We start from the raw sequence: 56,495 nt of genomic DNA, 5'->3' as shown, positions 1-56,495 counted from the left end.
CCTTCGGTCACACGCGACAGCTCCAGTCGCTGAGCGACGAGCTCGGGTCGACTGTCATCGGGGACGACGACGGTGATCGCGCTGTCGCCGTTCCATCCCTGGTACTGGGCACCGCAGTCGATCGAGACGATGTCGCCGGCCTGCAGCACACGCTCGCCGGGGATGCCGTGCACGACCTCCTCGTTCACCGAGATGCAGGTGGTGTGCCGGTAGCCGCGCACGAGCTGGAAGTTCGACTCCGCGCCCCGTCCGACGATCACGCGGTTGGCCTCGGCGTCGAGCTCGAGCGTCGTGACACCGGGCCGGATCAGCGGACGGACGGCGTCCAGTGCGGCGGCGGTGATGAGACCCGGCTCGACCATCGCCCGCAGTTGGGCGGGCGACTTGTAGATCGACTTTCGGAACATCGACAGCGATCAGGCTGCGAGGCGCAGACCACGCGCCGTCAGTGCCGCGAACACGCGTTCGGTGATCTCGTCGAGCGAGCCGACGCCGTCGATGCGGTCGACGATTCCACGGGTGCCGTAGACGTCGAGGATAGGAGCGGTCTCCTTCTCGTAGATGTCCAGACGGTGCGCGATGGCCTCTTCCGTGTCATCCGAGCGCCCCTGCTCGGCGGCACGCAGTGCGAGTCGCTCGATGCTCTCCTCGCGGGGGACGTCGAGAAGGATGACGGCATCCAGCGACTCTCCGCGACTCGCGAGGAACTCCTCGAGGTGCGCGACCTGTGCCGTGTTGCGCGGGTATCCGTCGAGGAGGAAGCCGTGGGCGGCGTCATCCTGCGTCAGGCGATCGCGCACGATCTCGCTCGTGAGCTCGTCGGGAACCAGGTCTCCCCTGTCGAGGATCGCCGTGACCTTCTGACCGAGGTCCGTACCCTCTTTGATGTTCGCGCGGAAGATGTCGCCCGTCGAGACGACGGGGATCCCGTAGGACTCGGCGATCCGGACACCCTGGGTGCCCTTGCCCGAGCCCTGCGGGCCGACGATGAGGAGACGAGCTGATCGAGTCATCGGAGGAGCCCTTCGTAGTGACGCTGCTGCAGCTGCGCGTCGATCTGCTTGACCGTCTCGAGACCGACACCCACGATGATGAGGATCGACGCGCCACCGAACGGGAAGTTCTGGTTGGCGCCGACGGTGGCGAGAGCGATGAGCGGGATCAGCGCGATCAGGCCGAGGTAGATGGACCCTGGCAGCGTGATGCGGGTGAGCACGTAGTCGAGGTACTCGGCGGTCGGACGACCGGCACGGATGCCGGGGATGAAGCCGCCGTACTTCTTCATGTTGTCGGCGACCTCGACGGGGTTGAACGTGATCGCGACGTAGAAGTAGGTGAAGCCGATGATCAGCAGGAAGTACGCCAGCATGTAGATCGGCTGGTCGCCCGTCGTGAAGTACGTGGAGATCCACGTGACCCACGCGGCGGGCTCGGAGCCGTCCTGCGGGGTGTTGAACTGCGCGATCAGGGCCGGGATGTACAGCAGCGACGATGCGAAGATCACGGGGATCACACCGGCCATGTTGACCTTGATCGGGATGTAGGTGTTGGTGCCGCCGTATGTGCGACGACCCACCATGCGCTTGGCGTACTGCACGGGGATGCGTCGCTGGGACTGCTCGACGAACACGACGAGGCCCATCACGATCACACCGACAGCGAGAACCATGAGGAACACCTCGAAACCGCGGCTCTCCCAGATGAGCCACATGGCGCCGGGGAAGGTCGCGGCGATGGAGGTGAAGATCAGGAGCGACATTCCGTTGCCGATGCCGCGCTCGGTGACGAGCTCGGCGAACCACATGATGAGTCCGGTTCCTGCCGTCATCGCCATGATGATGAGCAGCTGCGCCCACCACACGTCGTTGGTGAGAAGGTTCTGGCATGCGGCGATCTCGGTCGTGCCGAAGAGCTGACCGCTGCGTGCCACCGTGACCAGGGTCGTGGACTGGAGAAGTGCAAGCGCGATCGTGAGGTAGCGCGTGTACTGGGTCAGCTTGGCCTGACCGGCCTGACCCTCTTTGTGCAGCGCCTCGAAGTGCGGGATGACCACGCGCAGGAGCTGGGTGATGATCGTCGCGGTGATGTACGGCATGACGCCGAGGGCGAAGATCGAGAGCTGGAGGAGCGCGCCGCCCGAGAAGAGGTTGACGAGTCCGAGGAGTCCGTCGGTGCCCGCGTTGAGAGCGAGGCACTGCTCGACGTTCGGGAAGTTCACGAACGGAGCCGGGACGTTGGAGCCCAGTCGGTAGATCGCGATGATCGCGAGCGTGAAGCCGATCTTCCGACGCAGGTCTGGCGTGCGGAAGATCCGCGCGATGGCGCTAAACAAGGACGTGCCTCCTGAAAAGGTTGCCGATCCTGAGGGACGGCTGAAAGAACAGGCTAACCCATAAGAGGGGCCGGAGAATCTCCGACCCCTCTCATGAAGTGGTTACTTGACGGATCCGCCGGCCGCCACGATCTTCTGCTCGGCGGAACCCGAGACCTTGTCGACCGCGACGGTGAGCTTGACGGCGATGTCGCCGTCTCCGAGAACCTTGACCTTCTCGTTCTTGCGAACGGCACCCTTGGCGACCAGGTCGCTGATGGTGACATCGCCACCCGTGGGGTACAGCTCCGCGAGCTTGTCCAGGTTCACGACCTGGTACTCGACGCGGAACGGGTTCTTGAACCCGCGCAGCTTCGGGGTGCGCATGTGCAGCGGCATCTGCCCACCCTCGAAGCCGACGCGAACGGTGTTGCGGGCCTTGGTGCCCTTGGTACCGCGACCCGCGGTCTTTCCCTTGGAGCCCTCACCGCGACCGACACGGGTCTTGGCGGTGTTGGATCCGGGGACCGGACGCAGGTGGTGCACCTTGAGCACGCCGGGGCGGGATGCCGGAGCATCCTTCTTCGGCGCAGACTTCTTCGAAGCGGCAGCCTCCGTCTTGGTGCCTGCAGCAGCTGCGGGCGCCTTCTTGGCGGCGGGCTTCTTCTCGGCGGCTGCCTTGGGAGCAGCGGCCTTCTTCGGGGCCTTCTCGGCGCCCGCGGCTTCGTTCTTCTCAGCCATTAGTCGATCTCCTCAACCTTGACGAGGTGTGCGACGGTCTTGACGTAGCCGCGCGTCTGCGCGTCGTCGGGGCGAACGGTGCTGTCACCGATGCGCTTGAGACCGAGCGAACGCAGCGTGTCGCGCTGGTTCTGCTTCTCACTCACCTTGGACTTGATCTGCGTGACCTTGAGCCGGGCGGCCATCAGGCACCTACCTTCTGTGCGGCGATGGCGTCAGCCTCGGCGCGGACAAGACGCGCGGGGGCGACCTGGTCGAACTCGAGGCCACGACGCGCGGCGACCGCACGGGGCTCCTCGAGCTGCTTCAGTGCCTCCACCGTCGCGTGCACGATGTTGATCGTGTTCGACGAACCGAGCGACTTCGACAGCACGTCGTGGATACCGGCGCACTCGAGCACGGCGCGGACCGGACCACCGGCGATGACACCGGTACCGGCAGCGGCCGGACGAAGCAGCACCACACCGGCGGCTGCCTCACCCTGCACGGGGTGCGGGATGGTGCTCGCGACGCGCGGAACGCGGAAGAAGTTGCGCTTGGCCTCTTCGACACCCTTCGAGATGGCCAGGGGCACCTCGCGGGCCTTGCCGTAGCCGACGCCCACCAGACCGTTGCCGTCGCCGACGACCACGAGAGCGGTGAAGCTGAAGCGACGACCACCCTTCACGACCTTCGAGACGCGGTTGATGGTGACGACGCGCTCGAGGAACTGGTTGTCCCCACGGTCGCGCGAGTTGCGGTCACGGCCACCCTGGTTGCGGTCACCACGGCCACCGCCGCGACGGTTGTCGCGCTGAGTCGGCTCTGCCTGCGTGGTGCCGGTGGCAGTCTCGGAAGTGGCAGCTGCCGCTTCGGTCACTTCGTTCTCCTTGTTGTCACTCACAGTGCCAGACCCCCTTCGCGGGCGCCGTCGGCGATGGCGGCGACACGACCTGCGTAGCGGTTGCCGCCACGGTCGAACACTGCCTCGGAAACGCCGGCAGCCTTCGCGCGCTCGGCGAGAAGCTCGCCGACCTTGCGTGCCTTGGCGGTCTTGTCACCCTCGAGCGAGCGCAGGTCGGTCTCGAGCGTCGAAGCCGACGCGACGGTGTGACCCTTGCTGTCGTCGACAAGCTGCACGAAGACGTGGCGAGCCGAACGGTTGACGACGAGGCGCGGACGCACCTCGGTGCCGACGACCTTCTTGCGAAGGCGGGCATGACGACGCGCGCGGGCGTCAGACTTTGACTTGAGAGCCATGGTTACTTACCACTCTTTCCGGCCTTGCGACGCACGTTCTCGCCGGCGTAGCGCACGCCCTTGCCCTTGTACGGCTCGGGCTTGCGGATCTTGCGGATGTTGGCAGCTGCCTCGCCGACAGCCTGCTTGTCGATCCCGCTGACGGTGAGCTTGTTGGTGCCCTCGACCGTGAGCGTGATGCCGGCGGGCGGGTCGATCAGGACCGGGTGCGAGAAGCCCAGGGCGAACTCGACCGAGCTGCCCTTCTGAGCCACGCGGTAACCGGTGCCGACGACCTCGAGACCCTTGGTGTAGCCCTGGGTCACGCCGATGATGTTGTTGCTGATGAGCGTGCGGGTCAGGCCGTGAAGCGACCGCGACTCGCGCTCGTCGTCGGGGCGAGTGACGAGAACCTGGTTCTCCTCGACCGCGACCTCGATGGGGCTGGCGACCGTCAGGGTGAGTTCACCCTTGGGGCCCTTCACCGCGACCTCACGGCCGTCGACCGAAACGGTCACGCCCGCGGGAACGTCGATGGGAAGTCGTCCGATACGCGACATTTTCGATTACCACACGTAGGCGAGAACTTCTCCGCCCACGCCCTTCTGCTCTGCCTGACGGTCGGTGAGAAGACCGGAGGAGGTGGACAGGATGGCCACGCCGAGGCCGCCGAGGACCTTGGGGAGCTCGGTGGACTTCGCGTAGACGCGGAGGCCGGGCTTCGACACGCGCTTGATGCCCGCGATCGAACGCTCGCGGTTGGGGCCGTACTTCAGCTGCAGCGTGAGGTTCTTGCCCACGCGAGCGTCAGTGGTCTCCCAGCCGGCGATGTAGCCCTCCTGCTGGAGGATGTCGGCGATGTGCGTCTTCAGCTTGCTCGACGGCAGCGTCACGGAATCGTGGTGCGCCGAGTTCGCGTTGCGCAGACGGGTCAGCAGATCTGCGACCGGGTCTGTCATTGTCATTGGTGTTTTCCTTTGTTCATACGGTTCCGGCTGCCGTTACACGACAGACGGCCTGCGATGAGCACGCAATCTTCGAGTCTACGTGCAATTCGACGGGCTCAGTGACCACTGGCCCCTGAGCCCGTCGAAGTGACTACGCCTGAGCGTCTTCCGACCGGAACGGGAAGCCGAGGTGACGCAGCAGGGCGCGACCCTCGTCATCCGTCTTCGCGGTGGTGACGACGGTGATGTCGAAACCGCGAACCCGGTCGATCTTGTCCTGATCGATCTCGTGGAACACGCTCTGCTCCTGGAGACCGAAGGTGTAGTTGCCGTTGCCGTCGAACTGCTTGGCCGACAGACCGCGGAAGTCGCGGATGCGGGGCAGTGCGAGCGAGACCAGGCGGTCCACGAACTCCCACGCACGGTCACCACGAAGGGTGACGTGTGCGCCGATGGCCTGACCCTCACGCAGCTTGAACTGCGCGATGGACTTGCGGGCCTTCGTGACGATCGGCTTCTGACCGGTGATCTTGGTGAGGTCGTCGACCGCACCATCGATCACCTTGCTGTCGCGAGCTGCCTCGCCGACACCGGTGTTCACGACGACCTTGACCAGGCCGGGGATCTGCATGACGTTGGCGTAGCCGAACTCTTCCTGCAGAGCCTTCTTGATCTCGGTGTTGTACTTCGCCTTCAGGCGGGGCTGCACCTTGACAGCCTCCGCAGCGTCAGTAGCTGCCATCAGAGGTCCTTACCGCTCTTCTTCGCGTAGCGCACGCGGACGGTGCGCTTGACGCCGTCCTTGGTCTGCTCCTCGACCCGGTGGCCGACCTTGGTCGGCTTCTTGGTCGAGGGGTCGACGAGTGCGACGTTCGAGATGTGGATGGACGCCTCGACGGTCTCGAGGCCTCCCGTCTTGGTGCCACGCTGCGTCTGACCGACACGCGTGTGCTTGGTGACGTAGTTCACGCCTTCGACGATGACGCGGTTCTTGTCGGACAGGATCTCGAGGACCTTGCCCTGCTTGCCGCGGTCGCCGCCACGCTCCTGCGTGGCTCCGGTGATGACCTGAACCAGGTCACCCTTCTTGATCTTCGCCATGACTTAAATAACCTCCGGCGCGAGCGAGACGATCTTCATGAACTTCTTGTCGCGAAGCTCACGACCGACCGGTCCGAAGATACGGGTGCCGCGGGGCTCCCCGTCGTTCTTCAGGATGACGGCGGCGTTCTCGTCGAACTTGATGTACGAGCCGTCGGGACGACGCGTGGACTTGACCGTGCGGACGATGACGGCCTTGACCACATCGCCCTTCTTGACGTTTCCGCCGGGGATCGCGTCCTTGACGGTCGCGACGATCGTGTCACCCAGACCGGCGTAACGACGACGCGAGCCGCCGAGAACACGGATGGTGAGCAGCTCCTTCGCGCCGGTGTTGTCGGCGACCTTGAGGCGAGACTCCTGCTGAATCACTTGGCCTTCTCCAGAATCTCCACCAGACGCCAGCGCTTGGTGGCGCTGAGCGGGCGGGTCTCGTTGATCAGGACGAGGTCGCCGATGCCGGCGGTGTTCGCCTCATCGTGCGCCTTGACCTTCGAGGTGCGGCGGATGACCTTGCCGTAAAGCGGGTGCTTCACGCGGTCCTCGACCTCGACCACGATGGTCTTGTCCATCTTGTCGCTGACGACGTAGCCACGACGCGACTTGCGGTAACCGCGAGCGTCTTCGTCGCGGACGTCGTGTGCGGCGTGCTCAGCCTCGACTGCGGCTTCCTTCTTGGTGGCCATCACTCAGCCTCTTCCTTCACGGCGTCGTCAGCGGCATCCGCCTTCTTCGCCTTCGACTTGGACGCCTTCTTGGCCGGAACCTCGACCGGAGCGGGCGTCGCACGGATGCCCAGCTCGCGCTCACGGATCACGGTGTAGAGACGCGCGATGTCGCGCTTCACGGCGCGGATGCGGCCGTGGCTCTCCAGCTGGCCGGTGGCCGACTGGAAACGGAGGTTGAACAGCTCCTCCTTGGCCTTACGCAGCTCCTCAACGAGGCGCTGGTCTTCGAACGTGTCGAGCTCTGCCGGAGCGAGCTCCTTGGTGCCGATCGCCATTACGCGTCGCCCTCCTCGCGCTTGATGATGCGTGCCTTGAGAGGCAGCTTGTGAATGGCACGGGTCAGTGCCTCGCGAGCGAGTTCCTCGCTCACGCCGGAGACCTCGAAGAGGACGCGACCCGGCTTGACGTTGGCGACCCACCACTCGGGGGAACCCTTACCGGAACCCATGCGGGTCTCGGCAGGCTTCTTGGTGAGGGGACGGTCGGGGTAGATGTTGATCCACACCTTGCCGCCACGCTTGATGTGACGCGTGACCGCGATACGAGCGGACTCGATCTGACGGTTCGTCACATATGCAGGCGTGAGCGCCTGGATTCCGTACTCGCCGAAGGAGACCTTCGTGCCACCGGTCGCCTGGCCGCTACGGCCGGGGTGGTGCTGCTTGCGGAACTTGACCTTACGGGGAATAAGCATCAGGCAGACGCTCCTTCTGCGACGGGTGCCTCGTTGCGCGGTGCACGACGACGGTCGCCACCACGGTCATCACGACGAGCCTTCGGGGCGTTGGCCTGCTCGCGAGCGAGCTCCTTCGCCGTCAGGTCGCCCTTGTAGATCCAGACCTTCACGCCGATGCGGCCGAAGGTGGTCTTCGCCTCGTAGAAGCCGTAGTCGATGTTCGCGCGCAGCGTGTGCAGCGGCACACGACCCTCGCGGTAGAACTCCGAGCGGCTCATCTCGGCGCCGCCGAGGCGGCCGGAGACCTGGATGCGGATGCCCTTGGCGCCAGCGCGCTGCGCGCCCTGGAGACCCTTGCGCATCGCACGGCGGAACGCCACACGAGCAGAGAGCTGCTCGGCGATGCCCTGTGCGACGAGCTGAGCGTCGGCCTCGGGGTTCTTGACCTCGAGGATGTTCAGCTGGATCTGCTTGCCCGAGAGCTTCTCGAGGTCGCCACGGATACGCTCGGCCTCGGCTCCACGACGACCGATCACGATGCCCGGACGGGCGGTGTGGATGTCGACGCGGACGCGGTCACGGGTGCGCTCGATCTCGATGTTCGAGACACCGGCGCGGTCGAGCTGCGTCTTCAGCAGGTTGCGGATCTTGATGTCCTCGGCCACGTAGTCGGCGTAACGCTGACCCGGCTTCGTCGAGTCCGAGAACCAGCGCGACACGTGGTCCGTGGTGATGCCGAGACGGAAGCCGTACGGGTTTACCTTCTGTCCCATTACTTGCTCGCCTTCTTGTTGCTGTCGCTCGCGGCAGCCGGAGCTGCAGCAGGCGTCGAGAGCACGACCGTGATGTGGCTCGTGCGCTTCTTGATCTGGAAAGCGCGACCCTGTGCACGGGGCTGGAAACGCTTGAGCGTCGTGCCCTCGTCGACGTAGGCGTTAGCCACGTACAGGTCCTGCTCGTCGAGGTACTCGCCGTCACGATCCGCCTTGACCTGCGCGTTGGCCATGGCCGACGCGACAAGCTTGTAGATCGGCTCACTGGCGCTCTGCTGTGCGAACTTCAGGATCGCCAGAGCCTCCTGGGCCTGCTTGCCCTTGATGAGCGCGACGACACGACGAGCCTTCTGAGGGGTCACGCGGATGTGTCGCACGCGTGCGATGGACTCCACCATTTCTCTCTCCTCTACGCCCGCGCCTTAGCGCCGGCGACCCTTCTTGTCGTCCTTCTCGTGGCCGCGGAAGGTGCGGGTGGGCGCGAACTCGCCCAGCTTGTGGCCGACCATGGTCTCGGAGACAAACACGGGGATGTGCTTGCGACCGTCGTGGACCGCGATCGTGTGACCCAGCATGGCCGGGATGATCATGGACCGGCGAGACCAGGTCTTGATGACGTTCTTCGTGCCGGCTTCGTTCTGCACGACCACCTTGCGAAGCAGGTGCTCGTCGACGAAGGGGCCCTTCTTAAGACTGCGAGGCATCTTCTCTTACTCCTACTTGCGCTTCTTGCCGGCGTTACGACGACGCACGATGTACTTGTCGCTTTCCTTGTTGGCGTGGCGGGTGCGACCCTCAGCCTGGCCCCAAGGAGAGACGGGGTGACGTCCACCGGACGTCTTGCCCTCTCCACCACCGTGCGGGTGGTCGACCGGGTTCATGGCGACACCACGCACGGTCGGGCGGACGCCCTTCCAGCGCATGCGGCCGGCCTTGCCCCAGTTGATGTTCGACTGCTCGGCGTTGCCGACCTCGCCGATGGTGGCGCGGCAGCGCGCATCGACGTTGCGGATCTCGCCCGAGGGCAGACGCAGCTGGGCGAAGTTGCCATCCTTGGCGACGAGACGGACGGATGCACCGGCCGAACGTGCCATCTTCGCGCCGCCACCGGGACGGAGCTCGATCGCGTGGATGACGGTACCCGTCGGGATGTTCTTCAGCGGGAGGTTGTTTCCCGGCTTGATGTCAGCGCCGGCGCCGGACTCGACGACGTCGCCCTGCTTCAGCTTCGCCGGTGCGAGGATGTAGCGCTTCTCACCGTCGAAGTAGTGCAGCAGCGCGATGCGCGCGGTGCGGTTGGGGTCGTACTCGATGTGAGCGACCTTGGCGTCCACGCCGTCCTTGTCATTGCGACGGAAGTCGATGACGCGGTACTGGCGCTTGTGGCCACCACCGATGTGACGGGTCGTGATGCGTCCCTGGTTGTTGCGACCACCGGTCTTCGAGAGCGGGCGCAGCAGCGACTTCTCCGGCGTCGATCGGGTGATCTCGGCGAAGTCAGCCACCGACGAGCCGCGACGGCCCGGGGTCGTGGGCTTGTACTTGCGAATAGCCATTATTGTCCTTATCCCCCGGATCAGCCGATTGCCGTGAAGATGTCGATGGTGCCCGACTTCAGGGTCACGATGGCGCGCTTGGTGTCCTTGCGCTTGCCCGTGCCGAAGCGGGTGCGACGAGCCTTGCCGACGCGGTTGAGGGTGTTGACCCCTGCGACCTTGACGCCGAAGATCTTCTCGATGGCGAGCTTGATCTCGGTCTTCGAAGCGCGCGGGTCCACGAGGAAGGTGTACTTACCCTCGTCGATGAGACCGTAGCTCTTCTCGGACACGACCGGCTTCAGGATGATGTCGCGCGGGTCCTTGTTCAGGGCCGTCTGGAGAACAGATGCCTGCTCGCTCATGCGGAGACCTCCTGGTTGGCGCCGGACTTCGAGGCGATGAAGCCCTCGAGCGCGGCCTGGGTGAAGACGATGTCGTCGGAGACGAGCACGTCGTATGCGTTGAGCTGGTCGAACGTCAGCACGTGCAGGTTCGACAGGTTGCGGATGCTCTTCAGCGTCACGTCGTCGCCCCGCTCGATGACGACGAGCACGTTCTTCGACGAGACGACGTTGGTGAGGAAGTTCACCGCGGTCTTGGTCGAAGGCGTTCCGTCGATGCCGAAGGACTCGATGGCGTGGATGCGGTCACCGCGGAAGCGGTCGCTCAGTGCGCCCAGCAGGGCGGCGGCGATCATCTTCTTGGGGGTGCGCTGCGAGTAGTCGCGCGGCTTCGGGCCGTGCACGATGCCACCGCCGGTCATGTGCGGCGCGCGGATGGAGCCCTGACGAGCGTTACCCGTGCCCTTCTGCTTGAAGGGCTTGCGACCTGCACCCGAGACCTCACCGCGACGCTTGGTCGAGTGGGTTCCCTGGCGAGCCGCCGCGAGCTGCGCGACGACGACCTGGTGGATCAGCGGAATGTTCGTCTTGGCGTCGAACAGCGCGGCGGGAAGCTCGATCGAGCCAGCCTTCTTGCCGTCTGCCTTGAGGACGTCAAGCGCGAGAGTGGAGTCAGCCATGATCAGGCACCCTTCACTGCGTTGCGGACGTAGACGATGCGGCCACGAGCACCGGGGACGGCGCCCTTGACGAGCAGCAGACCCTTCTCGATGTCGACGGCGTGCACCGTGAGGTTGAGGACGGTCACGCGCTCGCCACCCATACGGCCGGCCATGCGCATGCCCTTGAAGACGCGGCTCGGGGTCGACGATGCGCCGATCGAGCCGGGCTTGCGGTGGTTGCGGTGCGAACCGTGCGAAGCCGAGACGCCCTTGAAGTTGTGACGCTTCATGACACCGGCGAAGCCCTTGCCCTTGCTCGTGCCGACGACGTCGACGAGCTGGCCCGCCTCGAAGGTGCCGTCGACCGTGAGCTCCTGGCCCAGCGAGTAGTCGCCTGCATCCGCGGTGCGGATCTCGGTGACGTGACGACGCGGCGTGACGCCTGCAGCCTCGAAGTGAGCGGTCAGCGGCTTGTTCACCTTGCGCGGGTCGATCTGGCCGTACGCGATCTGCACGGCGTTGTAGCCGTCCTTCTCGGGGGTACGGATCTGAGTGACCACGTTCGAGGCGAGCTCGATGACGGTGACGGGAACGAGCTTGCCGCTCTCGTTCCAGACCTGGGTCATGCCGAGCTTCGTGCCGAGCATGCCCTTGGAAATCTTGGAGTTGATGTCAACCATGGCGGACCTCAGAGCTTGATCTCGATGTTGACATCGGCGGGCAGGTCGAGACGCATCAGCGAGTCGACAGCCTTGGGCGTCGGGTCGACGATGTCGATCAGACGCTTGTGGGTGCGCATCTCGAAGTGCTCGCGGCTGTCCTTGTACTTGTGCGGCGACCGGATGACGCACACGACGTTCTTCTCGGTCGGAAGGGGCACGGGACCGACGACAGTTGCGCCCGCACGGGTCACGGTGTCGACGATCTTGCGTGCGGACGTGTCGATGACCTCGTGGTCATACGACTTCAGGCGAATGCGGATCTTCTGTCCCGCCATTGTCTGCTCTCTCTCTTTAGGCGTCTTACCGTCCGGGGCCGGGTGACCCTGGGGCATTGGACGCACGTCGGCGCTGTTCGCGCCTCGGCACTCGAACGACTCTCGCGAGTCGATCTGCTGCACCACTGTTCTGCTGTCATCCCGCTCGCCTCTCAGCGAGCGGATGTCCGACCTCCGCCGCGCACGGCGAAGTCCTCGTGATGAAGATGTCGGGATCGTCCTGCCACCCGCGGCCTAGGTCCCTGCGCGTCTGCGCCGCCTATGCACTGTCGTGATGGTGATCCGGCCCACGCTGAGCGCGCCGGAATGTCGAACCTGTCTATTCTGCCATGCGGGATTTCGCTTGTGCAAACCCGGGCGTGTCGCGTTTGCTGAGCATCGGGGGGGCCGCCCCCCGCCGCCCGGGGGTGTGCGCCCCGTACCCCCGCCCCGGGCGGTCAGCGACGGGGTGAGCGGGGGGCGCGGCACCCCCCTGCCTCGCCCCGCTTGGGGAGGGCGTTCGGTGCGAGGGGGCACACCGAACGCGAGGAGTCCGGCGTGAAGGGACGCCGTCTTCCTCGTTCGAGAGCGCGGCGAAGAGACCGCCGCGCGGGCGGGAAGACGCTCAGGCACACAGAGTGCGCGCGTCGCAAGATGATCCCCAAAATCATTTCCCCAGTTTGTCGCGGCGAACCGCGTGAATCGGGAGGTCGAACCCCTTCGACGTCCCTGACCGCTTGTTCCCCAGGCGATCGTTCTCATCCTAGGGGATGGTCGATCGGGAACGCGATACCGCCGGCCCGAATACCGGGTCTCGGATGCAGAAGAGCGGCGGCTCCCCTCAGGAAGCCGCCGCTCGCCGCGTGCGTGTCGCGTTACTCGTTGCCGACCGCCTTGTCGGCCTGCTCGCGAATCTCGTCGATCTTGTCTGCCGCGCCCGGTGCGACCTTCTTCGCGAAGTCGGCGACGCCGTCGAGGACCTTGTCGCTGATGTCCTCGGCCTGTTCGCTCTTCACGGCCTCGGCGATCTTGTCCTTGTTCTGCTCGTACAGGTCCTTGCCCTTGTTGACCGTTTCCTCGATACCCATGACGGGCCCCCTTCGATGCGAACGAACGCGCCGGATGTGCGGCGCACGTTCATTCTGCATGGAACCGAGGTGCAGGGGAAGGTGTGGGAGAGGCGTCTCCGTTATGAAAGCCAGTAGTTCTTCTTGACGATCACGCGCTGCACCTTGATCCCGGCGTTGAGGGCGCGGATCTGCGCGAACAGACGCAGTCTTCCCGAGAGGAGATACGGCAGAGTGTATTGCCCGAATGTCGGGGTGTTGGGCGAAGTGTCGGCGGTTGCCGGAATCTCGAGTGACGGCTGCACGGATGTGTCGACCACTCTGCCGGAGGAGTCGAGCGTCTCCGCCACGACCCGGACCTGGAACCCTTTGGTGACTCCAGCCGCATGGAGATAGATGACGAGATCGCCGGTCTCCTTGGCGATGTGACTGCTTTCGGCCAGGTAGTAGAAATTAGGGCTGACAGGAATGGGTGTCCACGTGGCGAGAGGGAGCACACCGTTCCACGCGTATGTCGTCGACTGATGAGTGGGCACTGGATCCTCCGGCTGGACGTAGTTCTCGAAATCGACTGAGTTGGTGAACCCCATCTGCAGCGGAGTTCCGCCGATCCAGAGGGAGACGTGGACGTGGGATCCGTACCCGGTTTCACTGCCGAAACCGGACGCTCCGGATTCGGCGATGACCTGGCCGCGGGAGACTCGGGTTCCGGGCAGAACAGCGCTCGAGCGCAGGTGGAGGTAGCGGATGTAGTTTCCGTCGTCTGTGCGGAGCGCCAAGTACCGGCCCGTCGCAGTGGTGGTGGTGTCCTTGCGATCGACGATGACCCCGTCCGCAGCAGCTCGGACGGCTGTGCCGATCGGGACCGCGTAGTCCGTCCCGGGCTCTCCCGAGGGCGGATTCCGGTCTCGGTGCCCCTGCCACGTGCTCGAGATGCGCACGTCACCGCATGGTCGGAGGTACGTTCCTGCGGCGGTGGCGGAGAGGCTCGGAGAGACGAGATCCCATCCGATCGCGGCGACACCGAGCGCAGCTCCTGCTCCGATCAGCATCGTGCGACGCGAGAAGGAGGGCTGAGCGCCGTCTTTCGCCGAGGGCTCGAAGTCCCCCGCGCCGCACACTAGCGATCGCCCCCCTCGTTCTCGCCGCGGATCAGCCGCTGGATCTGCTCTTCAGGCAGCTGCTCGATCGATCCGGATCCGAGCTCCATCTGGGGCTCAGCCGGGGTGCCGCCGATCGTGCAGACGGACTGCCCCTGGTACCCCATGGTCGCGGCGGGCACGATGACGAGCCACTCAGGCGTGACGGTGCGCTGCTCGATCCTCGTGCCGGGCATGTCGAAGACGACGTCAGGGGCGTAGGCCGTGACCGTCGCGTCGATGCAGATCTGAGCCAACTGCTCGAATGAGAAGGCTCCGAACTCCGAGGCGGGTGGCTCTGTCGGCTCAGCGGTCGGCGACGGCTCAGCGGACGGCGTCTCGGTCGGCGTGGACGTCGGCTCAGGGGTCGACGTGGCCGTGGACGTGGGGACAGGGTTCGCCGCACCTGGGTCTGCAGCACAACCGGCTGCTCCGCCGAGTACGACGATGGCCAGAGCACTCGCAGCGATTCTCGTCGCAAGGGGGGATCTCATGTTCTTGAATGTACCCAGCGCTTCGCGTGGATCCGTGTTGCCCCTCGGACAGTCGCGCGGATCGTTACCGAGACGATTCAGTGCGCGCTCGCGCCGGGCGCCACGACGGCACGTATCGTGCGGAAGAGGATCACGACGTCCTGCGTGAGCGACCAGTTCTCGACGTAGTAGAGGTCGAGACGGATCGTCTCCTCCCATGAGAGAGTCGAGCGCCCGCTGACCTGCCACAGACCGCTCATTCCTGGCTTGACCGCCAGACGGCGCAGGGCGATGTCGTCGTAGAGCGCGACCTCGGCCGCTCGTTGCGGCCGCGGCCCGACGAGGCTCATCTCACCCCGCAGCACGTTGATCAGCTGCGGCAGTTCGTCGATCGAGTGCTTGCGCAGGAAACGACCGATCCTGGTGATGCGCGGATCGTCCGAGACCTTGAAGAGCGGAGTCTCGCTGGAGCCCTGGAGATCGAGCAGGCTGGCAAGCTGATCGTCGGCGTTCTGCACCATCGACCGGAACTTGCGCATACCGAACGTGCGGCCGCCACGCCCGATTCGTTCCTGGTGGTAGAACACCTTGCCGGGGCCGTCGATCTTGATGGCGATCGCCGTGACGAGGAAGACCGGCGAGAAGAGCAGCAGCAACCCGGCGGACCCGATCAAATCGAACACCCGCTTCAGGAACCGGCTGGATCCCTCCATGCGCGGGAAGTCGACGTGCACGAGCGGAAGACCGGCGACGGGGCGCGAGTGCAGACGAGGACCGGCGATGTCGGTGAGCGCCGGCGCCATGATCATCTGGATGTCTCGGTCGGCCACGGCGTAGCCGAGTCGGCGCATGGTCTCAGGATCCATGTCATCGGACCCCACGATGATGAGCGCATCGATGTTCGCCGCATCCAGCGCCTTGTCGGCGCTGCGGATGTCTCCGAGCACCTCGAGCTGCGGCATTCCCTCAGACGGGACGCCGTCGGTGATGACGCCGACGATCGTGTACCCGCTGTCCTTGCTGCGACGGATCTGCTGCGCGACGTGCTTGACCTTGCTCCGCTCGCCGATGATGACGGCGCGATGCGTGTAGTCGCCCTTCCGCTGGCGCCTGCGCAGCCACTGGCGCCAGAGCCACCGTGACGCGAGGAGAAGAACGAGGCCGACGGGGAAGATCACCGCGAGCAACAGCCGCGAGATCTCCATCCCGAGGAAGAAGGCGACGGCGACCGTGAATGCGAAGACCGCGATGGTCGCGTCCGCGATCCTCCGGTACTCGAGGATCCCGTGGCCCACGATGTGATGATCGCGCGTATCGATCGCATCCAGGCCGATCAGCCACGCCACACCGATGATCGCGAGAACGAGGACATAGCTGATCCTGGGGCCGTTCGGCCACGACACGTCGTCTGTCATGCTCTGGCTCGACACGAGCCAGGCGGAGACGATGGTCAACGCCAACACCAGCACGTCGCTGTAGAAGAGTCGGCTCGCGTACCGGCGCGGCCACTCTCCGCGCCTGCGCTTGTGCGGCTGCTGGCGAGAGACCAGAGACTTCTGGTCTTTCGCCTGCCTTGGTACCGCGTCCACAGCTATGCCGACCACCCCTGTCCCTCCGACATGAATCGCTGTACTCCCAGCGAATTCACTGAATCGGCAGTCAGTTTACTCCAGTCGCTGTGACTTCGCCGCCAACCGGCATATCAGTTGCAGGAATCTGTGATTCCCGGCTCTACGGCGTTGATCATCGGGTTGGTCTGAACCGCCACCGGACCAAAAGCACCGGTGCCGGTGAATGCAGCCGTGACGTCCACTCGCTGGCCCGGTTCGAACCACGCTTCGAAACGCGCGGTCGGTCGACCCAGGTCGTCGACTCCCTGCGACAGGATGTCGACGCGTTCGCCATTGACTGCGATGTTGGAGAGCGTGGTTCCCGGCGGTCCGTAGATGTAGATCCAGTCACGGAACGTCGTTCCGAACGTCATGCTCTGCACGTATCGCGGGAGAGCCTCAGCCTCGTCCTGCGTGATCGGGAGCGCCAGCGCAGCATTGACCGTGAAGGTCGTGGAATCCGCTTCACAGACGGAATCGACGGTGATCGCGGTGCGCGTGTAGTAGTCGATCTTCGACCCGTTGCTGTTGTTGAAGTACACCCCGAGGGTCGTGGAGTCCTCGTTGTCGGTCGGCAGGACACCGCTGACGCGCTCCCCATCGATTGCCTCCGTGACCTTCGGGTCCTCGCTCCAGACCAGGATGTTGCCTCGCGCCGCACTTTCAGACAGAGCCACTGCCATGTCCTTCAGGTTGAACTGTCCCGAAGCGACCTGGTTGAAGACCGCTCCGGCAGCCGCTGCGAAGAAGCCGTCCACGAGTTCGGGGTACTTGTAGCTGTCCCAGCGTTTGTACACCTCATTGAGGAGGAGCGACACGGCGTTGTCGGAGCTCAAGACATCGCCCGTCGCCAGCGTGATGGGCCCTGTGGCGACAAGGATCCTGGAGAGCGCGATCGGGTCGATGGAGATGACGCCGTCGATCTGGTCGGGCGAGATGTCCCTCTGCCACCAGGCGCGCATGATCTGAGCCGCGGTCGGGAAGTCCGGGCGGCTCATGCTCGTGTTCACATGGTCGACCAGGTAGCTCGAGTAGAGATCGATCGCGCTCTGGTCCACCGGCACGTCGACGGCCACGCCGTTCTGATAGCTGCCGCTGTTGCCCTGGCTCCCCATGGCGATGACTCCGTTGTCCACATGCACGAGAGTCTGAGAGGCCGCGCTGCCGCCGAGAGCGAGCGATTCGGCGTTGTTCTGGAAGACGAGCAGATAGTTCCGGGGGCCGTCTGCGCCCAGAAGGGTCGGGAGCAGGTCTACAGCGGGAGCCGCGCCCTGCATCACCTCGGCGACCTGATCGACACCGCTGCGCACGGGACCGATCAAGGCGGTCGACTTCTCGACCTCAGCGATCTCGTCGGCCAGCTGCCCGATTCGCGGAGCCTGAGCCTTTGCGACATCGAGCACCTGCGTGATGAGCGATCCGCTCGCGGCATCGGCCGAGAGTACGGGCATCCCCACATCGTTCACGAGCACGTCGAGAGACTGCGCGGCGAGGCGCACGCCGTGGAGGTTCTCGCCGACGACCGGGATCCATTCCAGCGCACCCCAGACGGGGTCGGATGCCGCGTCCGACGCGCTTCGCGCCGGCTCGGACATCTTCTGGACGGTCTCCTTCGGGTCTGCGCCGTTCTGCAGCTCGCCGATGAGCTGCTGACTTTCCTCGAGACCGTTCTTCACGGTGAGCGCTTTGAACGCGACCCAGCAGGCGATGCCGAGCAGGACGATGACGATGGCGGCGATGACGAATCCGATGGTGCGGCCAGGCTTGCGGCGGCTTGGGTTGCCGGCGGGCTTTTCGTTCGGCCGCGCCGCTGCTCCGCGTTCGGACTGCTGCTTCTGCGCAGCTTCGCGCGCTGCTCGTCGAGACGTATGTGACACGCTCGGATCCTACCGGCGAACGCCTGATACACCCCTGAGCGCCCCGGGCACAGTCATCACCACGCTGAACGCGTCCGCCTGTGAATCAGCGCCGATTTGCACTGCATGCCCGCTCGGGACGACCCGCGCCCCCATCCTCATCGCGGCGACGAGTCCCGCTGTCATCAGTGTGAATAATGCCTGTTCTCACGACAGCTGCCCGCGGAGCAGGCAGTTGCAGTTACTGCTGTCCAAACGGTCGCGTCAGCTCGTCCCTGAGCCAGCCCTCGCCGAACGAACGCGTAAAGGTTTCGGTGAGGTGGTTGCTGTCGTAATACGCGGGGATTCCACCGACGACGGGGTAGCAGACGTCGTCGCAGAACACGTCGGAGAAGTCGACAACGCTGAAGTTCACGTTGTCGATCATCGCCGCGGCGCGCGTCAGCCCCGACTCAGCGTCAAGGCTCTCGACGGGTACGGTGCAAGATTCGATGATGCAGTCCACAACGTCGACGGGCAGCACCGGAGGCTCAGCCATCAGGATGACGCGCTTACCCGAGTCGAGCCACCGGTTCCACGCGTCGGCGTAACCGGTGCCGGGGTCAGGTTCGCCGTTGACGGTGTATCTGTCTGCCCACGCCGTGGTGATGATGACGTCGATGTCGGGGTCGTCGACCAGCATGTCGATCATGTCCGTGCGCCAGGCGTGGCACTCGGCGATATAGGCGGGGTCCGTGCTGATCGTTCCCACCGCGGGGTCGGCGGTCGCCGTACAGCCACCCTTGAGGAACGTGTGGATTCGCGCGTTGTGCACGGGTGCCACGGTGTCGAGCGAGCCCGACCACATCTCGGCGTGTGAGTCTCCGACGACCGCGATGTCAAGATCCTGCGTCCCCTCTGGCACTCCGAACGAGCATGTCTTGACGAACCCGTTGGCGGTGGTCACGTCTTCACAGACGGTGCCGCCAGTCGTGCTGGAGATGAGGTTGAACTGGCCGTTCGCGAGCAGGTAGGCCTGGTCGCCGAGCTCGCGGGAGTCGGAGCAGTCCCCAGCACCGAGCTCGGCTTGGGCGCCGAAGCACTCCCCCGGGTCTTTCGACGCAGCGACGAGTTCGGCGGTCGCTGAGACACCGCGATCGCGCAGCCCGAGCACACCGACGGCAGACGGGACGAGGACCAGGGCCATCGCGGCCGCGGTCATGACCAGGATCCAGCGCGGGCGGATGCGGGCGAGCGGGCCGAGGCGCACCGGGTCTTCGACGAAACGCTTGGTGAGCAGCGCGAGAACCAGGGTGATGGCCAAGAGAACGATCTTGTCCAGTGTGCCGATCGGCCGCGACAGTATGACGGGGGCGGCGACGATGAGCGGCCAGTGCCAGAGATATGCCGAGTAGCTCACGTCGCCGATGATCTGCACGGGGCGGAACGAGGTGATCGGCCGCGGCGACCAGGCGTGCTCGGCCTCACCGATCGCGATGACGAGAACGACACCGAGGACAGGGATGAGGGCTGCGGGCCCGGGGACGCCGGATTGCGAGTCGAAGAGCACGGCACTGCCGAGGATGAGCACCCAGCCGAGCCAGACGAACGCGCTGAGCCGGCGGCGGATCGTCTCGCTGAGGACGGGGAGCAGAGCGACGAGACCGCCTGCGGCGAACTCCCATGCACGGCCAGTGGTCTGGAAGTACGCGGCCGACGGTGTCTGGGCGGTGGAGTACACAGCCCACGCGAGAGAGACGAGCGCGATGCCCGCGAAGACGACAGCGGTGATGACGACCTGCGTGCGCTTGGCGCGACGGAAGGTGAGCCAGACAACGGCCAAGAGGATGATCGGCCAGATGATGTAGAACTGCTCTTCGACCGAGAGCGACCAGTAGTGGGTGACCAGCGTCTGGGCATCGCCCTGGGCGAAGTAGTCGAGCGAGTTCGAGGCGAGCAACCAGTTGAGCACGTAGACCGCGGCGGCGCCGATCTGGTAGAGCTCGTTCTCCCACTGGGGAAGGGGCATCTTCACGACGGTGAAGATGGCGCACACCGCGAGCACGAGCAGTGCGGCGGGCAACAGACGGCGGGCGCGTCGCGCCCAGAACGCGCCCAGCCGGATTTTGCCGGTGCTCCGCGACTCGCGGAGCAGATGGGACGTGATGAGGAATCCACTGATCACGAAGAAGACGTCGACGCCGATGTAGCCGCCGGGAAGGACCTCGGGCCACATGTGATTGACGATCACAGCGAGTACGGCCACCGCGCGGAGCGCTTGCAGATCAGTGCGGAAATCCCGCTTTGGTCCAGTCATCGTTCCCTTATCTCGGCCATGACTTGGACACCCAAGTTGGACGCATGCGTTCTGACATTCGTTCCGCTGACACGAGTCGAGCCGACACCGGTTCCCGCGGAGACGTCTGTGAAGCGACGGTCATCTTCGGGCACTGCAATATTCTAGTTATCGGATTACTTCACCTCGGAACTGGCGCGGCGCAGAAACGACGCGCAGACAGCGCCGCCGGTCGAAGGTCGAAGCTGGACTACCCACGTGAGGCGTCAGTGCTACCCCTGCACGCTCTCTCCTCGACGTCGGAACGGCGACGTCGACTGGTTGCCTCGGCCGGCGTCGCAGTGCGCGTCGATGCGAGCCTGCTGCGCTTCCCTCCGCTCGCGGACGAGCGGTAGGCCGGAACCACGAAAAGTCCCCCGCCCGGCCCGAAGGCTAGGTAGGGGGTTCTCTTATTTCGCCAGCGCGCTGAGGAAGTCGTCAGAGAGGGCAAGCGCTAGCTGCGGAGTGATGTGATTAGCGTCGCGGAAGATCGGGAGGCCGTCGCGGATGATCGGGCAGTCGTTGCCCGCACAGATATCGTCGGTGAGGTCGAGTACGGTCGCTCCGTGTGCGCTCGACTCCGTCTCAATCATGTCCCAGACGGGTTGCTGGCGATCGCGCTTGTCGCTGAGTGAGGTGTCCATCGTCGAGTTGCACGCGCCGAGGAGTAGCGCCATGTTCGCGCAGGTGTCTGGTCCCTTCCAGTTGGCTTGAGTCGCCTCGACATCCTCGAGCCAGTAGTTCGGGATCGGATTGATCACAACCACCTGGTGTCCGCCAGCCTCGAGGCGATCGATCACGTTGCCGAGCGCATTCGCGTACCACTCGATCTTGACTGCGGTGTCATTCGTGACGGTCGCCGTGGAGGTGGGGACACTTATCTCCGTGGTGCGGAGGTAATAGTCGGAGGCGCCGAGGAAGACCGTTCCAGGAGCGGCTGTGTCGAGCCAGCTGAGGGCTCTGGTCTGATAGTCCAGGCATCCGGGACGGATGGCAGTGTGAGTGATCGAACCCACGAGCTCGTCTCCAAGAACAGGACACGAGCTGAAGGTGTAAGACGCGAACGGCGCATCTACTTCGAGGGCCGCGGCTCGAACCCCGGGTGCGAACATCACGGCGTTTGAGTCTCCGAGAAGATAGACCGGATCGGCGGCACCCTCCGCGTTCTGGATGCAATCAGCTGGCTGCTTGATTGTGGACGGCTGATCGGCAAAGCACCCAGGGGTCGCACCGCCGACGGTCTGTGCTACCTGGAGGTTGCGAATGCTGTCGCTACCCCAGCTTGCGTTCGCTCCCAGGCCCAAGGCCAGAGCGACGACAAGCGGCACTGCGGTGACGGTCACCATCCGTCGAGCGAGTCGAGCCCAACCGATCGCCGGGATCCGTCGTAGCGGCTGTTCGACATAACGATACGAGGCGATGGCCGGGAGGATGGATAGCAGGCATGCTGCCACTCCGACCCACATGGAATGGGTGTCGAGGATCGCGAACGCGAACACGATGAAGGGCCAGTGCCATAGATACAGCGAGTAGGACCAGTCGCCGATGCGCACAGCGATCTTGCTGGAGATGGCACGTGAAACGACGGACTGCGCACTCGATCCGGCGAGGATAACGAGCATCGTGCCGGCGACAGGCAAGACGGTCCATTTTCCGGGGAACGCAGTCTCTGCATCGATGAGCCACAGCGACGAGATGAGCATCGTGGCACCGGCAATCCCTACGATGTTCGCAACGATGCGTCCTCGGGTTGCAACGACCGTCCCGACGAGCGCAAGGATTGCCCCGGCACCGAATTCCCACGCGCGTGTGAGCGGGCTGTAGAACCCCGAGAGCCAGTTACCTTCTCCAAAGATATGCAGGTTGGGGCCGTACATCGCCAGCAGGAAGGACGGGACGCTGATGAGCACGACAACGGCGGTCGGGCCGATGCTTCGCCATCCGAGCTTGCGGGCGATGAGCCAGCCGCAGAGCATCAGGATCGGGAACACCAGGTAGAACTGCTCCTCGACAGACAGTGACCAGGTGTGTAGCAGCGGGTTGCTCTCCGCAGGCCCGTCAAAGTATCCCCCCGAGATGTGCGCGATGACGCCGTTCGCCGCGAGGAGCAACGCCCCTATGCCCGTCGCGCTTGTCGCTTGCTGTGCGCCCAGCGGGGACTGTAGCAGCGATGAAACGAGCACTGTGAAGAGAACCACGGCGGCGAGCGCCGGGGTGAGGCGCCAATAGCGACGAAGGGCAAAGCGGCCGACTCGGATTCCGCCAGTGGATTCCCACTCGCGCATGAGAGCGCCAGTTATGACGAAGCCGGAGATGACGAAAAACACGTCGACACCGATGAATCCACCAGGAACAGGGAGACCAGCGTGATACGCGAGGACTGTGAGCACGGCAAATGCGCGGAGTCCCTGGATGTCGAGTCGAGGTACGAAGTTCTTCTTCGTGACCCGTGCGTCTACGTGAGGCGCTGCTGACAATGTGATTCCCCCTGTGTGCTGGACCCGTCCGATAATCTCACAGCGCACCGGCCTCTCCCGGCACCCTGATGCCCCGGGATACGACAGACCACGCCGCGCCCAGCGGAATGCTGAGCTGTGTCGACCGCCACGCTTCGGCTTTCCGCCGCTGAACGACAAGTTGCGCGCCGCAGCGCGGTCGTTCGCCTTTCAGCGGCAGGAGACCCCCCAACGCTGCCTAAGAGGGACTCACGGCGACGCCGGTCAACCTATTGCGCCAGTGAAATCGGGCCACCCCGGCTCCACCGAGTTCCGCTGGACGCGTTCGACGATGACGTTGTCGTAGTCTTCGACGTCTTCGAAGTCGGCCAGGGAGCCGAAGGTGACGTCGGTGAAGAACGGGGCTAGCTGCGTGATCGCGTGTGTGTGAAGGAACGAGTCACCGAGAACCAGTGTCTTGCCTTCGATCAGGGCGGCGTCGGTCGACGACGACAGCATGTGCGGGAGTTCCGCGCCTTCAGAGGTCGTGACGGTGCCCTCTTTCGTCGACACGCCGTCGCGGTCGTAGACCATCTCCACGCGCTCGACGGTCTCGGTGAGTCCCATGTTGCGGAAGAGATCCGGGATGACCACCTCGCCCGGCGCGGTCCCGGTCTCATCGAGGTCGTCGAGAATCGATGGCGGCGCGACCCCATCGTCGACAAGACGCTCGAGAAGCGTCCTCGTCCACACCGCCGCGCCGTCCGCGTTCCAGTGGCTGTCGCCGAAGTAGTAGACGCCGTCGTCTCGTCCCTCACGAGAGGCGTCCGCATCCGCGAGCTCATCCCAGAGCGTGATCAGGGGGAAATCCTGCCCCTCCTCCCATTCCACGAAGGATGCCCGCACGCGATCAGCGCAGTTGAGCAGGGAATCGCGCAGACCGCCGAGCCGTTCGTCCCGAATGGACGACTTGTCCGGCGCCACCGTGTAGACGACGTACTTGCCGCTCGACTCCAGTGCCGCGGCGTCTGCCTGAAGCTGTTGATGGACCGCATACATGCGGGCGGAGTTCCCTCGGCAGGGGTAGATGAAGTCGACGGCGAAGAACGGCTCGTTCTCCTCGCCCAGCCACGTCGTGCTGTTGGGACTCATTCCGATGTCGTTGGAGATGGCGCCGGCGGCATGAACGACCGGGACCTGCGCGCCCAGGCGATCCCTCAACGCACGATCGACGTGCGCGAACGTCTCGGCTTCTGTCAGCGACTGAGCCGAGACGGACGGGAAGTCGACCTCGGCGCGGTTCTGGCTCTCGGCCACGTCACCGGGCACGAGCCAGAGCGCGAGCAGAGCGAGGCTGCCGCCGACCGCTGCGATCGTGACGGCCCGGCGTCGCACCCATGACTTGAGCATTCGAGCTCTCCTTAGAACTGGAAGTAGAGGAACGGGCTGAAATCGCTGAGAAGCACCATGGCGATCGTGGCGACGAACAGCGGCGCGGCGATCACCCAGCCACGCACCGGCGACACCGTCTGATCCTTCAGCGAGGGACGGAACAGGATCTCGAACGTCGTGTTCTTCGACGTGGTGAAGAACGCGAGGAGGCCGAGCACGAGGGCGCCGAGTGTGAAGGGGGTCATGGCGGTGACCATCTGCGGAGCGATGAAGTCGGTCGGACCGACGAACATCGCGTGCCAGATGCGCATGGAGGCGTCGAGCTCCGTCGTTCTGAACGGGACCCAGGCGAGCACGACGAAAAGAGCCGTGAGGACGCGACGCACGATCAGGAATCGCCGAGAGTCTCGCAATCCCGTCGAGCGCTCGAACAGCATCGCTGCGGCCTGCAGACCGCCCCACAGCAGGAATCCGGCGAGCGCACCATGCCAGATCGACGTCAACGCGAAGACGGTCAGCAGCGCCCCATACTCGACGAGCCGGCCTCGACGGTTGCCCCCCATCGGGATGTAGACATAGTCGCGGAACCACCGGGTGAGAGTGATGTGCCATCGTCGCCAGAACTCGCTGACAGAATGCGACGTGTAGGGGCTGCGGAAGTTCTCAGGGAAGTGGAACCCGAACATCGCCGCGAGCCCGATCGCCATGTCGGAGTACCCGCTGAAGTCGAAATAGATCTGCACAGCGTACGCGAGCGCGCCGATCCATGCGGTCGACATCGACAGCTGGCCCGAGTATGCGGCACTGTCGAACATCGCGTTGGCGAGCTGACCCGCGCTGTCCGCGATGATGACCTTTTTGGCCAGCCCCCACGCGAACCTCGTGGCTCCGTAGCCGAATCGCCGGGCGGTGATCGTCCGCGAGGACTCGACCTCGTCCTTGATCTCCGCATACCTCACGATGGGACCGGCGATCTGGTGCGGAAAGACGAAGAGGTACAGAAGGTACGACGGGAACGACCGCGTCAGCGGGGCCCCGTTTCGGTAGGAATCGATGACGTACGAAATTCCGTGGAAGGTGAAGAACGACACGCCGAGAGGGAGGATCCACGACTCTGCACCGGTGAGAGCTGCGATGTGCACCGCACCCGGCACACCCTGGATCGCCAACTGCGGCAGGTACTTGAACAGCACGAGAGGAACGAGCACGATCGCGAGCGCAACGGCCAGGGGAATCCGCGTGAGCGGCGCCTTTCCGTTCTGGTGGCGGCTCTTCGCATACCGCCACATCGCCCATGCGGCACCGAAGCTGAAGATCGACACCCAGAGGATCGCGCCGATCGCACTGCCCGCACCCCAGTAGTAGAACAGGACGCTCATGATGAGCAACCACCAGTTGCGCAGGCGTCCGCGCACCGGGAGCAGGTGGTACCCCAGCATCGTTATGGGGAGGAACAGGAAGAGGAACGTCGGGCTCGAAAAGACCATGAGTGTCGCTACCGCCTATCGCCCGCGAAATGCGAGCAGCAGGTCGTCGAGTGTGCTGTCCGCAGTCGCGACGGCGGCAGACAGCGCCGCAGCGTCGGCCATCCCCGGCCGCACGTCTGCCATCCCGCTCGTGTCATCCACACGCGGAATCACGAAGTCCTCCGCGAAGGTGACGACCTTGGGAAGCTCCGAGAGAGCGACCATCGGCACCCCGCTCAGCATCGCGGCATAGAGGGCATGCATCCTGGAGCCCCACACGGACTCCGCCGACCTGATGAGTCGGAACGCCTCGTCCCAGTCCAGCGGCCCTGTCACCTCATCGAACGCTGCGCGCGCCTGCTTCGAGAGCGCGCTCGCGTCCATGAACGATCCGCCCTGCGACATGTTCAGGAACACCAGACGCCGCCCTGAGCGCTTGAGCTCGTCAAGGTGTTCCACTTTCAGATGGCGTGCGTGCTCCCCGTTGAGCGCGACGACGATGGGGGCGTCATCTGCGGCCTCGCCCCGAGGGTCGAAGCCCATCAGGAGACTGGCGTCCGCTCCGACGATGGCATTCCCCTTGAGCGTATGCGACACCCTGGAGGCGCTCTTCGCATCCCGCACCCAGACGGGAACGCCCTTGACCGCAAGCCGCAGCAGGGCTCGCGCGCCGAACCGCTCTACAGGGTCGCATCCGACCCCGTAGAAGGCCACGCGGGTCCTCGTCGCACGCGCGATGACAGTGCTGGCAGCGCACAACCGCGGAAGCCCGCCCCATCCGCCGGGGACATCGCGGGCATCGTCCTGAAGCAGGGTGCCGCCGCCGATCACGATTCCGTCGAAGTCACGCATGGCGCGCAGCAGCGCACCGGGCCCTGACAGCTGCAGTCGATCCTCTCCCCCGCCATGCCTCGGCTCGCCGAAGTCGGCAGCGATGGCCTGGTTCCCTCTCGCGCGCAGCGCGGCGACCAGCGCGTCGGTCAACATGGCGTCGCCCAGATTGATGGGGCGGTTCAGCTCCGACGTGCGGTCTGAACTGATCACGAGAATCCTCACTCGGATCCCTTTCGGCGAAGTGGTCGCAGCGGTGTGCGAAGGACGATGATGACGGTCGTGAGGAACACGACCTCGATGATGGGCGCTGAGAAGGCGAGTCCCTGTGCTCCGGCGAAGATGATCATCGAAGGCACGAGTATCACCGCGCAGACTCCCGTGGCCACAGTGACGATCAACCGCTGCCGGATCTTCTCCGTCCCCAGCAGGTATGCCACCAAGGAGTAGTTTCCACACTTGAGCGCGAACGCAAGGGCGATCGGCACCAGGTAGTTCAGCGGCACGATCACGGTGAACAGCCACGTGACGATCGGCCATGCGAGCACCAGAACGCCTGCGAGAAGGACCCCGACGCCAGTGAAGAGCAACCAGACCCTGCGAACGTCCAACGACCGGAAGCGAGGTATCAGCTGGGTCGTGGCCGTCGCGGGAAGGAGTTCGAGCGCCTGCACGATGCGATAGGCCACTGCGAACACGGCGGACACCTCGAGCGGGAGCATCCACGCTGCGAACAACATCGGCGTCTGTGAATACGCGCTGCTCAGCATCCCCGTGACGCCGATCTCAAGCGTGCGACTGACGAGCTTGGGTTCTCGATCGGGACTTCCGGGCAAACCTCGGAGCACGACGAAGAACGTGGCGACGAAAGCGACCAGTGACACCACCACAACCGCTGCCACAAGGTCGACGTTCCCTACGACGAGCGCAAGCCCGACGATCGCCATCTTGACGAGGCCGTTGAGAATGTCGGGAAACGCGAAGAGATGATCGCGGCGCTGCACCAGCCACGGAGACTTGGCCGTTCTGACCATGGTGTCGAAGGCCTGAGCCACGGAGAGGGCCACCAGCACGAAGAAGTGTGGAGTCGAGATCCCATCCGGCGCAATTCCCAGTGCGAACAGGAAGAACACCACGGGCCCGAACAGCGCGAACCCTCCCTGGAGCGCGATGACTCGCCGGAAGGTCTGGGCGCTGTGCCGCTCGGGGCGCAAGCTCAACAGAAATGGGGCACCCCCAGCGTCACTGATGATCGCGAACGAAGCGAGAACACCGAACCCTGTGACGAGGAAGTTCTGTGTCTCTCCTTCTGTCAGCCGCGCGAAGGCGAGCAGCACGATGAGCTGGGCAAGGCGCAGCGTGATCGTGCCTACGGTCGGCGCACCGAGCCTGAGAAGCCGTTTCATGCCGCAGACTGCTCCGCCGAACGGTGCCGGAAGCTTCCGCGACGCCATGGCACGAGGAGCAGGAGGACGACGAGGAGAGCGAGAACGGAGAGGTAGCTCAGTCGGTAGAAGACAGGGAAGACATCGATCGCGGCGACGTAGACCAGCATCAGCATCGCTGCCTGCTCGAGGTCCAGCTCGCGGATCACCCGGGCGGTGATCAATGACATCACTCCGAGGATCACACCTGAGATGAGTGGCACGAGCGCGGCGCCGACCCAGTCGAAGCTCACATAGCCCCACACCGACGGCGGCAGTCGCAGACCACCCGAACGGATGTCCTCGATCGGCGTGGTCGGGTTCAACGTCTGCAGCGCCCACACCGAGGGGTTCCACGGATAGTTGCCAGGAAGGAGCCCCCCGAAGAAGGTCCGCCCATACGTGAGCTCGTGTCCGGGAAGCCACGCGTTGAGGAAGGCCAGCTGATCTTTGATGTCGGGCGCTCCGGATGCGATACCCGTGAGCAGGCTCTCGGGTGATCGCACCATCGACTGATACTGCTCTACACCCAGCAATGCGAGTACCGCGTACATGGCGCTTCCCGCGACATATGCGGCGACGAGAACGATGGCGTAAACGACCTGGAACCGACGGTAGAAGGCGACCAGGATTCCCACAGCGAGCAGCAGCCCGCTGACTGCCGGCTCTCGGAGAAGCGACAGCAGCATGACGCCGACGGAGACAGCGAGCAGCACGATCCAGTAGATGCTCTTGCGGCGCTTCCATGCGTAGACGGCTACGAGGGGCATCAGCAGAGGGATCACCGTCGTTGTGAGGCGATACGGGATCGACACCGCCTGATACGGCTCGTGATACACCCCCTTGAAGAACTTCGCTGCGTTCGGGTCAGCAGCAAGCGCAGGCGTGAATCCCATGATCAGGAAACAGACGAGAAGAATCCCCACGGATGCCGTGACCGCGACGAGCACACGTCGCCTCACTTGGCTCTCGGTGCTGAGCAGAACTCGCTGAATGCCTGCTACGACACGGCCTCCACGCGTGAGTCGTGATGCCAGAAGCCTGCCGGCAAGCACGCCCGCCGCGATGGCGACGAAACCCACCGACACGAGCCGGACGTACAGCGCCGAGACTCCCTGCGAGGGCAGTTCGAGCCAATCGAGACCGAAGACGGGGACGAGGTAAGCGGGGATGGAGAAGGCGAGCTGGAGATGAGCGGGGATGTTCCAGCGGCTCGGCCAGGCGATGTAGGTCGCGGTCGCGGTGCCGACCAACGAGACGAACAGCACCGCGTTGCGAAGACCCTCGATCCATGGTCCGTGTCCCTCGGCTACGACGGGAAAAGCTAGGGAAACGAGCACCAGAGCGGCGAGGACAAGCATCGTCGTCGGCACCCACCCGAGTTCCCGGACGAATACCCGGAATCGCAGCGACGCCGAACCTGAAGCGGCCACTTCCCCCCTCGAAGCCATCACTCGCTCTTTTCCTCCGGCTCGCGTTGCTCGCGCATCGAATTGCGTACAGTCCGGACCGTATCCGCCCAGGTATGAGCAGTCGTCCGTTCCGCGACGGCATTCTGAGCGGCGAGAATCGCAGTGGCGATCGACTCTCCGGTTGCAGCGGCCGACACCACACGGTCGCCGTGAATCTCGACGAGACCGCTGTCGTCTGTGACGACCGTCGGGACGCCGAAGTAGCCGCCCTCGACGACAGGCATGCCGTACCCCTCGTCGCTCGAGACGAGCGCAAGCACGGACGCCGAGCTGACCGATCGATGAAGCTCTTCATCGGTGACGAAACCAGGAAGCTCGACGAGGTCGGAGACCGAATCGGATGCGGCCCGCGCTCGCAACTCCTCTCGATAGTCGCCCTTGGCCCCCAGGACCACCAGTCTGTGATCATGTCCGCGCTGCCGAAGATTCGAGACCGCGTCGATGGCGAGCTCCGGACGCTTGCTGGCGAAATGCCCGAAGGTCAGAACGGTCGGGAGCCCTGCACTGACGACACGCGCCACGCCCCATCGTCTGGCGTGATCGTCACCGTTCTCAGCAACGACCAGACGCTTCGGGTGGGCGAAACGCTCTGTCTCCCTGCGCGTTTTCTCAGAGATCGCGAACGTCGTTCCCGCACGACGGATCGACATCTCCCACAACCGCCGGTAAACCCTCTGCGCCAGTCCGAACTCAGACGGATTCAGTTTGTGGCGCCAGTCGTGGATGAAGCATGCGCTGTTCGCCGACGGGACGAAGGGGCTGACGATCGTCGAGAGGGACAGAAGCGCGTCCGCGCGACGACGTCGGTAGACCTGTGCACTCCAGAGCAGTTGGCCCGTATACCGCGCCGCCTTGCTCGTCGCGGGGACCACCTCGACACTCTCCACGTCTCGGAATGAGTCCGCGAGCCAGCTGTACCCCAGCACGATGAGCTCGTCACCGGGAAACTCCTCGGTCCAGGTACGAATGAACTCCTCGGCGTGGACTCGCATCCCACCTGACTCCGCAGGCGCGCCGAGAGCGTCGATGACGATCTTCACCGGTTCCTCCCTGCGTCGACATCGCGGAGGAAGTCGTCTATCCAGGAGTCGATCCTGTACTGATCGAAGCCCTCGAACGACCAGTCGTCGTCCAGCGCCGCCACCCACTCGCGCACAGCCTCACCATCGATCGAAGCCGCATCTCTCGGGACGACCAGGATCCGGGAGGGATCGTAGAACTCCTCGGCCAGAATCGATTGATTCGCGGTGATCAGTGCCGCGCCGCTGCCCAGTGCTTCGAACGTACGCATCGTGAGGCCGTCCTGTCCGGGACGCTGGTAGTCGACGACCGCTCGCGATGCTCCGAAGACCTCGGCGACCCGAGCCCGGGACATCTTGTCGAAGCTGACTTCTCCCGGCGCGACCTTGCGCATACGCCGATCGAAGACACGCTGCAGAGCGAAGAACCACCGCGCCTGCGAGTAGAAGAATGCGAAGCAACGCTCCGGCGAAAGCTTGCTGACGACTCCGTGAAAGAAGTTGTATCGGTCGGAATGCAGTGTGCCGACGAACGAAGCGTCGAACTCGCGTGCGCGTCCCCGTGCCTCAGCGAATTCGCGGGCGAAGAAGAGGGACTTGTACGTCAGGTCCCCCCGCGCCGCCACGTCGCCGCGATCGAACGAGTAGCGCACATCGGTGTCGGGGAACAGGTCGACGCATCGCCCGCTGTTCGCGAGCGAATCGAAAGTGTAGAAGATCCGCACGGCTTCGGGGTTCTGTTCGGAGAACTCCCGCAGGACAGAGGGCGGAAGGTTCTCTCCCTTGATGATGAGGAGCGCGTCGTAGCGACGCCCTCTCATCTGCTGCAGCATCCTGTCGAAGTGCCCTCGCAGGCGCCGCGCCGCGAACTGAGGCATCACCCGAAGCACAGCGCGCGAGATGGCCGAGTTGCTCGGGCGCTCGTCGAACCTGTCGACGTCGATCCCTCGGTCTCGGAACGCCTGTGCGATCGCCTCCTCGTACCCGAAGAAGGACGGCGTGATGAACGCGATCCTCACGGGGCCACTGTACGGAGAAGACCGCGATCCTGAAGCTCGGTCAGCGAGCTCTTGTAGGAGTCCGCGTCCGTCGTCTCCCCCTGCGCCCACTCGGCGAAGCGACGGATGCCTTCGTCGACCGACAGTCGCGGGGTGAACCCGAGCAGTTCCCTGGCCTTCGTGAGGTCGGCATAGTTGTGGCGGATGTCGCCGAGGCGATAGTCACCGCTCACGAAGTAGTCGGGCTCGATGCCATATGCGGCGCCCAGGAGCTCCAGCACGCGAAGGACCGTCGTCGGTTCGCCCGAGCCGACGTTGATCGCGTGGCCTGAGGCGGTCTCGCTGTCGATGGCGGCCACTGTCGCTGCGACGACATCGTCGATGAACACGAAGTCGCGGGATTCCTCGCCGTCTTCGAACACGTTGATCTGTCGTCCCGCCTGCAGGAGCGAGGTGAATATGGACAGGATCCCCGTATACGGGTTCGTCAGAGACTGCCCGGGCCCGTATACGTTCTGGAATCGCAGCGAGACGGCATCGATGCCCTGCGACCTGGCCGCCGTCAGGACGAGCTGCTCCTGAACCTGCTTCGTGATGCCGTAGATCGACGACGGATGCAGAACCGACGATTCATCCGTCGCGATGCACTTCAGCGGGACTCCGTCTGCGCCGACGACGTCGAACACGCCGCCAGCCAGTTGGGCGTCGGGGCGGTGCTCGGGGTACAGCACGGACCCGGAGGCATCTTCATAGGCGCCCTCGCCGTACACGGATCGCGAAGAGGCCACCACCACGCGGCGAACGTCGTTCTTCGTCGTCGCGATCGCCTCGAGAAGCACAGCCGTGCCTTGGATGTTCGCTTCGACGTAGCGCTCGATCTCGTACATCGACTGTCCCGTGCCTGTCTCGGCGGCGAAATGGACCACGACATCCACACCTTCGAGTGCACGCTCCACGGCCGATCGGTCCGTCACCGATCCGCGGATCACCGTCGACACCTTCGCGGCGACGGGGTAGGTCACAGACGTCGTATCCGGGTCAGATCCATGGACCTGCTCGCTCAAGGTGTCGAGCACGACCACGTCGTCGCCGCGGCCATGAAGGCTGACGGCTAGTCGCGAACCGATGAATCCGGCACCGCCGGTGATGAGAATCCGCGACATTCCAATACTTCCGTGAGAAGGAGACAAAGACGTCGCCCATCGTACCAGCGGCATGGGAGCGCTCTTTGCTGGGGCTCGACGCTCAGTCCTCGTGCACGAGGTACAGCGGTTCTTCCCGAACCTCCAGAGAATCGTCGTCGTCGACCTGACGCCCGTTCATATCGACCAGCTCTCCGTCGGGCAGGCTCTCCCGTGACACCGTCACCGGCGCGTCGGGTGCCCACGCTGCTGTGACAGTGCGTCCGTCGGCAGCGGTGAAGGTGTAAGCCTTCACTCCCTCGGCCCAGTTCTCCTCGGCGACGAAGGTCGCGCCCCCCAGCATCCGCTGGCTCACGGCGAGCGCGATGGCAGACGGCTTGGGCTGGTACGTGTTCGGTGTGAATGTGCTCGCCGTGTCGAAGAACCCGAAGCTGGCCTCATAGTTCGAGCGATCGGTGCCCGTGTCTGCGAGGGTGAACCAGTAGATGCTGTCGACTCCGGCCTTCAACGCGATCGGCGCGGTCTGCGCTGTGTACGCTGCCTGCTCCTCTCGGCTGACCCATCCGTCGACAGTGGCCCAGCCCATCTCGGTGAAAGAGACCGGCACGTCCACACCGGGCTTGGCAGCGGCGATCATTCCGTTCAACTCCTGCAGTTGCGGGTCGAGCATCGTGGGCCCTTCCGGCTGCGTGTAGGGGTGGAAGGTCAGGACATCGACATGATCGAGTCCTCCCTGAGCGATGAAAGGCTGCAGCCAGTCGAACCGCACCTGCATTCCTGCGGTCGATGGGCCGTACACCGTAGCCGAGGGGTTGACCGCCTTCGCCTGCGCAGCGGCCGGAATCAGCATCCGCATGTAGCAGTCGGGCGACGTGCCGCAGGAGCCAGTGTTGAACGTGTGGTCGTACTCGTTGTAGATCTCGGTGAGACCGCCCGCGGCCGGGTACTTCGCGAGCAACTGTCCGGTGTATGCGGCATACGCGCCCAACCCACGATCCGTGGATGGCGTCTTTCCCTGGTCGTAGTTCGGGTTGTAGTAGGCCGGCACCGTCAAGACAGACATTCCGGCTGCCTCATACGCACCCATCACCTGATCGATGTACTGCGGGTAGGCGTAAACGCCCGGCTCCTTCTCGATTCGCTGCCAGGGCACTTCGAAGCGCACACTGTCCGCCCCGAGCATCGCGAGAGTAGCCGGCGCATTCGTCATCCGGGCCACCCCACCTTGGAAGTGAGCGGCGATTCCAATCCCCGACGGGACGCCGTTGCGCGGCGGGACGACTCCGAAAGTCGCGGAGCGCTCGATGAGTTGGCCCGCATGATGCATCGAGATCTTCACCGAGTACAGCCCCGGGGCGTCGTATTCGACCGGCACCTGGACCAGGCCACCTTCGAACGTCGAGACTCCTCCGTACTCGAAGTCTCCGCCCGACACGCACCATGCGATCGTGGACTCTGCGGCGACACGCGAACGCACATTGAGGTCTCGCGAATCAGGCGCTCCGTCGAAGAGCAACGTGGCATTGTCGATACTCAGGACCGCAGAGTTGTCTTCGAAGCCGCCGTTGACGAGGAGTTCGGCGCCACCTCGTTGGACGGTCAGTCCATCGATCAGGACCTCCCCCTGGATCGACGTGATCTCGATGGCGACGCTCAGTGATGCCATCCCCTTCGGCACCGTGTAGTTGATCGAGGTGTCGACCCATTCGGCACTGTCGGGGATCGCAAGTCGCTTGGCTACGGCATTCGGACCGAGGACGATCTCCACCTGGCTGCCGGGGGTAACGGCTTTGCTGGAGAACGCTACGGTCAGAGTCTCACCCGTGCTCACGGGCACATACTGCTCGAACCTCTCAGGCACCGGCGGCTGACCGCCCGTGCTGCTGGTCAGCGCCAGAGATGTGAGGCCTTCGCGAACGTCCTCGGACGCGGCGAAACGGGTCGTCGCAGCCATATCGTTCAGACGCAGCTCCCATCCACCGAACGCGTCATCAGCCACGGCGGGCGCCAGCCCCGGTGACGACCCATCGCCCTCCGGCGGTGCCTCGCACTTGCCGAGCGACGCCTCGACACCGGACTGATTCTTCGGGATGGGGCTCGCTGTCGGCTCCGCAGCCGTCTCATCCGCCTGCGCCCAGGGCCGGAGCACGAACAGCGCGATCGCGACGGCGACGATCGCGACGATGGCGACCGCGATGATGATCACCCGCCGGCGCGCGGACGTGCGCGGCGCGGCATGCGCAGCAACGGGGGCTGGGTCTTCGGGAAGCGTCGGCTCAGTCATCATGCCCAGCCTAAGGTGTCGAGCCGCCGCTACCGACCTCCGCGGTCACATCACACGGGTATCCGCACCGTCGGAGCATCGCCCGTCTCCCAGAAGTCGGCATCCAGCACTCGCGTGACGGGATCGGGTTCTTCGACCCGGGCATATGCGGGGGCTCCCTGCGGAGAGCGAGCGGCGGCACGCGCGGCGTTCTGGCGCTGCAGCTCGGCGGCGGCGGCGCGGCGCTCCCACAGCTCGCGTTCGATCTTGGTGCGGTCCCTGACGTGGATCATCGCCCGCAGGATCATGGCGAGCAGAAGGCCTGCGTATCCGCCGATCGTGTTCGCCAGCACGTCGAGCACCGTCGAGACCCGCTCGTCGAGCGCGATGCCCTGGGTGAACTCGATGGCTCCCGAGAACGCGGGCAGCAGGAAGATCGCGAGCCACCACGCCTTGCGGGCGAGGGCGAGTCCGAGCAGGAACCCGAGCGGCACGAACATGCCGATGTTGGCGACGAACTCGATCTCGTTGTAGTCGAACCACTCCGGTACGCCGAGGTTGTGCAGCGCACGGAGCACGCGCGAGGCGATGCTGCCGAACTCGAGCTGCTCGGGCTGGGGCCACATCGTCACGACCAGCACGAATCCCGTGTACACGATGAGCAGCAGCGTCGAGACCCACAGCCGCGCATAGCTGCGCGGCGGCGGCGGACCCACATGGATCTGTGACATGGTCGCGTTCCTCTCCTGCCCGAGGTCGGGCGACGGCTGGCTCCGGGGTGCGAGCTCGAGCCATGCTATCGAGCGCACATCACGGATCGCCGCGAAGACGCCCAGAGCGGATGCCGGTCGCGGCCCGTTCCTCGCCCGCGAACCCTCCCCCGCATCCGCCACACACCTCGCATCCGCCACGAGAGCCACGGTCCGGGTACGACAAAGGGGCCGGACCCGAAGGTCCGACCCCTGTGCCAGAAAGCAGATGCTTACTTGATGATCTTCGTGACCGTACCGGCGCCGACGGTGCGTCCACCCTCACGGATGGCGAAGCCGAGGCCCTCCTCCATGGCGATCGGCTGGATCAGCTCGACCGTCACGTCGGTGGTGTCGCCGGGCATGACCATCTCGGTGCCCTCGGGCAGCGTGATGACGCCGGTGACGTCGGTGGTGCGGAAGTAGAACTGCGGGCGGTAGTTCGTGTAGAACGGGTTGTGACGCCCACCCTCATCCTTCGACAGGATGTACGCGGTACCGGCGAAGTCGGTGTGCGGCGTGACCGAACCCGGCTTGACGATGACCTGACCGCGCTCGACGTCCTCACGCTTCGTGCCACGGAGCAGGAGACCGCAGTTCTCGCCGGCCCATGCCTCGTCGAGCTGCTTGTGGAACATCTCGATACCCGTGACCGTGGTCTTGACGGTCGGACGGAGTCCGACGATCTCGACCTCGGAGTTGATGGCCAGCGTGCCACGCTCGGCGCGGCCGGTGACGACGGTTCCACGACCGGTGATCGTGAAGACGTCCTCGACGGGCATCAGGAACGGCTTGTCCTTGTCGCGCACGGGGTCGGGAACGTTGTTGTCGACGGCCTCCATGAGGTCGAGGATGGACTGGGTCCACTTCTCGTCACCCTCGAGTGCCTTCAGAGCGGAGACGCGGACGACAGGAGCGTCCTCGGCGAAGCCCTGCGAGGCGAGCAGCTCGGAGACCTCGAGCTCGACGAGCTCCAGGATCTCCTCGTCGTCGACCATGTCGCTCTTGTTCAGCGCGACCAGCAGGTACGGCACGCCGACCTGCTTGGCGAGCAGCACGTGCTCACGCGTCTGAGCCATCGGGCCGTCGGTGGCGGCGACCACGAGGATCGCGCCGTCCATCTGAGCAGCACCGGTGATCATGTTCTTGACGTAGTCGGCGTGGCCGGGGGCGTCAACGTGCGCGTAGTGGCGCTTCGGGGTCTCGTACTCGATGTGCGAGATGTTGATGGTGATACCACGCTGGCGCTCTTCCGGCGCCGAGTCGATGGAAGCGAAGTCGCGCTGCACGTTGGTGTCAGACGGGAACTTGTCAGCAAGCACCTTCGAGATCGCTGCGGAGAGCGTGGTCTTGCCGTGGTCAACGTGACCGATGGTTCCGATGTTGACGTGCGGCTTGGTCCGCTCGAACTTGGCCTTAGCCACTGGGTCCTCCTCAGGACGTCATGTAGAGGGTGCCGGGCACTGGATTGCGACCGGTTCTCTACGGGTGTGAATCTCAGTTTAGTAGAGAGGGAATGTGAAGTTGTAGGTGACCTGGGAGCCGAGCCGGAACCCGGCTCCCAGGAAAGTGTTACTCGCCGCCCTGGTGCTTCTGGACGATCTCGTCGGCCACGTTGCGGGGAACCTCAGCGTAGCTGTTGAACTCCATCGAGTAGACCGCGCGACCCGAGGTCTTCGAGCGCAGGTCGCCGATGTAGCCGAACATCTCGGACAGCGGGACGTGCGCACGGACGACCTTGACGCCGGCGGCGTCCTCCATCGACTGGATCTGGCCGCGACGCGAGTTCAGGTCGCCGATGACGTCGCCCATGTACTCCTCGGGCGTACGCACCTCGACGGCCATGAGCGGCTCGAGGAGCACGGGGTTCGCCCGACGCAGAGCCTCCTTGAAGCCCATGGAACCTGCGATCTTGAACGCCATCTCCGAGGAGTCGACGTCGTGGGCAGCACCATCGACGATCGTCGCCTTGACGCCGACGATCGGGTAGCCGGCGAGCACGCCGACGTTCATGGCGTCCTGGAAACCGGCGTCGATCGAGCCGATGTACTCACGCGGGATGCGACCACCGGTGACGGCGTTGACGAATTCGTACGTCTTCTCGTCGTCGAGGTCGAGCGGCTCGATGTTGAACTGGATCTTCGCGAACTGACCCGAACCACCGGTCTGCTTCTTGTGCGTGTAGTCGTGCTTCTCGACGGCCTTGCGGATCGTCTCGCGGTACGCGACCTGCGGCTTTCCGACGTTGGCCTCGACGTTGAACTCGCGCTTCATGCGGTCGACGAGGATGTCGAGGTGCAGCTCGCCCATGCCCTTGATGGTCGTCTGACCGGTCTCGGGGTTGAGCTCGGTGCGGAAGGTCGGGTCCTCTTCAGCGAGCTTCTGGATGGCGACACCCAGCTTCTCCTGGTCGGCCTTGGTCTTCGGCTCGATGGCGACCTCGATGACGGGCTCGGGGAACGTCATCGACTCGAGGACGACCGGCGAGGTCGGGTCGGTCAGGGTGTCACCGGTGGTGGTGTCCTTCAGACCGATGACGGCGTAGATGTTGCCAGCCGTGACCGCGGGGACCGGGATCTCCTTGTTGGCGTGCATCTGGAAGATCTTTCCGATGCGCTCCTTCTTGCCCTTGGTCGAGTTGATGACCTGAGCGCCGGAGTCGAGCTGTCCCGAGTAGACGCGCACGTAGGTGAGGCGTCCGAAGAACGGGTGCACCGCGACCTTGAACGCGAGGGCTGCGAACGGGTCCTTCGCGTCGGGGTGACGCTCGATGATCGTGTCGTAGTCCTTGGGGTCGTGCGCCTGGATCGAGCCCACGTCGAGCGGGTTCGGCAGGTAGTCCACGACGGCGTCGAGCATCGGCTGGACGCCGCGGTTCTTGAACGCCGAGCCGCAGAGCACGGGGTAGATCTCGGAAGCCACGGTGAGCTTGCGGATCGCGCCCTTGATCTCGGCGACGGTCAGCTCCTCGCCACCGAAGAACTTCTCGAGCAGAGCGTCGTCGGTCTCGGCGACGGTCTCGAGGAGCTGCTGACGGTACTCGTCGGCCTTCTCCTTGAGGTCGGCCGGGATCTCCTGGATCTCGTACGACGCACCCATGGTGACGTCACCCTTGGAGTCACCGGCCCAGACGAGGGCACGCATCTCGACGAGGTCGACGACGCCGATGAAGTCGTTCTCCGCGCCGATGGGCAGCTGGATGACGAGCGGCTTGGCGCCGAGACGGTTGATGATGGTGTCGACGGTGAAGTAGAAGTCCGCGCCCAGCTTGTCCATCTTGTTGACGAAGCAGATGCGGGGGACGTTGTACTTGTCGGCCTGACGCCACACGGTCTCGGACTGGGGCTCGACGCCCTCCTTGCCGTCGAACACGGCGACGGCACCGTCGAGGACGCGGAGCGAGCGCTCCACCTCGACCGTGAAGTCCACGTGACCGGGGGTGTCGATGATGTTGATCTGGTTCTTGTTCCAGTAGCAGGTCACGGCGGCAGACGTGATCGTGATGCCGCGCTCCTTCTCCTGCTCCATCCAGTCGGTGGTCGATGCACCGTCGTGGGTCTCGCCGAGCTTGTGGTTGACGCCCGTGTAGAACAGGATGCGCTCGGTCGTGGTGGTCTTGCCAGCATCGATGTGAGCCATGATGCCGATGTTCCGAACCTTGCTCAGGTCGGTGAGCACGTCTTGTGCCACAGGAGTGTCCTTATCTTTTTGGCAGTCGTACTGCGAAGAGGGGGGTGCCCGCCCCCGGCGGGTGGCCGGGGGCGGGCGAAGCTGTTACCAGCGGTAGTGAGCGAACGCGCGGTTCGACTCGGCCATCTTGTGAGTGTCCTCACGGCGCTTGACCGCGGCACCCAGGCCGTTCGACGCGTCGAGGATCTCGTTCTGGAGACGCTCGGTCATCGTCTTCTCACGACGACCCTTGGCGTAGCTGACGAGCCAGCGCAGCGCGAGGGTGTTCGCGCGGTGCGGCTTGACCTCGACCGGAACCTGGTAGGTCGAGCCACCGACGCGGCGGCTCTTGACCTCGAGAGTCGGGCGCACGTTGTCGAGCGCCTTCTTCAGGGTGGCGACGGCGTCCTGACCGTTCTTCGCCTCGACGCCACGGAGGGCGTTGTAGACGATCGACTCGGCCAGCGACTTCTTGCCGTCGACCAGGATCTTGTTGACCAGCTGGCTGACGATCGGAGCGCCGTATACCGGGTCGTTGACGACGGGACGCTTCGGGGCGGGACCCTTACGAGGCATTGGACTCAGCCCTTCTTCGCGCCGTAGCGGCTGCGAGCCTGCTTACGGTTCTTGACGGCCTGGGTGTCCAGGGCGCCACGGACGATCTTGTAACGGACACCGGGGAGGTCCTTGACACGGCCTCCACGCACGAGCACGAGCGAGTGCTCCTGCAGGTTGTGGCCCTCACCGGGGATGTACGCGGTGACCTCGGTGCCGTTGCGGAGCTTCACACGAGCGACCTTGCGCATCGCCGAGTTCGGCTTCTTCGGGGTGGTGGTGTAGACGCGGGTGCAGACCCCGGCCTGCTGCGGGTTCGACTTGAGTGCGGGCGCCTTGGTCTTGGTGACCTTGGGCGAGCGACCCTTGCGAACCAACTGCTGAATGGTTGGCACGTTCTCTCCTCATAGTGCTGCACGGTGACAGCGTGATGGGTTTCACATCAGACCCACCGGCACGCCGGAACCGGCGAGCTTTTGTGTGGTGGTGGGTATGCCGTGGGGGCGGACCGGCATGGTGCCGACGCCCAGCGCACACGTCGAGACGTGCACACACCTGATCAAGTGTAATGCCGCGTAACCTGAGCGGTCAAATGGGGCACGGACTCACCTCAGGTCTCTGACGCGCGCCGCCACCGAACCGCTCTCCCCCGTGCGCCTCTCGGCCGTGACCGCGATGATCAGCAGCACGGCGCCCATGACGGCGAGCGTGATCCACCACGGCATCGATTCGATCCCCCCGGCCGATCTGCACCGAGAACACGAACACGTTCTCGATCGGCAGCACGACGAGCCCGATCAGGAACGGAGCGGCCAGTCGTCGTCGTGACCCGACGAGGATCGCCGCGAGAGCGAGCACCATCACGAGGATCGCGCGCCACGTGAGCGGATCGGTGAACGTCGACACGATCGACGCGCTCATCATCGTGACGAGACCCGGCGCCAGCAGCGCCCACGATCCGCTCCACCGCGCGGGCCAGCTGTCGAGAGTCCCGCGACCGTCGGCAGTGTCGATCTCGTCGTGCGCACCAGCCCCGCGCATCGCGACGATGCCCGCGAGCAGGAGGAACGCCCCCAGCGGGAGCGAGAACCACTCCACCCGCAGGTCGCGCGGGCTCCACGCGACGACCGCCGTCACGAACGCGATCCCGAACAGGAACCAGACCGGCGGCAGCGTGGTCGACCCGCGATGCACACGCACGGCCGTCACCACCACCGTCACGAGGTACGCGAGCATGAGCGCCCACATCGCCCAGATCGAGAACCGGTCGCGCTCGATCGCGAACCACCCGCCGAGTGCGAGGGCGAGCGCCGCCGGGGCGCCGAGCCACCGGTTCCGACGGAGGGCGGAGTCGGCGGGAGCCGCACGACGGATGCCGTGGGCGGCCAGTGCGAGCACCGCCGCACCGACCGCGCTCACGCCCAGGCACGCGAGGAACAGCCCGGTGCCGTGCAGGCTCGGGTGGTCCGCGCCGAGGCCGAGTCGGATGCCCTGCACCGCCCCGACGGTCGATGCCGTCGCCGCGGCGATCAGGGTGGGGATGCGCAGCGCCCGCAGTCGCCGCATCCTGCCGCCCGCTCGTCGGACGACGAACTCCAGCGCCAGAAGGATCCAGGCCGCCGCCAGCAGCGCGACCACACGCCACGTGACGGCACCCTGCTCGTCGGCCCCCGGCCCGCGGAGATCGGCCCCGAGGGAGCGGGCTCGATCACGGCGACGAGAGCGACGATCGGCCCGATCGCGACGAGCAGCCCGGCAGCGTACAGCGCGGTGGCCCGGCGTCCGCTCAGAGTGAGCAGCACGGCCACGAGAGCGGCCCCGAGTGTGGGCGGCAGCAGATAGGCCTCGAGCACATCGACCCCCGCCATGCCCCAGACGCACCAGAGCGCGCCGGTGAACGCGGCACCGGCCACCGCCCACGCGTAGCGGCGCCCCGCGAAGAACGCGTGTGCGGCAGCTCCCAGGCCGAGGATCAGCAGCACGAGGAACGTGGTCCCGAGACCCGCGGCGTCGCGCGCCACGGCGAGCGCGGTCGCGATGGCTCCGGTCAGCAGCGCCGAGGCCTCGATCGCGACGCGCGCAGCATCCGCTGTCACCGCGGAGTGGCCGCGCAATCGCAGCGCCTCGCGGATCACCGTGGTCGACGGCAGCACCAGCGCGACGAGCACCGCGATGATCGGAAGGACCACGGGCGACCCGCTCGACGCGAGCAGCTGCGCCCCGAGACACACGATCGTCACCGCGAGCGTCGGCACGAGCGTCGCGGCGGCAGCGGTGCGCACCGCGAGCGTCAGCCCCGGGCGACGGGTGAGCAGCAGAGACAGCGCCAGCGCGAACATGAGTCCCGTCGACAGGGCCGTCCACCCGCTTCGCTCCGCGACGACCTGCAGCACGCCGATGCCGAAGGGCACCGCCGAGACCACGAGCACCGCCTGCCACGCGCGGGCGCCGACCGAGGGCAGGTACGTCGCCACGATCGCGACGACGAGCCCCGTCGACGCCGTCAGCGACAGCTGCGCCACGCCCTCGACACCGACCAGTCCGAGCGCCGTGGCGACGAGCACCAGTGCGTAGCCGAAGCCCGCCCCCACGTAGAGGAAGCGCCGGGACGTCGGCAGCACGGCCACGAGCGCGGCCAGCGCCAGGAGCGTGCCCGCACCCGCGAGCGGCACGACGACCGGCTCGCGCCAGGCGATCATCGCCGCCGCCACGAGGGCGATGTGTGCGGCGATCAGCGCGACCAGGCGCAGGCCCCGCCCCTCGAGCAGGGTCGGCAGGACCCACAGCGCGGCGGCGAGCACGACCACCGGCACCGTGAGCACCGCGATCGCCGCGGGCAGCACCAGCAGCGGACCGCATCCGACGACCAGCACCGCGATCGCTCCGAAGCCCATGCCGAGCAGAGCGGTCGCGTTCGCGAACCCGCGGATGCCGTCACGACGCCGTGCGATGACGCTGAACGCAGTGAGGCCCGCGCACATCGCCAGCAGACCGATCGGAAGCCCCCATCCCGGCATCCCGACCGGGCCGACCTCGTCGGAGACCCGCAGGAACTCGCGCACGGTCGAGAGTCCGGTGAGAGCCGCCGGTGCGAGCACGAGCAGCGCCGGCACCGTGAGCACCACGAGCGACCCGGCCGCGACCGCTCCGCGCGGCACGGCCTTCGGCACCGGCGCGAGGGCGCCGATCAGCACGAGTGCGAGGGCTGCGGATGCGGGGATCACGGCGAACGACACGAATCCCTCGAGCGGCCCCTCGCCCCCGAACGGCTGGGGGCCTGCGACGGCGCTGCTGCCGGTCACCGCGTTCACGGCGATGACGAGTGCCGCCGAGGCGACAGCACCCGCACCGAAGGCCCAGAGCCGGGCGAGCATCCGCCGCGCGGCCACGACCGCGTGCACCGCGACCAGCACCAGCATCGCGCTGATCGTCAGCAGTGCCGAGAGGGCGTCGTCCGTCCCCGGGGCCCACACCAGCACGAGCGCCGAGAGGCTGGCGACCAGCTGCACCGCGGTGAGGGTCACGACCTCGACGCGCGGAAGACGCAGCCACTCGACGAGCGCCGCTCCCGCGTACGCCACGCCGATCGCACCGAGCACCTCTGCCGTGGGCGCGTCGACTCCGGCGCCGAGCATGGCCGGCACGAGAGCGATCGCCACCACGGCCGTCCACTGCCAGACGCGGATGCCGCGTCTGGTCCCCGCGGCGAGCATCACGGCACCGGCGGCGGCCGTCGCGACCGCAGCGGTCAGCCACGGATCGACCCCCGGCGCTGCGAGCTGGGCGACGGCGTGGATGTCGAGCCCGGCGAACACGAGCCCCAGTCCGCCGACGGCCTCGGCCGAGAACCTCAGCCCTCGACGAGACAGCAGCCACGCGCCACCGAGGAAGAGCAGCGTGATGAGTCCGACGATCACACTGCGCAGGACGCGGTCGGCGAGATCCGGGTTGAAGTAGGTGAACACGATCGCGGCGACGGCGAAGAGCCCGGCTCCTGCTGTGGCGAGCACCGACTGCAGCGTGGCGCTGCCCTGCGGGTCCGCCTCGGCATCCTGCACGCGAGTGCGCGGCGGCGGGCCCTCGGGCGGGCCGGCGTCGGGCGGCGCGGGTCGCAGGGATGAGGGAGCGGTCGACGGCCTCCGGCCCGGTTCCTCGCCGTGGCTCGGCGCGGGACCGGCGACGGGGATCCGCCGAAGCAGCTCCTCGCGGGCACGTATCGCCGACGCCGCGGCGAGCGACGACTCCCAGACGGCGACACCGACCGTGCCGCGCAGATCCGACCCGCAGCGCGCGCAGCATCCGCCCTGCAGGAGGGCGTGGCAGACGGGGCAGGCGCGCTCGTCGAGCAGGTGGCGGGCGACCGATTCGCCCCAGGTGAGCCGGAGCGTGGCCGAAGGAGCACTCTGAGACCGCGGCATCGACGCGGTCATGATGCCTCTTCGGAGTCGGGGACCCAGCGCAGGATGTCTCCCGGCTGGCATTCGAGAACGCGGCAGATCGCCTCGAGGGTCGTGAAGCGCACCGCCTTGGCGCGACCGTTCTTGAGCACCGCGACGTTCGCGGGCGTGATGCCGATCGCGTCGGCGAAGTCCTGCACGCTCATCTTCTTGCGCGCGAGCTGCACGTCGAGGTCGATCACGATGGGCATCAGACGACCTCGGACAGGTCCTGCTCGAGTTCGAGCGCCTTGCGCAGCAGACCGCGCAGCACGACGACCAGCAGAGCGAGGGCGGCGCTGACGACGATCCCGAGGATCGCGAGCAGCGACAGCGTGAGCGACACCGCCCGGTTCGCCACGATCACGAGGTACGCGGCCAGGATCAGCACGCCCGCCGCGACCAGCGCACCCAGGATGATGTCGACGTAGCGGAAGGCCTCGACCCGGAAGATCCGATCGGTCTGCACGAGAGACAGCAGGAACCACACGCACACCAGAGTGACCTCGACCAGACCGATGAACAGCACCGCGCCGATGATGCCCGGAACCTCGAGCTGCACGACGTCGGGGTTGCGCAGCGCGGTGATGCGGGCCACCTCGGGGATCACGAGGATCTGACTCGCGAGCAACAGGGCGAGCAGGACGACGATGAGCGCCTTGAGCGCGCGTGAGACACGGGGGTGCATGACGTACCTATCGATGAGCAATGGATATCTATCGAAAAACGATACCCATGGCACGCGGCGGTCGCCACCGGCATCCGCCGTCTCTCAGCGGATACGCAGTCTTGCGCGGATCAGGCCGCGTCGGGGTCGAACGGCGAATCGAGCGACTGCGTGAGTTCGGCGAGCATCGCCTCGATCTGCGGTTCGACGTGCTGCGAGATCGCCGCCTGGATGTGCAGACGGTGGCGCAGCAGGATGCCGCAGATCTCGCGGCCCACGAGATTGGCGTACTCGTCGGCGAGCCCGACCTCCTGCCGCAGCGCGCTCTTCTCCTCGTCGCTCAGCGGAGGCAGCGGCGGCAGCTCGGCGGCGGCATCGTCGGCGAGTCCGGCGATCGTGAACAGGAAAGGCGCCCCCGGCACCGGATCCGGGTCGAGCGGCAGACCGTCGAACTCGGGATCGAGATCTTCCGACGGTCGGTACGCACGCGCGCGGTTGCGGGCCGCCTGCTGGTCGAGCTCGCGCTGCAGCACCGGCAGATTCCGCTCGGTGTACTCGGCGACCGCGTGATCGACGATCGTCTTGATCCGCGTCGACAGGCCATGCTGCACCCCGTGCGGGGTGTTGCCCGCGATGCCGGCGGCTGACAGGATCGGCGAACCGAGGCAGCGGCGGCAGGGCGCGACACGTCCCCGATGGGTGGCCGGCTCCCAGCGCGGCACCCAGCGCAGCCAGGCCTGAACGGCCTGGTCGACCTGCGTCTCCAGAGAGCGCTCCACACGTAGAGCGTACGACGATCGTGCCCGCTGCACCGCGATTGGCGGGGCAGAATTCTCCGGACTACTCGTCGTCGTCCTTCTCCCACGGCCACCGCGGGTGGCTCGCGCGCGTGCGGCGCAGCGCGATGCCGCTCCACGCGGCCACCGCCGCCACGAGAAGGATCACGAGGCTCGGACCGCGGCTCACGAGCTCGCCGGCGACCACCGTCGCGATCACGACGTCACCGCTGCCCACCAGCACGCCGATCCACACGGCCACCAGGTGCGCGAGCCCGACGCCCACCGCGATGCCGGGCACGGAGAGGAACGACGGGTGCGAGCGACGGAGCGCGATCCACAGCCCGACGGCGAAGGTCAGAACCGCGACGAGCATCCCGCCCGCCCCCGGAAGCGGGCCGAGTCCCTCGACGGCGATGATGTCGGTGTCGGTCGCGACGGTCAGCGCACCGAGACCGAAGACCGCCAGCGCGAAGAAGCCGATCGTCGCGAGCACCACCGCCAGGACAGCCGAAACCCCCGCGGACTCGGGCCCGCGGGGGTTCGGCGATGACATGTTCGTGACTACCTCGACAGCGTCGGGCCGGCTTCGAGCGTGCGCTCGTACTCGCGCTGCGCTTCGGCGTTGAGCTCCGTCTTGCGAGCGCCGCTGCGTGCGACCCAGGCTCCGAACCAGATCGTGAGCTCGCGGGCGAAGATGAACGCCGCGATGGCCAGCGGCGCGAGCAGCTGGGATCCGACGAGCTCGTTGCCCTCGCGAGCGCTGAGCTGCCAGAACGGGGCCTGGAACAGCTGGCCGAGGATGTGACCGCCGTAGGCGAACGCACCCACGATGATCCCGAAGACCACCCACAGTCCCCAGCGACCGCGGTTGATGAACGCGCCGAGAAGCCAGAAACCGAGGAAGAACACGACGACCGGAACCCAGAACGCCCAGGTCGTCAGCGGGGCGAGGGCGGCATCCGCGATGTTCGCGCCGGTCACGTCGCCCTCGAAGGCGCCGACACCGAGGTTCGCGGCGAGGTAGAGCACCGCGAACGCGAGGGTGGCCAGAAGACCGATCACGCCGGCCGTGCCGCGGTTGCCGCGCTCGCGCGGCGGCTCGGGAGCCTGCACGAAGATGGGCTGCTGCACCGGAGCGATGACCGTGTCGGCCGGAGCGGACTCCGACGGCACGGGCTCGGACGGGACGATGCGAGTGTCGGCACGCGTGTCTGCGGCGGATGCACCGGCATAGGCGGCGCCGGCCATGGCCGACTCCTCGTGCACGGTGCTGCGCGCCGCGGGCGGCTCGGGCGCCGTGAACGCGCTCGTCGAGGCCGCATCCGTCGTGCGGGGATCGTGAGCGGCGTCGGCCTTCGCGGCATCCGGGTCCGCGTCCAGGAACGCGGGGTCGTTCAGCTCCGGCGTCGCGAACGTGCCGGGGTGATCGCGCTCCGCAGCCTCGAAGGCTGCGAGATCGGGGTCGACCGCAGGGTCGGCGGGCGTGGTCGCGGCGTCGGCCGCGGTGGTCTCGTCCGGCGTGGCGGCGACGTCTGCACGCGCGGCCTCAGCGGCTTCGAGGCCAGCGTTCGCGCTGACGACGACGTCATCGACGTCCTTCGGCCGCTCGGGCTGGGGAACCTCGGGGTCACTCATGGGGTGCGCCTCTCATCGGGTGTGTGCTCTGCGAGATTACCGCCGCGCACCCGTGGCCGAACGCAGGCATGCCGACGTGTCGCCATACCGCGTGATCACGCGGGAGGCGCCCCGGTGACGATCAGGGGAACAGCGTGCGCAGAGTGTCGCCGACGAATGCCTCGAGCGTCGGGAACATCGGGATGGCGAACCAGACGAGTGCCACGACGACCCCCGTGCAGAACACACCGGCGATCCAGCTCATCGCCGCGTTCCGTCCGCCGATCCGTGCCATGACACAACCGTAGATCCGAGCTCTCGCGAAGACCGCTCGAAACGCCGTGACGGCGCGCCGGCTCAGCCCTTCGTGGCGCCGGCCGTGAGCCCGCCGACGATGTAGCGCTGGAGGAACAGGAACAGGATCATCACGGGGATCGCCGCCATGACGGCTCCGGCCGAGAACGCCGACCAGTCCGCGTACCGCGGGTTCGCGACGAGCTTGGTGAGCCCCACCACCAGGGTCTGCTGCTCGACGTCGACGAGCATGACGCTCGCGATCACGTACTCGTTCACCGTGCCGATGAACGACAGCAGGGCGACGACGGCGAGGATCGGCGCGACCAGAGGGAGGATCATCGTGAAGAAGATGCGGGCGTGTCCCGCCCCGTCGATGCGGGCCGCCTCGTCGAGCTCCATCGGGAGCGTGTTGAAGAAGCCGTACATGAGGTAGGTGTTCACGCCGAGCGCGCCGCCGAGGTACACCAGGATGAGGCCTGTGTGGGTGTTGAGGCCGATCGCCGGGAACCAGTCCCCCAGCGTGGTCATCAGGAGGAAGATCGCGACGACCGCGAGCAGCTGCGGGAACATCTGCACCACGACGATCGTGACGAGCCCGATGCGGCGTCCGGCGAAGCGCATGCGCGAGAAGGCATATGCCGCGAGGGCGCCGATGAAGACGGTCACGGCGCCGGTCACCACCGCGATCAGCAGCGTGTTGAGGAACCAGAGTCCGTAGGGGTTCTGGGGGTCGCTGAGGATGCGCGCATAGCTGTCGAAGCCGAAAGCGGAGAACAGCTGGTTGGATCCGGTCAGCGTGCCGTTCGGGTTGAGCGACGCCGACACGACGTAGAGCAGGGGGAACAGCGCGAAGGCGCTCACGACGATGGCCACGACGTGACGCCATCCGGTGTCGGCGAACCAGGCTCCGAAGCCACGGCGTCGACCACGCGGCACGCGGCCGGGTGCGATCGTGACGGATGCGGCGGTGCTGAGGTCGGTGGTGCTCATGTCAGTTCAGCTCCTCGAGGGCCTTGGTCTTGCGGAAGCTGATGATCGAGATCGTCGCCACCACGATGAAGATCAGGATCGTGAAGGCGGATGCCAGGCCGTAGTCGCGGGACTGGCCCGTGAACGCGACCTTGTAGACCATCGAGATCAGGATGTCGGTGTGCCCGACCGGGATGCTCACGTCGTCGAAGCGCGGTCCGCCCTTGGTGAGCATGTAGATCAGGTTGAAGTTGTTGAAGTTGAACGCGAACGACGAGATCAGCAGCGGGGCGACCGTCACGAGCAGCAACGGGAGCTTGATGCGGCGGAAGATCTGCCAGGGATTCGCGCCGTCCATCACGGCCGCCTCGTTCACATCCTCCGGGATGCCCTGCAGCGCCCCCATGCAGACGAGGAACATGTAGGGGAATCCGAGCCACAGGTTCACCAGCAGCACCGAGACCTTGGCGAGCGTCGGATCCGTCAGCCACGGGATGTCCGCTCCCCCGAAGATCACCTGGTTGATGAAGCCGAAGCTCTCGTTCATCATTCCGGCCCACACGAGGGCTGACAGGAAGGCCGGGAACGCGTAGGGCAGGATCAGGATGATCCGATAGCCGTTGCGGAAGCGCATCCGGGTGTTGTTGAAGACCAGCGCGAGCAGGAGTCCGAGGAAGAACGTCGTCGCGACGGAGAGCAGGGCGAAGACGAAGGTCCAGATCGTCACCGAGATGAGCGGACCGCGGATGTTCTCGTCGCTCACGGCGCGGATGAAGTTGTCGAAGCCGACGGTCGTCTGCCACCCCGGCATCAGGGTCGCGCCGTCGTCTGCGGTGAACGCCCCTTCTCCCGTGTCGGAGTAGACGGTGCCTGTCGTCGTGTCGGTGATGGTGTCGGCGTCCGCGTCGTACTCGAGAGTCGACACGTACAGGTAGCCGCTCTGGCCGTCGGGCGCGCGGAGGCTGCCGTCGTTGGGGTCGTCGCTGAAGGGCACCGAGAGCGCCTCGAGCTCTTCCGAGAGCGTGAACACGGTGGCGAGAGGGAGCGTGGTCCAGCCGTCGACGCCGACCGCTCTGCCGCCCTCGAAGTCCGCGTCGACCTCCTGCAGCGGCTGCTCGCTCGTGCCGAGCAGCGCGTCGCCCGAGTCGGGGTCGGTCACGAGGAGGCCGTAGGTGCCGAACTGCTCGACCACCGTGACGGGGTAGGTGGCGGAGTCCTCGACGCGCTGCTGCGCCGAGGCCAGCAGCGAGGAGATCGCCTGGTCCTTCGTGCCGTTGTGCCCTGTGCCGTAGTTCGTGAAGCCGATGTAGCCGGTGTACAGGAGCGTGAAGACCTGGAAGATCACCAGGAAGATGATGCCGGGAGTCAGGTACTTCGCCGGGATGCGCTTGCGTGAGAAGTAGATGTAGTTGACGAGGACGGTGACGGCGACGACGAGCCCGAGGATCAGCCACTCCTGCTGACCGAACAGGACGAACGCCGCGTAGAGCGCGATCGCGTCGACGACGGCGAGCAGCAGGATCTTCAGGAGCATCCAGCCGATCGGTCCCGAGGCCGCTTCTGCGATCCTCGCCGCCTGACGCTGGCGCTTGTTCAGTGGAGCCGTGGGCTCAGCAGTTTCGGTCATGTCGTCCCCGTCGTGGATCTGCCGGGGCGGACCTGGTCCGCCCCGGCAGGGATCGTGCTGGCGTTACTTGATGGCGGCGGTCACGTCGTCGACGAGCTTCTGCCACGTCGTCGTCGGGTCGGAGCCGTTGATGACCGCGGCCTCGGCCACGCCCCAGAACTCCCAGACCGAACCCATCGCCGGGATCGCGGGCATCGGAACCGCATCCGCACCGACGGCCTGGAAGCCGGCGATGATCTCGTCGGAGGCCGCGGTGTCGGCGGCGGCCGTCAGAGCGGGGAGGACGTTGCCCGCCTCGAACAGCGCGAGCTGCACCTCTTCGGTGCCGATGTAGTTGACGAGGAAGTCGTTCGCGGCGACCTTGTTCTTCGACTCCGAGCTCACGAAGAAGCCCTTGACGCCGGCGAACGGCGACGCGGTCTCGCCCGTGGGGCTGGGGATCGGGTCGATCGCGACGTTGATGCCGGCGTCGGTGGCCGCGCCGACGTTCCACGGGCCGGTCAGCCAGAAGGCCGCGGTGCCGTCGAGGAACTGCTGCTTGGCGATCTCGCCGTCGATGTCGGTGTTCAGCGTGCCCGCGGCGCCCTGGGCGGCGAGCCAGTCGGCGAACGCGAACCCGCCCTCGCTGCCGAGCTGCAGGTCGGAGGAGTCATAGCTGCCGGACTCGTCGGTGCCGAAGACCGGGGCGCCGAACGCCGTCTGGAACGGGTACAGGTGGTACGGGTTGCCCTCCGTGCCCTGCTCGACCACGAACGTGCCCTTCGAGACCATGTCGTCGAAGCTCGTGGGAGCCGCCGGCACCAGATCGGCGTTGCGCAGCACGGCGATGTTCTCGACCGCGTAGGGGAGCATGTAGACCGTGCCGTCGTAGGTCGCAGCCTGGAGCGCGACGGGCAGATAGTCGGTCGAGGAGTCGCCGAGCTCGAGCGGGGCGACGACGCCGTTGGTCGACAGCTCGCCGAGCCAGTCGTGCGCGCCCATCACGACATCCGGGCCCTTGCCGGTCGGAACCTGCTGGATGAAGTCGTCCTTCATGTCGTCGACCGACTTGCCGACGAGCTCGACGGCCACGCCGGTCTTCTCCTCGTACGAATCGGCCGCACCCCGCAGCGCGTCCACGCGCTCCGCGTCGACCCAGACCGTCAGCGTGCTGCCGCTGTCGCTCTCTACCGCCTCGTCGCCTGCACCGCCGGTCGAGCAACCGGCAAGCGTAAGAGTCGAAACGATGGCGATGGCGCCGGCGGCGACGATGCCCCTCTTGTTCACCTTCATTGGTGTGTGCCTCTCTGAGTGCTGATGACCTGCACGAAACTGCAAGCGCTTACAGTATGCACAATTTTCGATTCGATTCGCAATGAATCCGGGCGTCGATACCAATCCGTGACCGGGTCGAAGAGGTCGGCGAGTCATGGAAACGCTTCCACATCAGCGCGGAATCACCCATGTCGATAGAATTTCGCCATGGCTGACAGTTCCTTTGACATCGTCTCGAAAGTGGATCACCAGGAGGCCGAGAACGCCCTCAACCAGGCCCGCAAGGAGATCGAGCAGCGCTACGACTTCAAGGGCACCGGCGCCTCGATCGCGTGGAGCGGCGAGTCCATCCTGATCATCGCCGGCACGGAAGAGCGTGCGAAGGCGGTGCTCGACGTGTTCCAGAGCAAGCTGATCAAGCGCGGCATCTCGCTGAAGAGCCTCGAGTCGGGCGAGCCGTTCGCGAGCGGCAAGGAGTTCCGCATCGTCTCGACGCTCAAGGACGGCATCTCCTCGGAGAACGCGAAGAAGATCAACAAGATCATCCGCGACGAGGGGCCGAAGGGCGTGAAGAGCCAGATCCAGGGCGACGAGCTGCGTGTGCAGTCCAAGAGCCGTGACGACCTGCAGTCGGTCATCGCCCTCCTCAAGGGCGCCGACCTCGACCTCGACCTGCAGTTCATCAACTACCGCTGACCCGTGCGCGACGAAGGGGGCGGATGCGCGGCATCCGCCCCCTTCGTCGTCTTCAGTATCGCGGCGCGCGATCATCACGCGCGGGGTTGTGGGTCTTGCCGACGCTCTCCCCAGAATCTCACCAGCAAGACCCGCAAGTAGGCCGTCACCCCAGAGACGTGCGATCGGTCACCCGCACCGGATGCGCACCGACAACCTACTTGTATTCCAGTATACAAGTGAGGTCTCAGCCGTCGTCAAGAGGTATCACTCACGAGCCCGAACTCGATCGCGGGCTACTGATCACGGGTCGACGTGATCCTCGTCGGTGACGAGCCGGAAGTCGGCCGCGGCGTGAACGGCCGCTTTCGCCGCGTCGAGATCCCGCGCGCGCAGCGCATCCACGAGTGCGACCTGCGCCTCGCCGAGCAGGTTCGCATCCACCCACCGGGGCATGGACAGGCCTCCCAGCCGGATCATGTGCACCGTGCGCGCGATGCTCCTCACGAGGATTGGATTGGTCGATCTGGTGACGAGGACTGCGAACAGGTCGTAGTTCGCCTGCGCCGCACTGTCCGCGTCTCCGCGCCGCGCCGCCTCTCGGAACTCCTCGATACTCGCGTGCATGAGCTCCAGGTCGGCGGCGTCGATGAGACCGACCGTCTCGTCGACTGCGACCATCATGAGCGCCTCCCACACGACGAGGGCGTGCCGGATCGTCTGCTCGGAGACCAGCACGACCCGAGAGGTCCGACCGGCGGACGCCTCGACCAACCCGAGCTCCCTGAGCCGCTGGATCGCTTCTCGCGCCGGGGTGCGGGAGACGCCGTACTTCTGGGCGATGTCGTTCTCGCTGACCGGGTCACCGGGCGCGATCTCTCCCGCATAGATCGAGGCGAGCACGTCTTCGAACACCTGGAACGCGGAACTGTTCGCGAGTTCGCCGGACGGCAGTGCCAAGAGAGCTCTTCGCCTTTTGTCCACGAGCCCACGCTAGCGGACACGAGACTTCTCCAGCACGAAGGCGGACCCGACAGGCGGAGCGGGTCGGCGCGGGAGCGTCGAGACGATGGAACCCCTCCCCCGGCGGATCCCATTCCGATATATGAGCGCGCGTGGCAGAGACTGGAGACTGCCGCATCCCGATGCGGCACACGATGCGTCGGTGCATGACGCGCTGCCGAACCACGGTCCGCGTGTGCGGCTCGAGGTTCCCGCCTTGTGGGGACTGGGCGCGGTGCAGCTCCGTGCACGACATCGTCTGTGGCCGGCGGACGTCCCACGCCCGCCGGCCACAGAATCCCCGTCACCGAGATCCCACGAGGACGCACCTCGGGCGGGCCTCCGGACGTCGACGGAAATGCACCTGTGGATTATTGGCATCGCGACCGAGTTCGTGATGTAGTGAGCGTCCGAGCACATCATGGGGGGCTCGGATATGGGAATGCAACTGGGGGCAATCCATGGTCAGCAACAGCTCGATGACGAGTATCCGAGAGAGCAAGCAACTACTGGCGGAGGAGGTCTTCCAGCACATAGGCGCGAAGATCGTGGACGGAGCTCTGGAACCCGGGCACCGCATCCGCGATGTCGATGTCGCCGAAGAACTGCACGTGTCGCGCACGCCCGTGCGCGAGGCGCTGCAGCGGCTCGAGCGTCTCGGACTCGTCACGATGTACCCGAGCAGATACACCGAGGTCACCACCGTCACACCCGAGGTGGTCGAGCAGACGCTGGAGTTCGCCGGGTACCAGGCGGGTGTCGCCGCCCGCATGGGCATCGCCCGCATGTCGCCGCACGAGCGCGAAGAGCTGGCCGACCTCGTCGACGGCATGTGCGCCGCGATAGACGACGCGGAGCAGCTGTCGGAGGCGCGCTGGGCGGTCTTCTCGTACCTCAGCGACCGCAGCCGCAACATCCAGCACCAGGTGCTGATCAACGACGCGAGCATGGCGCTCTTCCGCAACCTGCGATCGTGGACGCTTCCCGAGGGCGATCGGGAGCGGATGCTGCGGATCTACCGCGACTTCCGCGAGGCCGCGCTGCGCGGAGACGCCGACGACTCCGAACGCCTCGCTCGCGCCATGTACTACGTGTGACGCGACTCAGCCCGCGGCCGACCATCCTCTGACCCACCGGTCGAGGCGACGATACGCTTCCTCTCTCGCCTCGTGGCGAGAGAGGAAGACGTCGTGCAGGGCGCCGTCGATCCGCTCGACCGTCACGGAGGCACCGAGCTTCAGCGCGGCGCGCGCGATGTCGTCGACGACGAGGACCGAGTCGGCGCGGGTGAGGTCCTCCGACCACCGTGTGGGAGTCGCCGACCGTGCCGAGAGCAGCACGCACACCGGTGCATCGATCGCGAGCCCCGCCGCCACGGCCGCGTGCCCTGTCAGCACGGCATGGAACCACCCCGCGTGCACGGCCATGGTCTGCGCGGGACGCCACGCGAGGTTGATGTCGACCGGATCGTCGGGGTCCGCCACCTCCTGCTGCGCTCGGGTGTAGAAACCGAGATCGACCTGCGGCGCCACCTCTCGCGGGGCCCATCTCGCCTGAAGCTCTGCGACCGGTGCGATCAGCGGCCTCGCCGACGCGACCTGGAACTCCAGCCACGGACTGTTCAGGATCACCGCGTCCGCAGTGCCGGGGTGTCTCGAGGCCCACAGGCTCAGCGTCAGACCGCCCGTCGAGTGACCGAGAAGCACCAGACGGCGTGTCGACGCGATCCCCTCCGTCCCGCGCCCCATGGCCTCCAGCGCCGCTGCGATGTCCTCGTCATAGGTCGTGAGGGACGTGACGTAGCCCGGCGTCTGAGCGTCGCGCAGACTGCGGCCGTACTTGCGCAGATCGAGCGCGAAGAACCGCGCGCCCCGCGCCGTCCAGAACCGTGCCAGGCGCTTCTGGAAGAAGTAGTCGGACCACCCGTGCACGTAGAGCACGTCCACATCGTCGAGCGGGCCACGACGTGCGCGCAGGACATCCCACCAGCTCTGCTCGTGGGGCAGCGCGCGTACGAGTGTGGCGAAGACCGGGCCCTCGTCATCCTCGCCGAGGTCGAGTGTCAGCTGCTCGAACTCATCCGCGAGGACATCGGGTTTCCAGTCAGCCATGCCGCCAGGCTAGCCCACGCGGTTCGCGCTACTGCGGGGCGGGCTGCCCCACCGTGAGAGCGCGCGCCACCGACTCCGCCATCGGCGTGGGGTCCGGAGCACCGGAGCCGTCGTCGAACGTGACGAGCCGCACCCAGTCCGCTCCGATCCGCACGTCGAGGATGCTCTCCCCGTATGGACCGACGCTCGTCTTCGCCGCATCCGCCCCCTCGACCGTCGCCTCAGCCCCCGCCTGCTCCTCGAACGCCCACGCACCGCCGGGAAGGGCGGTCATCTGGAGGTATGTGGGTCCTTCGTACTCGCTCGCCGAGGTTCGGAACAGGCAGATCCGGGCGCCGTTGGCGACCTCGTAGACCTCTGCCGGAATGCCCCACCCGCCGAAGTCGGTGTAGAGCAGCGCATCCGACACGCCGAGCTGCTCGTTCACCTGGTCGACGGTGATGAGCCGCTCGCACGGCGCTCCGACGATGTCGCTGTCGATGCGCTCCGCATCGCGCACGGTCGCTGCCGCGTCGGAGGCCAGCCTGCGCATGGCCGCCTCCATCGCGGCCGTCGCATCCGGCCCGATGCCGGGTTCGAACACCGTGGCCGAGAGCAGCACGTCGCCCTCGGGCACCTCGAACGTGCACATGCCGTCGGCGCAGTCGGCCTGCTCTCCCCAGTACCCCTGACGCTCGGTCGCGCCGTCGATGACGCTCAGGGCGTCGGGCACGATCGTGACCTCCCACCTACGGTCGATGCCGGACTCGGCGGAGCAGGCGATGCCACCCACCTGCTGGAACATGTGCTGCGCGGGCCCCGGGATCCACCCCATGGTCGACACCGTGGACAGCACGGGCTCCACCGGTGTCGACGGCTCGCCGACGAGCTGCGCCATCTCCGCCGCGACATCGTCGCACGTCACGTCGAACGCCGGCTCGGGTGTCGCGATCGGCTCGGGCGTCGGAGACGAGGTGGGCGTGGGCGTTGCGGTGGCCGACACGGACGGGCTCGGTGACGGCGTAGGGGCCGCTGAGCATCCGGACACCAGCAGAAGGGCGACGATGCCTGTCACCGTCAGAGAACGCAGACGCATGCGCTCAGCCTAAAGACGTGGGCCCCCCCCCCAAAGGGGGGGGCCCCACCAAACAGGGAAGGTGACACCGCACCCGAGAACCCCCCCCAAACCAAGCGGGGCA

General features: G+C 65.9%; 60 protein-coding genes and 1 pseudogene (1 of these 61 running past the window's edge). 2 read left to right on the top strand and 59 right to left on the bottom strand.

Translation table 11 applies throughout. The features are described 5' to 3' along the window. The 56 genes and pseudogenes from map to RWO82_RS02020 all read right to left on the bottom strand — a co-directional run. Positions 1-407 carry the start of a type I methionyl aminopeptidase gene (map, locus tag RWO82_RS02290; protein WP_314422740.1) on the bottom strand. 442 nt of this gene lie to the left of the window's left edge, so 407 of the gene's 849 nt are visible here — the first part of the coding sequence; its start codon is at positions 405-407; its stop codon lies beyond the left edge, outside the window. Positions 408-416: 9 nt separating this feature from the next. Next, positions 417-1,013: an adenylate kinase gene (locus RWO82_RS02285; protein ID WP_314422736.1), complete on the bottom strand. Its 597-nt coding sequence runs from the start codon at positions 1,011-1,013 to the stop codon at positions 417-419. Next, positions 1,010-2,332, bottom strand: coding sequence for a preprotein translocase subunit SecY (gene secY / locus RWO82_RS02280; protein WP_314422733.1), 1,323 nt, complete (start codon positions 2,330-2,332; stop codon positions 1,010-1,012). Before secY ends, RWO82_RS02285 begins: the two co-directional genes overlap by 4 nt. Before the next feature lie 102 nt (positions 2,333-2,434). Continuing rightward, the gene (gene rplO / locus RWO82_RS02275; protein WP_314422731.1) at positions 2,435-3,052 is read right to left on the bottom strand and encodes a 50S ribosomal protein L15; all 618 of its coding nucleotides are present in this window, start codon (positions 3,050-3,052) and stop codon (positions 2,435-2,437) included. Then, positions 3,052-3,237, bottom strand: a complete 186-nt coding sequence (rpmD, locus tag RWO82_RS02270; protein WP_067121122.1) for a 50S ribosomal protein L30 — start codon at positions 3,235-3,237, stop codon at positions 3,052-3,054. The genes rplO and rpmD overlap by 1 nt, the downstream gene beginning before the upstream one ends. Next, entirely contained in the window at positions 3,237-3,911 is a 675-nt protein-coding gene (rpsE, locus tag RWO82_RS02265; protein ID WP_314422727.1) for a 30S ribosomal protein S5, read from the bottom strand. Before rpsE ends, rpmD begins: the two co-directional genes overlap by 1 nt. 20 nt (positions 3,912-3,931) lie before the next feature. Continuing rightward, complete coding sequence (gene rplR, locus RWO82_RS02260) at positions 3,932-4,291, bottom strand: 50S ribosomal protein L18 (protein ID WP_029260926.1); 360 nt, start codon at positions 4,289-4,291, stop codon at positions 3,932-3,934. Between the two features lie 2 nt (positions 4,292-4,293). Then, on the bottom strand, positions 4,294-4,830 hold the full coding sequence (rplF, locus tag RWO82_RS02255; protein WP_314422720.1) for a 50S ribosomal protein L6: 537 nt from the start codon (positions 4,828-4,830) through the stop codon (positions 4,294-4,296). A gap of 6 nt (positions 4,831-4,836) precedes the next feature. Continuing rightward, positions 4,837-5,235, bottom strand: coding sequence for a 30S ribosomal protein S8 (gene rpsH / locus RWO82_RS02250; RefSeq protein WP_314422716.1), 399 nt, complete (start codon positions 5,233-5,235; stop codon positions 4,837-4,839). A 133-nt stretch (positions 5,236-5,368) separates the two neighbouring features. Beyond that, a complete protein-coding gene (gene rplE, locus RWO82_RS02245; RefSeq protein WP_314422712.1) occupies positions 5,369-5,959 on the bottom strand; it encodes a 50S ribosomal protein L5 in 591 nt (196 codons plus the stop codon). Beyond that, complete coding sequence (gene rplX, locus RWO82_RS02240; protein ID WP_045253837.1) at positions 5,959-6,318, bottom strand: 50S ribosomal protein L24; 360 nt, start codon at positions 6,316-6,318, stop codon at positions 5,959-5,961. The genes rplE and rplX overlap by 1 nt, the downstream gene beginning before the upstream one ends. A 3-nt stretch (positions 6,319-6,321) precedes the next feature. Then, positions 6,322-6,690 carry a 50S ribosomal protein L14 gene (gene rplN, locus RWO82_RS02235; protein ID WP_053097479.1) on the bottom strand — a complete coding sequence of 123 codons (369 nt, stop codon included), beginning with the start codon at positions 6,688-6,690 and terminating at the stop codon, positions 6,322-6,324. Then, positions 6,687-7,004, bottom strand: coding sequence for a 30S ribosomal protein S17 (gene rpsQ, locus RWO82_RS02230; RefSeq protein ID WP_314422704.1), 318 nt, complete (start codon positions 7,002-7,004; stop codon positions 6,687-6,689). The genes rplN and rpsQ overlap by 4 nt, the downstream gene beginning before the upstream one ends. Then, on the bottom strand, positions 7,004-7,321 hold the full coding sequence (gene rpmC, locus RWO82_RS02225; RefSeq protein WP_194765134.1) for a 50S ribosomal protein L29: 318 nt from the start codon (positions 7,319-7,321) through the stop codon (positions 7,004-7,006). The genes rpsQ and rpmC overlap by 1 nt, the downstream gene beginning before the upstream one ends. Continuing rightward, positions 7,321-7,740 carry a 50S ribosomal protein L16 gene (gene rplP, locus RWO82_RS02220; protein WP_056312870.1) on the bottom strand — a complete coding sequence of 140 codons (420 nt, stop codon included), beginning with the start codon at positions 7,738-7,740 and terminating at the stop codon, positions 7,321-7,323. Before rplP ends, rpmC begins: the two co-directional genes overlap by 1 nt. After that, positions 7,740-8,495: a 30S ribosomal protein S3 gene (gene rpsC / locus RWO82_RS02215; RefSeq protein WP_017201587.1), complete on the bottom strand. Its 756-nt coding sequence runs from the start codon at positions 8,493-8,495 to the stop codon at positions 7,740-7,742. Before rpsC ends, rplP begins: the two co-directional genes overlap by 1 nt. Next, complete coding sequence (gene rplV / locus RWO82_RS02210) at positions 8,495-8,893, bottom strand: 50S ribosomal protein L22 (protein WP_194765133.1); 399 nt, start codon at positions 8,891-8,893, stop codon at positions 8,495-8,497. Before rplV ends, rpsC begins: the two co-directional genes overlap by 1 nt. 24 nt (positions 8,894-8,917) lie before the next feature. Beyond that, positions 8,918-9,199 carry a 30S ribosomal protein S19 gene (gene rpsS, locus RWO82_RS02205; protein WP_017201589.1) on the bottom strand — a complete coding sequence of 94 codons (282 nt, stop codon included), beginning with the start codon at positions 9,197-9,199 and terminating at the stop codon, positions 8,918-8,920. 12 nt (positions 9,200-9,211) lie between these two features. Next, positions 9,212-10,051, bottom strand: coding sequence for a 50S ribosomal protein L2 (gene rplB, locus RWO82_RS02200; protein ID WP_067121105.1), 840 nt, complete (start codon positions 10,049-10,051; stop codon positions 9,212-9,214). 20 nt (positions 10,052-10,071) lie between these two features. Next, positions 10,072-10,395, bottom strand: coding sequence for a 50S ribosomal protein L23 (rplW, locus tag RWO82_RS02195; RefSeq protein ID WP_017829206.1), 324 nt, complete (start codon positions 10,393-10,395; stop codon positions 10,072-10,074). Beyond that, the gene (gene rplD / locus RWO82_RS02190) at positions 10,392-11,054 is read right to left on the bottom strand and encodes a 50S ribosomal protein L4 (RefSeq protein WP_017829207.1); all 663 of its coding nucleotides are present in this window, start codon (positions 11,052-11,054) and stop codon (positions 10,392-10,394) included. Before rplD ends, rplW begins: the two co-directional genes overlap by 4 nt. Positions 11,055-11,056: 2 nt before the next feature. Continuing rightward, entirely contained in the window at positions 11,057-11,716 is a 660-nt protein-coding gene (rplC, locus tag RWO82_RS02185; RefSeq protein ID WP_056312872.1) for a 50S ribosomal protein L3, read from the bottom strand. Positions 11,717-11,724: 8 nt separating this feature from the next. Beyond that, positions 11,725-12,033 carry a 30S ribosomal protein S10 gene (rpsJ, locus tag RWO82_RS02180; protein WP_017201594.1) on the bottom strand — a complete coding sequence of 103 codons (309 nt, stop codon included), beginning with the start codon at positions 12,031-12,033 and terminating at the stop codon, positions 11,725-11,727. 854 nt (positions 12,034-12,887) lie between these two features. Next, positions 12,888-13,100, bottom strand: a complete 213-nt coding sequence (locus RWO82_RS02175) for a hypothetical protein (protein WP_314422678.1) — start codon at positions 13,098-13,100, stop codon at positions 12,888-12,890. Between the two features lie 101 nt (positions 13,101-13,201). Next, positions 13,202-14,131, bottom strand: a complete 930-nt coding sequence (locus RWO82_RS02170; protein ID WP_314422676.1) for a peptidoglycan DD-metalloendopeptidase family protein — start codon at positions 14,129-14,131, stop codon at positions 13,202-13,204. Between the two features lie 68 nt (positions 14,132-14,199). Beyond that, positions 14,200-14,712 carry a hypothetical protein gene (locus RWO82_RS02165; protein ID WP_314422672.1) on the bottom strand — a complete coding sequence of 171 codons (513 nt, stop codon included), beginning with the start codon at positions 14,710-14,712 and terminating at the stop codon, positions 14,200-14,202. Positions 14,713-14,789: 77 nt separating this feature from the next. After that, positions 14,790-16,295 (bottom strand): sugar transferase, encoded by a 1,506-nt coding sequence (locus RWO82_RS02160; RefSeq protein WP_314422671.1) that lies wholly within the window; start codon positions 16,293-16,295, stop codon positions 14,790-14,792. A gap of 98 nt (positions 16,296-16,393) precedes the next feature. Continuing rightward, positions 16,394-18,178: a DUF4012 domain-containing protein gene (locus RWO82_RS02155; protein ID WP_314422669.1), complete on the bottom strand. Its 1,785-nt coding sequence runs from the start codon at positions 18,176-18,178 to the stop codon at positions 16,394-16,396. 220 nt (positions 18,179-18,398) lie between these two features. After that, entirely contained in the window at positions 18,399-20,453 is a 2,055-nt protein-coding gene (locus RWO82_RS02150; RefSeq protein ID WP_314422667.1) for an acyltransferase family protein, read from the bottom strand. Between the two features lie 428 nt (positions 20,454-20,881). Beyond that, on the bottom strand, positions 20,882-22,996 hold the full coding sequence (locus RWO82_RS02145; protein ID WP_314422666.1) for an acyltransferase family protein: 2,115 nt from the start codon (positions 22,994-22,996) through the stop codon (positions 20,882-20,884). Between the two features lie 195 nt (positions 22,997-23,191). Then, on the bottom strand, positions 23,192-24,316 hold the full coding sequence (locus RWO82_RS02140) for a hypothetical protein (protein WP_314422664.1): 1,125 nt from the start codon (positions 24,314-24,316) through the stop codon (positions 23,192-23,194). Positions 24,317-24,327: 11 nt separating this feature from the next. Next, positions 24,328-25,785: an MBOAT family O-acyltransferase gene (locus tag RWO82_RS02135; RefSeq protein ID WP_314422661.1), complete on the bottom strand. Its 1,458-nt coding sequence runs from the start codon at positions 25,783-25,785 to the stop codon at positions 24,328-24,330. A 15-nt stretch (positions 25,786-25,800) separates the two neighbouring features. Then, positions 25,801-26,808 (bottom strand): polysaccharide pyruvyl transferase family protein, encoded by a 1,008-nt coding sequence (locus RWO82_RS02130; RefSeq protein ID WP_314422658.1) that lies wholly within the window; start codon positions 26,806-26,808, stop codon positions 25,801-25,803. 8 nt (positions 26,809-26,816) lie between these two features. Beyond that, positions 26,817-28,001: a hypothetical protein gene (locus RWO82_RS02125; protein WP_314422656.1), complete on the bottom strand. Its 1,185-nt coding sequence runs from the start codon at positions 27,999-28,001 to the stop codon at positions 26,817-26,819. Then, positions 27,998-29,380 (bottom strand): hypothetical protein, encoded by a 1,383-nt coding sequence (locus RWO82_RS02120; RefSeq protein ID WP_314422655.1) that lies wholly within the window; start codon positions 29,378-29,380, stop codon positions 27,998-28,000. Before RWO82_RS02120 ends, RWO82_RS02125 begins: the two co-directional genes overlap by 4 nt. Positions 29,381-29,469: 89 nt before the next feature. Continuing rightward, positions 29,470-30,531 (bottom strand): glycosyltransferase, encoded by a 1,062-nt coding sequence (locus RWO82_RS02115; RefSeq protein WP_314422652.1) that lies wholly within the window; start codon positions 30,529-30,531, stop codon positions 29,470-29,472. Next, positions 30,528-31,529: a glycosyltransferase gene (locus RWO82_RS02110; protein ID WP_314422651.1), complete on the bottom strand. Its 1,002-nt coding sequence runs from the start codon at positions 31,527-31,529 to the stop codon at positions 30,528-30,530. The genes RWO82_RS02115 and RWO82_RS02110 overlap by 4 nt, the downstream gene beginning before the upstream one ends. After that, entirely contained in the window at positions 31,526-32,671 is a 1,146-nt protein-coding gene (locus tag RWO82_RS02105; RefSeq protein ID WP_314422649.1) for an NAD-dependent epimerase/dehydratase family protein, read from the bottom strand. Before RWO82_RS02105 ends, RWO82_RS02110 begins: the two co-directional genes overlap by 4 nt. Positions 32,672-32,753: 82 nt before the next feature. After that, positions 32,754-34,934, bottom strand: a complete 2,181-nt coding sequence (locus RWO82_RS02100) for a hypothetical protein (RefSeq protein WP_314422647.1) — start codon at positions 34,932-34,934, stop codon at positions 32,754-32,756. A gap of 50 nt (positions 34,935-34,984) precedes the next feature. After that, positions 34,985-35,644 (bottom strand): VanZ family protein, encoded by a 660-nt coding sequence (locus RWO82_RS02095; RefSeq protein WP_314422645.1) that lies wholly within the window; start codon positions 35,642-35,644, stop codon positions 34,985-34,987. Between the two features lie 251 nt (positions 35,645-35,895). Then, positions 35,896-37,086: an elongation factor Tu gene (tuf, locus tag RWO82_RS02090; RefSeq protein ID WP_045278755.1), complete on the bottom strand. Its 1,191-nt coding sequence runs from the start codon at positions 37,084-37,086 to the stop codon at positions 35,896-35,898. Positions 37,087-37,234: 148 nt separating this feature from the next. Then, a complete protein-coding gene (fusA, locus tag RWO82_RS02085) occupies positions 37,235-39,352 on the bottom strand; it encodes an elongation factor G (protein WP_314422639.1) in 2,118 nt (705 codons plus the stop codon). 84 nt (positions 39,353-39,436) lie between these two features. Next, positions 39,437-39,907 (bottom strand): 30S ribosomal protein S7, encoded by a 471-nt coding sequence (rpsG, locus tag RWO82_RS02080; RefSeq protein WP_050722490.1) that lies wholly within the window; start codon positions 39,905-39,907, stop codon positions 39,437-39,439. A 5-nt stretch (positions 39,908-39,912) separates the two neighbouring features. After that, positions 39,913-40,281 carry a 30S ribosomal protein S12 gene (gene rpsL / locus RWO82_RS02075; protein WP_017201609.1) on the bottom strand — a complete coding sequence of 123 codons (369 nt, stop codon included), beginning with the start codon at positions 40,279-40,281 and terminating at the stop codon, positions 39,913-39,915. A gap of 210 nt (positions 40,282-40,491) precedes the next feature. After that, entirely contained in the window at positions 40,492-40,584 is a 93-nt protein-coding gene (locus tag RWO82_RS15530; protein WP_399540699.1) for a hypothetical protein, read from the bottom strand. Between the two features lie 61 nt (positions 40,585-40,645). Beyond that, positions 40,646-41,134 (bottom strand): annotated as a pseudogene (locus RWO82_RS15525) (SCO7613 C-terminal domain-containing membrane protein); the annotation flags it as partial. Between the two features lie 281 nt (positions 41,135-41,415). After that, entirely contained in the window at positions 41,416-44,316 is a 2,901-nt protein-coding gene (locus RWO82_RS02065; protein ID WP_314422621.1) for a hypothetical protein, read from the bottom strand. After that, positions 44,313-44,534: a helix-turn-helix transcriptional regulator gene (locus tag RWO82_RS02060; protein ID WP_194765106.1), complete on the bottom strand. Its 222-nt coding sequence runs from the start codon at positions 44,532-44,534 to the stop codon at positions 44,313-44,315. The genes RWO82_RS02065 and RWO82_RS02060 overlap by 4 nt, the downstream gene beginning before the upstream one ends. Beyond that, complete coding sequence (locus RWO82_RS02055) at positions 44,534-45,010, bottom strand: DUF2975 domain-containing protein (RefSeq protein ID WP_314422618.1); 477 nt, start codon at positions 45,008-45,010, stop codon at positions 44,534-44,536. Before RWO82_RS02055 ends, RWO82_RS02060 begins: the two co-directional genes overlap by 1 nt. Positions 45,011-45,120: 110 nt before the next feature. Further along, positions 45,121-45,768 carry a spermidine/putrescine ABC transporter substrate-binding protein gene (locus tag RWO82_RS02050; protein WP_314422615.1) on the bottom strand — a complete coding sequence of 216 codons (648 nt, stop codon included), beginning with the start codon at positions 45,766-45,768 and terminating at the stop codon, positions 45,121-45,123. Positions 45,769-45,829: 61 nt separating this feature from the next. Continuing rightward, the gene (locus RWO82_RS02045; RefSeq protein WP_314422612.1) at positions 45,830-46,321 is read right to left on the bottom strand and encodes a hypothetical protein; all 492 of its coding nucleotides are present in this window, start codon (positions 46,319-46,321) and stop codon (positions 45,830-45,832) included. Between the two features lie 8 nt (positions 46,322-46,329). Next, positions 46,330-47,403, bottom strand: coding sequence for an ABC transporter (locus RWO82_RS02040; protein WP_314422611.1), 1,074 nt, complete (start codon positions 47,401-47,403; stop codon positions 46,330-46,332). 121 nt (positions 47,404-47,524) lie between these two features. Then, positions 47,525-47,677 (bottom strand): hypothetical protein, encoded by a 153-nt coding sequence (locus RWO82_RS02035; protein ID WP_314422609.1) that lies wholly within the window; start codon positions 47,675-47,677, stop codon positions 47,525-47,527. A 62-nt stretch (positions 47,678-47,739) separates the two neighbouring features. Continuing rightward, positions 47,740-48,669 (bottom strand): sugar ABC transporter permease, encoded by a 930-nt coding sequence (locus RWO82_RS02030; RefSeq protein WP_314422606.1) that lies wholly within the window; start codon positions 48,667-48,669, stop codon positions 47,740-47,742. Position 48,670: 1 nt separating this feature from the next. Then, positions 48,671-50,275, bottom strand: coding sequence for an ABC transporter permease subunit (locus RWO82_RS02025; protein WP_314422603.1), 1,605 nt, complete (start codon positions 50,273-50,275; stop codon positions 48,671-48,673). A 63-nt stretch (positions 50,276-50,338) separates the two neighbouring features. Beyond that, positions 50,339-51,547: a maltose ABC transporter substrate-binding protein gene (locus tag RWO82_RS02020; RefSeq protein ID WP_314422601.1), complete on the bottom strand. Its 1,209-nt coding sequence runs from the start codon at positions 51,545-51,547 to the stop codon at positions 50,339-50,341. 189 nt (positions 51,548-51,736) lie between these two features. On the opposite strand from RWO82_RS02020, the gene RWO82_RS02015 reads away from it, so the two are divergent. After that, positions 51,737-52,225 carry a YajQ family cyclic di-GMP-binding protein gene (locus RWO82_RS02015; protein ID WP_314422599.1) on the top strand — a complete coding sequence of 163 codons (489 nt, stop codon included), beginning with the start codon at positions 51,737-51,739 and terminating at the stop codon, positions 52,223-52,225. Between the two features lie 282 nt (positions 52,226-52,507). Here RWO82_RS02015 and RWO82_RS02010 read toward each other — a convergent pair whose 3' ends face one another. Beyond that, positions 52,508-53,164 (bottom strand): GntR family transcriptional regulator, encoded by a 657-nt coding sequence (locus RWO82_RS02010; protein WP_314422597.1) that lies wholly within the window; start codon positions 53,162-53,164, stop codon positions 52,508-52,510. A 521-nt stretch (positions 53,165-53,685) separates the two neighbouring features. On the opposite strand from RWO82_RS02010, the gene RWO82_RS02005 reads away from it, so the two are divergent. Then, on the top strand, positions 53,686-54,303 hold the full coding sequence (locus RWO82_RS02005; protein ID WP_314422595.1) for a GntR family transcriptional regulator: 618 nt from the start codon (positions 53,686-53,688) through the stop codon (positions 54,301-54,303). 6 nt (positions 54,304-54,309) lie between these two features. On the opposite strand, the gene RWO82_RS02000 is transcribed toward RWO82_RS02005, so the two are convergent. Then, the gene (locus RWO82_RS02000; RefSeq protein ID WP_314422592.1) at positions 54,310-55,317 is read right to left on the bottom strand and encodes an alpha/beta hydrolase; all 1,008 of its coding nucleotides are present in this window, start codon (positions 55,315-55,317) and stop codon (positions 54,310-54,312) included. Positions 55,318-55,345: 28 nt separating this feature from the next. Continuing rightward, a complete protein-coding gene (locus RWO82_RS01995; RefSeq protein ID WP_314422589.1) occupies positions 55,346-56,392 on the bottom strand; it encodes a hypothetical protein in 1,047 nt (348 codons plus the stop codon). Positions 56,393-56,495 lie beyond the last annotated feature (103 nt).

The sequence above is a fragment of the uncultured Microbacterium sp. genome (genome assembly GCF_963521645.1).
GTDB lineage: Bacteria > Actinomycetota > Actinomycetes > Actinomycetales > Microbacteriaceae > Microbacterium.
The sequence above is the reverse complement of the archived record's forward strand: the minus strand, read 5'-3'. Positions and strand labels throughout refer to the sequence as shown.

Bases quoted from the DNA above. Each gene is read 5' to 3' on its own strand.
- RWO82_RS02175 (WP_314422678.1), bottom strand. From the start codon at position 13,100: ATGGGTATCGAGGAAACGGTCAACAAGGGCAAGGACCTGTACGAGCAG.
- RWO82_RS02025 (WP_314422603.1), bottom strand. From the start codon at position 50,275: ATGACCGAAACTGCTGAGCCCACGGCTCCACTGAACAAGCGCCAGCGT.
- RWO82_RS02055 (WP_314422618.1), bottom strand. From the start codon at position 45,010: ATGCACCCCCGTGTCTCACGCGCGCTCAAGGCGCTCATCGTCGTCCTG.
- RWO82_RS02140 (WP_314422664.1), bottom strand. From the start codon at position 24,316: ATGCTCAAGTCATGGGTGCGACGCCGGGCCGTCACGATCGCAGCGGTC.
- RWO82_RS02165 (WP_314422672.1), bottom strand. From the start codon at position 14,712: ATGAGATCCCCCCTTGCGACGAGAATCGCTGCGAGTGCTCTGGCCATC.
- RWO82_RS02125 (WP_314422656.1), bottom strand. From the start codon at position 28,001: ATGAAACGGCTTCTCAGGCTCGGTGCGCCGACCGTAGGCACGATCACG.
- rplW (WP_017829206.1), bottom strand. From the start codon at position 10,395: ATGAGCGAGCAGGCATCTGTTCTCCAGACGGCCCTGAACAAGGACCCG.
- RWO82_RS02120 (WP_314422655.1), bottom strand. From the start codon at position 29,380: ATGCTTGTCCTCGCCGCTCTGGTGCTCGTTTCCCTAGCTTTTCCCGTC.
- rplB (WP_067121105.1), bottom strand. From the start codon at position 10,051: ATGGCTATTCGCAAGTACAAGCCCACGACCCCGGGCCGTCGCGGCTCG.
- RWO82_RS02045 (WP_314422612.1), bottom strand. From the start codon at position 46,321: ATGTCATCGCCGAACCCCCGCGGGCCCGAGTCCGCGGGGGTTTCGGCT.
- rplX (WP_045253837.1), bottom strand. From the start codon at position 6,318: ATGGCGAAGATCAAGAAGGGTGACCTGGTTCAGGTCATCACCGGAGCC.
- RWO82_RS02015 (WP_314422599.1), top strand. From the start codon at position 51,737: ATGGCTGACAGTTCCTTTGACATCGTCTCGAAAGTGGATCACCAGGAG.
- rpsS (WP_017201589.1), bottom strand. From the start codon at position 9,199: ATGCCTCGCAGTCTTAAGAAGGGCCCCTTCGTCGACGAGCACCTGCTT.
- rpsC (WP_017201587.1), bottom strand. From the start codon at position 8,495: ATGGGACAGAAGGTAAACCCGTACGGCTTCCGTCTCGGCATCACCACG.
- rpmD (WP_067121122.1), bottom strand. From the start codon at position 3,237: ATGGCCGCCCGGCTCAAGGTCACGCAGATCAAGTCCAAGGTGAGTGAG.
- rpsH (WP_314422716.1), bottom strand. From the start codon at position 5,235: ATGACAATGACAGACCCGGTCGCAGATCTGCTGACCCGTCTGCGCAAC.
- RWO82_RS02065 (WP_314422621.1), bottom strand. From the start codon at position 44,316: ATGACCGCGTCGATGCCGCGGTCTCAGAGTGCTCCTTCGGCCACGCTC.
- rpsQ (WP_314422704.1), bottom strand. From the start codon at position 7,004: ATGGCCACCAAGAAGGAAGCCGCAGTCGAGGCTGAGCACGCCGCACAC.
- RWO82_RS02100 (WP_314422647.1), bottom strand. From the start codon at position 34,934: ATGACTGAGCCGACGCTTCCCGAAGACCCAGCCCCCGTTGCTGCGCAT.
- rplO (WP_314422731.1), bottom strand. From the start codon at position 3,052: ATGGCTGAGAAGAACGAAGCCGCGGGCGCCGAGAAGGCCCCGAAGAAG.
- RWO82_RS02035 (WP_314422609.1), bottom strand. From the start codon at position 47,677: ATGGCACGGATCGGCGGACGGAACGCGGCGATGAGCTGGATCGCCGGT.
- rplF (WP_314422720.1), bottom strand. From the start codon at position 4,830: ATGTCGCGTATCGGACGACTTCCCATCGACGTTCCCGCGGGCGTGACC.
- RWO82_RS02150 (WP_314422667.1), bottom strand. From the start codon at position 20,453: ATGACTGGACCAAAGCGGGATTTCCGCACTGATCTGCAAGCGCTCCGC.
- RWO82_RS15530 (WP_399540699.1), bottom strand. From the start codon at position 40,584: ATGGGCGCCGTGCTGCTGATCATCGCGGTCACGGCCGAGAGGCGCACG.
- RWO82_RS02020 (WP_314422601.1), bottom strand. From the start codon at position 51,547: ATGAAGGTGAACAAGAGGGGCATCGTCGCCGCCGGCGCCATCGCCATC.
- RWO82_RS01995 (WP_314422589.1), bottom strand. From the start codon at position 56,392: ATGCGTCTGCGTTCTCTGACGGTGACAGGCATCGTCGCCCTTCTGCTG.
- rplE (WP_314422712.1), bottom strand. From the start codon at position 5,959: ATGGCAGCTACTGACGCTGCGGAGGCTGTCAAGGTGCAGCCCCGCCTG.
- rpmC (WP_194765134.1), bottom strand. From the start codon at position 7,321: ATGGCGATCGGCACCAAGGAGCTCGCTCCGGCAGAGCTCGACACGTTC.
- rpsG (WP_050722490.1), bottom strand. From the start codon at position 39,907: ATGCCTCGTAAGGGTCCCGCCCCGAAGCGTCCCGTCGTCAACGACCCG.
- rpsJ (WP_017201594.1), bottom strand. From the start codon at position 12,033: ATGGCGGGACAGAAGATCCGCATTCGCCTGAAGTCGTATGACCACGAG.
- rplD (WP_017829207.1), bottom strand. From the start codon at position 11,054: ATGGCTGACTCCACTCTCGCGCTTGACGTCCTCAAGGCAGACGGCAAG.
- RWO82_RS02005 (WP_314422595.1), top strand. From the start codon at position 53,686: ATGACGAGTATCCGAGAGAGCAAGCAACTACTGGCGGAGGAGGTCTTC.
- RWO82_RS02060 (WP_194765106.1), bottom strand. From the start codon at position 44,534: ATGCCCATCGTGATCGACCTCGACGTGCAGCTCGCGCGCAAGAAGATG.
- rplP (WP_056312870.1), bottom strand. From the start codon at position 7,740: ATGCTTATTCCCCGTAAGGTCAAGTTCCGCAAGCAGCACCACCCCGGC.
- RWO82_RS02030 (WP_314422606.1), bottom strand. From the start codon at position 48,669: ATGAGCACCACCGACCTCAGCACCGCCGCATCCGTCACGATCGCACCC.
- rplR (WP_029260926.1), bottom strand. From the start codon at position 4,291: ATGGCTCTCAAGTCAAAGTCTGACGCCCGCGCGCGTCGTCATGCCCGC.
- RWO82_RS02040 (WP_314422611.1), bottom strand. From the start codon at position 47,403: ATGAGTGACCCCGAGGTTCCCCAGCCCGAGCGGCCGAAGGACGTCGAT.
- rplV (WP_194765133.1), bottom strand. From the start codon at position 8,893: ATGGTGGAGTCCATCGCACGCGTGCGACACATCCGCGTGACCCCTCAG.
- RWO82_RS02135 (WP_314422661.1), bottom strand. From the start codon at position 25,785: ATGGTCTTTTCGAGCCCGACGTTCCTCTTCCTGTTCCTCCCCATAACG.
- rplC (WP_056312872.1), bottom strand. From the start codon at position 11,716: ATGGTTGACATCAACTCCAAGATTTCCAAGGGCATGCTCGGCACGAAG.
- RWO82_RS02105 (WP_314422649.1), bottom strand. From the start codon at position 32,671: ATGTCGCGGATTCTCATCACCGGCGGTGCCGGATTCATCGGTTCGCGA.
- RWO82_RS02000 (WP_314422592.1), bottom strand. From the start codon at position 55,317: ATGGCTGACTGGAAACCCGATGTCCTCGCGGATGAGTTCGAGCAGCTG.
- RWO82_RS02285 (WP_314422736.1), bottom strand. From the start codon at position 1,013: ATGACTCGATCAGCTCGTCTCCTCATCGTCGGCCCGCAGGGCTCGGGC.
- RWO82_RS02095 (WP_314422645.1), bottom strand. From the start codon at position 35,644: ATGTCACAGATCCATGTGGGTCCGCCGCCGCCGCGCAGCTATGCGCGG.
- RWO82_RS02170 (WP_314422676.1), bottom strand. From the start codon at position 14,131: ATGCTGATCGGAGCAGGAGCTGCGCTCGGTGTCGCCGCGATCGGATGG.